At 61.4% G+C, this 54419-nt stretch carries 62 protein-coding genes and 1 pseudogene (2 of these 63 running past the window's edge); 51 read left to right on the top strand and 12 right to left on the bottom strand.

Features of this window, described 5'->3' with window-relative positions:
* The 9 genes from HBJ59_RS11815 to flhB form a co-directional block, all read left to right on the top strand.
* Positions 1-1210, top strand: the 3' portion of a protein-coding gene (locus HBJ59_RS11815) for a flagellar hook-length control protein FliK (protein WP_167663646.1). 161 nt of this gene lie to the left of the window's left edge; the window shows 1210 of its 1371 coding nt (coding positions 162-1371); the start codon falls outside the window, past its left edge; it ends in the stop codon at positions 1208-1210.
* A 223-nt stretch (positions 1211-1433) separates the two neighbouring features.
* On the top strand, positions 1434-1934 hold the full coding sequence (fliL, locus tag HBJ59_RS11810; RefSeq protein WP_167663645.1) for a flagellar basal body-associated protein FliL: 501 nt from the start codon (positions 1434-1436) through the stop codon (positions 1932-1934).
* Positions 1935-1943: 9 nt separating this feature from the next.
* Positions 1944-2912 carry a flagellar motor switch protein FliM gene (gene fliM, locus HBJ59_RS11805; RefSeq protein WP_010166091.1) on the top strand — a complete coding sequence of 323 codons (969 nt, stop codon included), beginning with the start codon at positions 1944-1946 and terminating at the stop codon, positions 2910-2912.
* Between the two features lie 34 nt (positions 2913-2946).
* On the top strand, positions 2947-3414 hold the full coding sequence (fliN, locus tag HBJ59_RS11800) for a flagellar motor switch protein FliN (RefSeq protein WP_063028102.1): 468 nt from the start codon (positions 2947-2949) through the stop codon (positions 3412-3414).
* Between the two features lies 1 nt (position 3415).
* Complete coding sequence (gene fliO / locus HBJ59_RS11795) at positions 3416-3850, top strand: flagellar biosynthetic protein FliO (protein ID WP_167663644.1); 435 nt, start codon at positions 3416-3418, stop codon at positions 3848-3850.
* Positions 3850-4593, top strand: a complete 744-nt coding sequence (fliP, locus tag HBJ59_RS11790) for a flagellar type III secretion system pore protein FliP (protein WP_003214554.1) — start codon at positions 3850-3852, stop codon at positions 4591-4593. The genes fliO and fliP overlap by 1 nt, the downstream gene beginning before the upstream one ends.
* A gap of 3 nt (positions 4594-4596) precedes the next feature.
* Positions 4597-4866 carry a flagellar biosynthesis protein FliQ gene (gene fliQ / locus HBJ59_RS11785; protein WP_003214552.1) on the top strand — a complete coding sequence of 90 codons (270 nt, stop codon included), beginning with the start codon at positions 4597-4599 and terminating at the stop codon, positions 4864-4866.
* A 13-nt stretch (positions 4867-4879) separates the two neighbouring features.
* Positions 4880-5656, top strand: a complete 777-nt coding sequence (fliR, locus tag HBJ59_RS11780; RefSeq protein ID WP_167663946.1) for a flagellar biosynthetic protein FliR — start codon at positions 4880-4882, stop codon at positions 5654-5656.
* 3 nt (positions 5657-5659) lie between these two features.
* Positions 5660-6796 carry a flagellar biosynthesis protein FlhB gene (flhB, locus tag HBJ59_RS11775; protein ID WP_093207489.1) on the top strand — a complete coding sequence of 379 codons (1137 nt, stop codon included), beginning with the start codon at positions 5660-5662 and terminating at the stop codon, positions 6794-6796.
* A gap of 168 nt (positions 6797-6964) precedes the next feature.
* Here the strand turns inward: flhB and HBJ59_RS11770 are convergent, their stop codons facing one another.
* Positions 6965-7237, bottom strand: a complete 273-nt coding sequence (locus HBJ59_RS11770; RefSeq protein ID WP_076015159.1) for a DUF6124 family protein — start codon at positions 7235-7237, stop codon at positions 6965-6967.
* 609 nt (positions 7238-7846) lie between these two features.
* On the opposite strand from HBJ59_RS11770, the gene flhA reads away from it, so the two are divergent.
* From flhA to HBJ59_RS11700, 14 genes are all read left to right on the top strand, one after another.
* Complete coding sequence (gene flhA, locus HBJ59_RS11765; RefSeq protein ID WP_218585839.1) at positions 7847-9961, top strand: flagellar biosynthesis protein FlhA; 2115 nt, start codon at positions 7847-7849, stop codon at positions 9959-9961.
* An 11-nt stretch (positions 9962-9972) separates the two neighbouring features.
* Positions 9973-11289 (top strand): flagellar biosynthesis protein FlhF, encoded by a 1317-nt coding sequence (flhF, locus tag HBJ59_RS11760; RefSeq protein WP_017477470.1) that lies wholly within the window; start codon positions 9973-9975, stop codon positions 11287-11289.
* Between the two features lie 105 nt (positions 11290-11394).
* Entirely contained in the window at positions 11395-12228 is an 834-nt protein-coding gene (gene fleN / locus HBJ59_RS11755; RefSeq protein ID WP_003192912.1) for a flagellar synthesis regulator FleN, read from the top strand.
* Positions 12225-12965, top strand: a complete 741-nt coding sequence (gene fliA / locus HBJ59_RS11750; protein WP_076015161.1) for an RNA polymerase sigma factor FliA — start codon at positions 12225-12227, stop codon at positions 12963-12965. Before fleN ends, fliA begins: the two co-directional genes overlap by 4 nt.
* A gap of 170 nt (positions 12966-13135) precedes the next feature.
* Positions 13136-13510, top strand: a complete 375-nt coding sequence (locus tag HBJ59_RS11745) for a chemotaxis response regulator CheY (protein ID WP_005790040.1) — start codon at positions 13136-13138, stop codon at positions 13508-13510.
* An 18-nt stretch (positions 13511-13528) separates the two neighbouring features.
* On the top strand, positions 13529-14317 hold the full coding sequence (locus tag HBJ59_RS11740; RefSeq protein ID WP_063028114.1) for a protein phosphatase CheZ: 789 nt from the start codon (positions 13529-13531) through the stop codon (positions 14315-14317).
* Positions 14318-14328: 11 nt separating this feature from the next.
* A complete protein-coding gene (locus HBJ59_RS11735; RefSeq protein ID WP_076015162.1) occupies positions 14329-16548 on the top strand; it encodes a chemotaxis protein CheA in 2220 nt (739 codons plus the stop codon).
* Between the two features lie 49 nt (positions 16549-16597).
* On the top strand, positions 16598-17719 hold the full coding sequence (locus HBJ59_RS11730) for a chemotaxis response regulator protein-glutamate methylesterase (protein WP_076015163.1): 1122 nt from the start codon (positions 16598-16600) through the stop codon (positions 17717-17719).
* The gene (locus HBJ59_RS11725; protein WP_010166125.1) at positions 17719-18459 is read left to right on the top strand and encodes a flagellar motor protein; all 741 of its coding nucleotides are present in this window, start codon (positions 17719-17721) and stop codon (positions 18457-18459) included. Before HBJ59_RS11730 ends, HBJ59_RS11725 begins: the two co-directional genes overlap by 1 nt.
* Positions 18460-18601: 142 nt before the next feature.
* Complete coding sequence (motD, locus tag HBJ59_RS11720) at positions 18602-19489, top strand: flagellar motor protein MotD (RefSeq protein ID WP_076015164.1); 888 nt, start codon at positions 18602-18604, stop codon at positions 19487-19489.
* Positions 19490-19540: 51 nt separating this feature from the next.
* Positions 19541-20329: a ParA family protein gene (locus HBJ59_RS11715; RefSeq protein WP_076015165.1), complete on the top strand. Its 789-nt coding sequence runs from the start codon at positions 19541-19543 to the stop codon at positions 20327-20329.
* Between the two features lie 142 nt (positions 20330-20471).
* A complete protein-coding gene (locus HBJ59_RS11710) occupies positions 20472-21287 on the top strand; it encodes a CheW domain-containing protein (RefSeq protein WP_167663643.1) in 816 nt (271 codons plus the stop codon).
* Between the two features lie 73 nt (positions 21288-21360).
* On the top strand, positions 21361-21846 hold the full coding sequence (locus HBJ59_RS11705) for a chemotaxis protein CheW (RefSeq protein ID WP_106576477.1): 486 nt from the start codon (positions 21361-21363) through the stop codon (positions 21844-21846).
* A complete protein-coding gene (locus HBJ59_RS11700; protein WP_167663642.1) occupies positions 21847-22242 on the top strand; it encodes a DUF2802 domain-containing protein in 396 nt (131 codons plus the stop codon).
* A gap of 33 nt (positions 22243-22275) precedes the next feature.
* Here the strand turns inward: HBJ59_RS11700 and HBJ59_RS11695 are convergent, their stop codons facing one another.
* From HBJ59_RS11695 to HBJ59_RS11685, 3 genes are all read right to left on the bottom strand, one after another.
* Positions 22276-23439 carry a hypothetical protein gene (locus HBJ59_RS11695; RefSeq protein ID WP_076015168.1) on the bottom strand — a complete coding sequence of 388 codons (1164 nt, stop codon included), beginning with the start codon at positions 23437-23439 and terminating at the stop codon, positions 22276-22278.
* 225 nt (positions 23440-23664) lie between these two features.
* On the bottom strand, positions 23665-23994 hold the full coding sequence (locus HBJ59_RS11690; RefSeq protein ID WP_076015169.1) for an EscU/YscU/HrcU family type III secretion system export apparatus switch protein: 330 nt from the start codon (positions 23992-23994) through the stop codon (positions 23665-23667).
* Positions 23991-25574, bottom strand: coding sequence for a flagellar hook-length control protein FliK (locus tag HBJ59_RS11685; RefSeq protein ID WP_076015170.1), 1584 nt, complete (start codon positions 25572-25574; stop codon positions 23991-23993). The genes HBJ59_RS11690 and HBJ59_RS11685 overlap by 4 nt, the downstream gene beginning before the upstream one ends.
* 252 nt (positions 25575-25826) lie before the next feature.
* On the opposite strand from HBJ59_RS11685, the gene ccmA reads away from it, so the two are divergent.
* From ccmA to HBJ59_RS11635, 10 genes are all read left to right on the top strand, one after another.
* Complete coding sequence (gene ccmA, locus HBJ59_RS11680; protein WP_372241475.1) at positions 25827-26408, top strand: cytochrome c biogenesis heme-transporting ATPase CcmA; 582 nt, start codon at positions 25827-25829, stop codon at positions 26406-26408.
* Positions 26405-27073: a heme exporter protein CcmB gene (ccmB, locus tag HBJ59_RS11675; protein ID WP_093207517.1), complete on the top strand. Its 669-nt coding sequence runs from the start codon at positions 26405-26407 to the stop codon at positions 27071-27073. Before ccmA ends, ccmB begins: the two co-directional genes overlap by 4 nt.
* A gap of 82 nt (positions 27074-27155) precedes the next feature.
* Positions 27156-27911, top strand: coding sequence for a heme ABC transporter permease (locus HBJ59_RS11670; RefSeq protein WP_167663640.1), 756 nt, complete (start codon positions 27156-27158; stop codon positions 27909-27911).
* Complete coding sequence (gene ccmD, locus HBJ59_RS11665; protein ID WP_008434788.1) at positions 27908-28084, top strand: heme exporter protein CcmD; 177 nt, start codon at positions 27908-27910, stop codon at positions 28082-28084. The genes HBJ59_RS11670 and ccmD overlap by 4 nt, the downstream gene beginning before the upstream one ends.
* Positions 28081-28536 carry a cytochrome c maturation protein CcmE gene (gene ccmE, locus HBJ59_RS11660; protein ID WP_008434786.1) on the top strand — a complete coding sequence of 152 codons (456 nt, stop codon included), beginning with the start codon at positions 28081-28083 and terminating at the stop codon, positions 28534-28536. Before ccmD ends, ccmE begins: the two co-directional genes overlap by 4 nt.
* 3 nt (positions 28537-28539) lie before the next feature.
* Complete coding sequence (locus tag HBJ59_RS11655; protein WP_167663639.1) at positions 28540-30528, top strand: heme lyase CcmF/NrfE family subunit; 1989 nt, start codon at positions 28540-28542, stop codon at positions 30526-30528.
* Positions 30525-31061: a DsbE family thiol:disulfide interchange protein gene (locus HBJ59_RS11650; RefSeq protein WP_008434782.1), complete on the top strand. Its 537-nt coding sequence runs from the start codon at positions 30525-30527 to the stop codon at positions 31059-31061. Before HBJ59_RS11655 ends, HBJ59_RS11650 begins: the two co-directional genes overlap by 4 nt.
* Entirely contained in the window at positions 31058-31531 is a 474-nt protein-coding gene (locus HBJ59_RS11645; protein ID WP_010166149.1) for a cytochrome c-type biogenesis protein, read from the top strand. Before HBJ59_RS11650 ends, HBJ59_RS11645 begins: the two co-directional genes overlap by 4 nt.
* On the top strand, positions 31524-32717 hold the full coding sequence (ccmI, locus tag HBJ59_RS11640; protein ID WP_076015175.1) for a c-type cytochrome biogenesis protein CcmI: 1194 nt from the start codon (positions 31524-31526) through the stop codon (positions 32715-32717). Before HBJ59_RS11645 ends, ccmI begins: the two co-directional genes overlap by 8 nt.
* Before the next feature lie 15 nt (positions 32718-32732).
* Positions 32733-33137, top strand: a complete 405-nt coding sequence (locus tag HBJ59_RS11635) for a hypothetical protein (protein ID WP_167663638.1) — start codon at positions 32733-32735, stop codon at positions 33135-33137.
* Between the two features lie 43 nt (positions 33138-33180).
* Here HBJ59_RS11635 and HBJ59_RS11630 read toward each other — a convergent pair whose 3' ends face one another.
* Positions 33181-33639 carry an HIT family protein gene (locus HBJ59_RS11630; RefSeq protein ID WP_167663637.1) on the bottom strand — a complete coding sequence of 153 codons (459 nt, stop codon included), beginning with the start codon at positions 33637-33639 and terminating at the stop codon, positions 33181-33183.
* A gap of 182 nt (positions 33640-33821) precedes the next feature.
* Positions 33822-35051 carry an MFS transporter gene (locus HBJ59_RS11625; RefSeq protein ID WP_178124264.1) on the bottom strand — a complete coding sequence of 410 codons (1230 nt, stop codon included), beginning with the start codon at positions 35049-35051 and terminating at the stop codon, positions 33822-33824.
* 106 nt (positions 35052-35157) lie between these two features.
* Between HBJ59_RS11625 and HBJ59_RS11620 the strand changes: the two genes are divergently transcribed.
* Complete coding sequence (locus tag HBJ59_RS11620; RefSeq protein WP_167663635.1) at positions 35158-36054, top strand: LysR family transcriptional regulator; 897 nt, start codon at positions 35158-35160, stop codon at positions 36052-36054.
* A gap of 458 nt (positions 36055-36512) precedes the next feature.
* Here the strand turns inward: HBJ59_RS11620 and HBJ59_RS11615 are convergent, their stop codons facing one another.
* Positions 36513-36866 carry a DUF6124 family protein gene (locus HBJ59_RS11615; RefSeq protein ID WP_076015180.1) on the bottom strand — a complete coding sequence of 118 codons (354 nt, stop codon included), beginning with the start codon at positions 36864-36866 and terminating at the stop codon, positions 36513-36515.
* A gap of 299 nt (positions 36867-37165) precedes the next feature.
* Complete coding sequence (locus HBJ59_RS11610; RefSeq protein WP_167663634.1) at positions 37166-37588, bottom strand: NUDIX domain-containing protein; 423 nt, start codon at positions 37586-37588, stop codon at positions 37166-37168.
* 368 nt (positions 37589-37956) lie between these two features.
* Here HBJ59_RS11610 and phnC point away from each other — a divergent pair, with 368 nt between their 5' ends.
* The 14 genes from phnC (at position 37957) to HBJ59_RS11540 (ending at position 50207) form a co-directional block, all read left to right on the top strand.
* On the top strand, positions 37957-38790 hold the full coding sequence (gene phnC / locus HBJ59_RS11605; RefSeq protein ID WP_167663633.1) for a phosphonate ABC transporter ATP-binding protein: 834 nt from the start codon (positions 37957-37959) through the stop codon (positions 38788-38790).
* Positions 38791-38821: 31 nt separating this feature from the next.
* Positions 38822-39823: a phosphonate ABC transporter substrate-binding protein gene (gene phnD / locus HBJ59_RS11600; RefSeq protein WP_167663632.1), complete on the top strand. Its 1002-nt coding sequence runs from the start codon at positions 38822-38824 to the stop codon at positions 39821-39823.
* 131 nt (positions 39824-39954) lie between these two features.
* Entirely contained in the window at positions 39955-40737 is a 783-nt protein-coding gene (gene phnE, locus HBJ59_RS11595; protein ID WP_003210621.1) for a phosphonate ABC transporter, permease protein PhnE, read from the top strand.
* Positions 40738-40773: 36 nt separating this feature from the next.
* On the top strand, positions 40774-41478 hold the full coding sequence (phnF, locus tag HBJ59_RS11590; RefSeq protein ID WP_023659262.1) for a phosphonate metabolism transcriptional regulator PhnF: 705 nt from the start codon (positions 40774-40776) through the stop codon (positions 41476-41478).
* 11 nt (positions 41479-41489) lie between these two features.
* Positions 41490-41927, top strand: a complete 438-nt coding sequence (phnG, locus tag HBJ59_RS11585) for a phosphonate C-P lyase system protein PhnG (protein WP_167663631.1) — start codon at positions 41490-41492, stop codon at positions 41925-41927.
* Positions 41927-42517, top strand: coding sequence for a phosphonate C-P lyase system protein PhnH (gene phnH, locus HBJ59_RS11580; protein WP_063028147.1), 591 nt, complete (start codon positions 41927-41929; stop codon positions 42515-42517). Before phnG ends, phnH begins: the two co-directional genes overlap by 1 nt.
* The gene (locus HBJ59_RS11575; RefSeq protein WP_167663630.1) at positions 42517-43593 is read left to right on the top strand and encodes a carbon-phosphorus lyase complex subunit PhnI; all 1077 of its coding nucleotides are present in this window, start codon (positions 42517-42519) and stop codon (positions 43591-43593) included. The genes phnH and HBJ59_RS11575 overlap by 1 nt, the downstream gene beginning before the upstream one ends.
* Positions 43586-44452 (top strand): alpha-D-ribose 1-methylphosphonate 5-phosphate C-P-lyase PhnJ, encoded by an 867-nt coding sequence (locus tag HBJ59_RS11570; protein ID WP_167663629.1) that lies wholly within the window; start codon positions 43586-43588, stop codon positions 44450-44452. The genes HBJ59_RS11575 and HBJ59_RS11570 overlap by 8 nt, the downstream gene beginning before the upstream one ends.
* Positions 44413-45222, top strand: a complete 810-nt coding sequence (phnK, locus tag HBJ59_RS11565) for a phosphonate C-P lyase system protein PhnK (RefSeq protein WP_143503585.1) — start codon at positions 44413-44415, stop codon at positions 45220-45222. Before HBJ59_RS11570 ends, phnK begins: the two co-directional genes overlap by 40 nt.
* Positions 45222-45941, top strand: a complete 720-nt coding sequence (gene phnL, locus HBJ59_RS11560; protein WP_076015188.1) for a phosphonate C-P lyase system protein PhnL — start codon at positions 45222-45224, stop codon at positions 45939-45941. The genes phnK and phnL overlap by 1 nt, the downstream gene beginning before the upstream one ends.
* Positions 45931-47079: an alpha-D-ribose 1-methylphosphonate 5-triphosphate diphosphatase gene (locus HBJ59_RS11555; RefSeq protein ID WP_167663628.1), complete on the top strand. Its 1149-nt coding sequence runs from the start codon at positions 45931-45933 to the stop codon at positions 47077-47079. The genes phnL and HBJ59_RS11555 overlap by 11 nt, the downstream gene beginning before the upstream one ends.
* Complete coding sequence (gene phnN, locus HBJ59_RS11550; RefSeq protein WP_076015190.1) at positions 47079-47642, top strand: phosphonate metabolism protein/1,5-bisphosphokinase (PRPP-forming) PhnN; 564 nt, start codon at positions 47079-47081, stop codon at positions 47640-47642. Before HBJ59_RS11555 ends, phnN begins: the two co-directional genes overlap by 1 nt.
* Complete coding sequence (phnP, locus tag HBJ59_RS11545) at positions 47633-48382, top strand: phosphonate metabolism protein PhnP (protein WP_076015191.1); 750 nt, start codon at positions 47633-47635, stop codon at positions 48380-48382. The genes phnN and phnP overlap by 10 nt, the downstream gene beginning before the upstream one ends.
* A 346-nt stretch (positions 48383-48728) precedes the next feature.
* The gene (locus tag HBJ59_RS11540) at positions 48729-50207 is read left to right on the top strand and encodes a M10 family metallopeptidase C-terminal domain-containing protein (protein ID WP_167663627.1); all 1479 of its coding nucleotides are present in this window, start codon (positions 48729-48731) and stop codon (positions 50205-50207) included.
* Here HBJ59_RS11540 and HBJ59_RS31475 read toward each other — a convergent pair.
* Positions 50183-50290: pseudogene (locus tag HBJ59_RS31475) on the bottom strand (transcriptional regulator); the annotation flags it as partial. The gene HBJ59_RS11540 and the pseudogene HBJ59_RS31475 overlap by 25 nt on opposite strands.
* Entirely contained in the window at positions 50290-51168 is an 879-nt protein-coding gene (locus HBJ59_RS11535; protein ID WP_167663626.1) for a LysR family transcriptional regulator, read from the bottom strand. The gene HBJ59_RS11535 and the pseudogene HBJ59_RS31475, both read right to left, overlap by 1 nt.
* A gap of 215 nt (positions 51169-51383) precedes the next feature.
* Here HBJ59_RS11535 and HBJ59_RS11530 point away from each other — a divergent pair, with 215 nt between their 5' ends.
* Positions 51384-51572 carry a type II toxin-antitoxin system HicA family toxin gene (locus tag HBJ59_RS11530; protein ID WP_026077965.1) on the top strand — a complete coding sequence of 63 codons (189 nt, stop codon included), beginning with the start codon at positions 51384-51386 and terminating at the stop codon, positions 51570-51572.
* A 21-nt stretch (positions 51573-51593) separates the two neighbouring features.
* A complete protein-coding gene (locus tag HBJ59_RS11525) occupies positions 51594-51998 on the top strand; it encodes a type II toxin-antitoxin system HicB family antitoxin (protein ID WP_017477502.1) in 405 nt (134 codons plus the stop codon).
* Here the strand turns inward: HBJ59_RS11525 and HBJ59_RS11520 are convergent, their stop codons facing one another.
* A complete protein-coding gene (locus tag HBJ59_RS11520; RefSeq protein WP_167663625.1) occupies positions 51999-53195 on the bottom strand; it encodes an MFS transporter in 1197 nt (398 codons plus the stop codon).
* A 178-nt stretch (positions 53196-53373) separates the two neighbouring features.
* Between HBJ59_RS11520 and HBJ59_RS11515 the strand changes: the two genes are divergently transcribed.
* The gene (locus HBJ59_RS11515; RefSeq protein ID WP_167663624.1) at positions 53374-53988 is read left to right on the top strand and encodes a DUF5666 domain-containing protein; all 615 of its coding nucleotides are present in this window, start codon (positions 53374-53376) and stop codon (positions 53986-53988) included.
* A 156-nt stretch (positions 53989-54144) separates the two neighbouring features.
* Here the strand turns inward: HBJ59_RS11515 and HBJ59_RS11510 are convergent, their stop codons facing one another.
* On the bottom strand, positions 54145-54419 hold the 3' end of the coding sequence (locus tag HBJ59_RS11510) for a sulfate ABC transporter substrate-binding protein (protein WP_076015197.1). It continues 730 nt past the right edge of the window; only the last 275 of its 1005 coding nucleotides appear in the window; its start codon lies off the right edge, out of view — the gene reads right to left on this strand; the stop codon is at positions 54145-54147.

The raw sequence follows: 54419 nt of genomic DNA, 5'->3' as shown, positions 1-54419 counted from the left end.
CGACACCACCACCAAATCGACCCGCGACAAACCTGCGGACGCCAGCACCAAGCCCGCCGCCAACAACGACAAGCCTGCCGCCGGCACTCCATCAGTTGCCGATAACGGCAAGACTTTGCCTGCCACCCCGCCGGCCAAGTCCGACACCCCGGACACCACCGCCAAGACCGACGACACGACCCCGGCAGACGACCCAACCCTGGCCCAGCAACCCCCGGTCGACCCAGCCGTCGACCCGGCGCTGATGGCCGCGGTAGTGCCTGTCCCGGTACCCGCAACGCCAACGCCCGTCGAAACACCGGCACCGGTCGCGGCGAAAGATGACAAGTCCCAGCCAGTAGTAGCGCCACCCGTGGCCGCCACCGACGACGCCAAGCCGGCCTTCGACCCAGAAGCCGACCCGCTGGACGCAATGCCCGCCGTACGCCTGGCCATGGAGCAGGGCGGTCACGTGTCCGCCAGCAGCCAAACCCCAGCCAAAGGCACGCCGGCCCCGACCCAGGACCAGCCAACGGCCGCGCAAAACTTCGCCACTGGCCTGGCCAGCATGGTCGACCAGCAAGCGACCAAGGACAGCACCGACCAGGGCGGCGACAAAGCCTTCACCGGCCTGATCGATGGCGGCCTCAAAGACCTGAAAGACGCCCGCAGCGACACCCGTGTCGACGATTTCGCCAACCGCCTCGCCGCGCTGACCCAGGCCGCCACCCCGAAAACCGCAAATGCCCTGCCACCGGTGGCCAACGCACCACTGGCCATGCACCAGAGCGGCTGGACCGACGAGGTGGTAAACCGGGTCATGTACCTGTCCAGCGCCAACCTCAAGTCGGCAGAAATCCAGCTGCAACCGGCTGAGCTGGGTCGCCTGGATATCAGTGTGAAAATGTCTGCCGACCAGCAGGCGCAGGTCACCTTCATGAGTGGTCACGCGGTGGTTCGTGAAGCACTGGAAAGCCAGTCAGGCCGCCTGCGGGAGATGTTTGCCCAGCAGGGCATGGGCCAGGTCGACGTCAACGTGTCCGACCAGTCCCGTGGCTGGCAGGGTCAGCAGGGCCAGGACCAACAACAGCAGAACCAGGCACGCGGCGTCAGTGGCAGTGGCGGGCGGGGTGATGGGGTTGATGGCGGCGGTATTGGTGAGTTGGCTGAAGTTGCCGCGCCGGTGGTGCAGTCCATCATTGGCTCCAGCGCCGTGGACTATTACGCCTGATCCAAGGCCTGGCGATGATCGAAATGTGGGAGCGGGCTTGCTCGCGAATACGGAGTGTCAGTCACCGTTACAGGTGCTGACCCACCGCTTTCGCGAGCAAGCCCGCTCCCACATTGGTTTTGCAGTGTCGGCGAAACCGTGATCAAACAGACAACTCTGGCATAACACTTGCTCTTGCCTTTCCCCAGAACTATGAATCCCTGAATAGTGACGGATTATTGGCATGGCGAAGAGCGACGACGTAGCAACACCACCCGCAGGCAAGGGCAAGCTCAAGCTTATCCTGCTGATTGTCCTGGCCTTGTTCCTGGCGATCGGCCTGTCCGTGGGGGCTACCTGGTACTTCATGCACAGTGCCCAGAGCAAACCGGCCGCGACGGCCGAGGTCAACCCTAACGTCAAGCAACCGGCAATCTTCGAGCCGATGCTTCCGGCGTTTGTCGCCAACTTCAATCAGAACGGCCGTCAACGCTACCTGCAGGTGAGCATTACCCTGCTGGCGCGGAACCAGGCAGACCTGGATGCCCTCAAGGTGCACATGCCAGTGATCCGCAACAACCTGGTGATGCTGTTCTCCGCACAAGGCTTCGACACTCTCGCCACTCCGGTGGGCCAGGAAATGCTGCGCCAGAAGGTCACTGCCAGCGTGCAGGAAGTGGCCCAGAAGGAAGTCGGCAAACCGGTGATCGAGCAGGTGCTCTTCACTAATTTCGTATTGCAGTAGGATCACGACATGGCCGTGCAGGACCTGCTGTCCCAGGATGAAATCGATGCGCTGCTCCACGGCGTCGACGATGGTCTGGTACAGACCGAAATGGCTGCCGAGCCCGGCAGCGTCAAAAGCTACGACCTGACCAGCCAGGATCGCATCGTCCGTGGACGTATGCCGACCCTGGAGATGATCAACGAGCGTTTCGCCCGTTACACCCGCATCAGCATGTTCAACATGCTGCGCCGCTCGGCGGACGTGGCGGTGGGCGGTGTGCAGGTGATGAAGTTCGGTGAATACGTGCACTCGCTGTACGTGCCCACCAGCCTCAACCTGGTCAAGATCAAACCGCTGCGCGGCACCGCGTTGTTCATCCTCGACGCCAAGCTGGTGTTCAAGCTGGTGGATAACTTCTTCGGCGGTGACGGCCGTCACGCCAAGATCGAAGGCCGTGAATTCACCCCGACTGAATTGCGCGTGGTGCGCATGGTGCTGGAACAGGCCTTCATCGACTTGAAGGAAGCCTGGCAGGCGATCATGGAAGTCAATTTCGAGTACATCAACTCGGAAGTGAACCCGGCCATGGCCAACATCGTCGGCCCCAGCGAAGCCATTGTGGTCTCCACCTTCCACATCGAACTCGATGGCGGTGGCGGCGACCTGCACGTAACCATGCCGTACTCGATGATCGAGCCGGTGCGCGAAATGCTCGACGCCGGCTTCCAGTCCGACCTCGACGACCAGGACGAACGCTGGGTCAAGGCCCTGCGCGAAGACCTGCTGGACGTCGACGTGCCCCTGAGCGCCACCGTGGCCCGTCGCCAGTTGCGTTTGCGGGATATTTTGCACATGCAGCCGGGGGACGTGATTCCCGTTGAACTGCCGGAAGAACTGATCATGCGCGCCAACGGCGTGCCGTCGTTCAAGGTCAAGCTCGGTTCTCACAAAGGCAACCTCGCGTTGCAAGTGATTGAACCGATCAACCGCCGCTGATCCACACTAATTTCTGCTCCGCCGAGGACATGTAATGGCTACTGAACACGAAAACACTTCCGCCGAAGACCAGGCCCTGGCTGACGAGTGGGCGGCTGCGCTGGAAGAAACCGGCGATGTCGGCCAGGACGATATCGACGCGCTGCTGGCGGCCGATGCGGCCACCGCACCGGTGGGCAACCGCCTTCCCATGGAAGAGTTCGGCAGCGTGCCGAAGAACAACGAGCCGGTGACCCTGGACGGTCCGAACCTGGATGTGATCCTCGACATCCCGGTGTCGATCTCCATGGAAGTCGGCAGCACAGAAATCAACATCCGCAACCTGCTGCAACTCAACCAGGGTTCGGTGATCGAGCTGGACCGCCTGGCCGGCGAGCCGCTGGACGTGCTGGTCAACGGCACGCTGATCGCCCATGGCGAAGTGGTGGTGGTCAACGAGAAGTTCGGCATCCGCCTGACCGACGTGATCAGCCCGAGCGAACGCATCAAGAAGTTGCGTTGATATGAAGCGCTCATTGGTAGGACTGTTATCGACGCTGCCCTTGAGCGTACTGGCAGCAGAACCGGTCGCCCAGGCAGCCGCACCGGCGCTCGGCAGTGGCGTTGGCGGGCAACTGACCCAGCTGGTGCTGGGCTTGTTGTTGGTGGTGGGGCTGATCTTCGTGCTCGCCTGGGTGTTGCGCCGCGTACAGCGCATCGGCCCGGGCAATGCTCAGGTGATTGAGCTGGTGGGTTCGCGCGCCCTTGGCCCGCGGGACCGGCTGGTGCTGGTGCAAGTCGGCGAAGAGCAGATCCTGCTGGGCATCACCCCCGGCCGCATCACACCGTTGCACGTGCTCAAGCAGCCTGTGGAAGTGGCCCAGACCCAAGCGGCCACGCCGGAATTCGCCCAGCGCCTCATGGAGTTGCTGGGCAAGGATCAGAAGGATAAGAAGTAATGCGCGTTTTATTGACGCTCATGCTGTTGCTGGCCGCGCCGCTGGCGTACGCGGCAGACCCGTTGTCGATCCCGGCGATCACCCTGGGCACCAACGCGGCGGGCGCGCAGGAGTATTCGGTCAGCCTGCAGATCCTGCTGATCATGACCGCGCTGAGCTTCATCCCGGCGTTCGTGATGCTGATGACCAGTTTCACTCGCATCATCATTGTGTTCTCGATCCTGCGTCAGGCCCTCGGCCTGCAACAGACGCCGTCGAACCAGATCCTGACCGGCATGGCGTTGTTCCTGACGCTGTTCATCATGGCGCCGGTGTTCGACAAGGTGAACCAGCAAGCCTTGCAACCGTACCTGGCGGAGAAAATGACCGCCCAGGATGCGATCGACAAAGCCCAGGGCCCGATCAAGGATTTCATGCTGTCGCAGACCCGCTCCAGCGACCTTGAGTTGTTCGTGCGGCTGTCCAAGCGTACCGACATCGCCAGCCCCGACATGGCGCCGCTGACCATTCTGGTGCCGGCGTTCGTGACCTCGGAGCTGAAGACTGCGTTCCAGATCGGCTTCATGATCTTCATTCCGTTCCTGATCATCGACCTCGTCGTGGCGAGTGTGCTGATGGCCATGGGTATGATGATGCTGTCGCCGCTGATCATTTCGTTGCCGTTCAAGATCATGCTGTTTGTGTTGGTGGACGGCTGGGCGCTGATTATCGGCACCCTGGCCGGCAGTTTCGGTGGGGTGTAGACGATGACGCCAGAAGTAGCGGTCGACCTGTTTCGTGAAGCCCTGTGGCTGACCACCATGATGGTCGCCGTGCTGGTGGTGCCGAGCCTGTTGGTGGGCCTGCTGGTGGCGATGTTCCAGGCTGCGACCCAGATCAACGAACAGACCCTGAGCTTCCTGCCGCGCCTGCTGGTGATGCTGATCACCTTGATCGTTGCCGGCCCGTGGCTGGTGCAAACCTTCATGGAATACATCCTGCAGCTGTACGGCAGTATTCCGCAGTTGATCGGCTGACCCCGTGAATTCGATGTTGGCGTTGACCGACACCCAGATCAGCGCCTGGGTGGCCTCGTTCATCCTGCCGTTGTTCCGGGTCACGGCGGTGCTGATGACCATGCCGGTGTTCGGTACCACGCTTGTGCCGCGGCGCATTCGCCTGTATTTCGCGGTGGCAATTACCGTGGTCATCGTGCCGGGTTTACCGCCGATGCCGCCGGTGAACGCGCTGGACCTCAGTGCGCTGATGCTGATCGCCGAGCAAATCATCATCGGCGCCTTGCTGGGATTCTCGCTGACGCTGTTCTTCCAGGCCTTCGTGATTGCCGGGCAAATCATCTCGATCCAGATGGGCATGGGCTTCGCGTCCATGGTCGACCCCACCAACGGCGTCTCGGTGGCGGTGATCGGGCAGTTCCTGACGATGCTGGTGACCTTGCTGTTCCTCGCCATGAACGGCCACCTGGTGGTGTTCGAGGTCATGACCGAAAGCTTTACCACTTTGCCGGTGGGCAGCGGGCTGGTGGTCAATCACTTCTGGGAGCTGGTGGGGCGCCTGAGCTGGGTGCTCGGCGCCTCGTTGCTGCTGGTATTGCCGGCGATCACCGCGCTGCTGGTGGTCAACATCGCCTTTGGCGTGATGACCCGGGCGGCGCCGCAATTGAACATCTTCTCTATCGGTTTCCCGTTGACCCTGGTGCTGGGCATGGGGATTTTCTGGGTCGGCATGGCTGACATTCTCAATCAGTATCAACCGCTGGCGACTGACGCCTTGCAGTTCTTACGTGACTTGGCGCGGGCGCGGTAAGCCATGGCCGAGAGCGAGAGTGGCCAGGACAAAACAGAAGACCCCACGGAGAAACGTAAAAAGGACTCCCGGGAAAAGGGCGAGATTGCCCGTTCCAAAGAGCTCAACACCCTGGCGATCATGCTCGCCGGCTCCGGTGGCCTGCTGATCTACGGCGGTGGCTTGGCCCTGGACCTGATGGAGTTGATGCGCCTGAACTTCTCCCTGCCCCGTGAGGTGCTGCTCAGCCCGGGTGCCATGGGCTTGTACCTGCTGCACTCCGGCAAGATCGCGATCCTCGCGGTGCAACCGATCCTGATCACCTTGTTGCTGGCCGCACTGATCGGCCCGATTTCCCTCGGTGGCTGGCTGTTTGCCGCCGGCAGCATGGCGCCCAAATTCAGCCGGATGAACCCGGGGCCCGGGCTCAAGCGGATGTTTTCCACCAAGGCCCTGGTGGAACTGCTCAAGGCGTTGGCCAAGTTCATCCTGATCCTGTTTGTGGCGTTGACGGTGTTGTCGTCCGACATCGACGACCTGCTGCGCATCGCCCATGAGCCGATCGAGCTGGCGATCATCCACAGCGTGCAAGTGGTGGGCTGGAGTTCGCTGTGGATGGCCTGTGGGTTGATCATCATTGCTGCGGTGGACGCGCCGATCCAGCTGTGGGAAAGCCACAAGAAACTGCTGATGACCAAGCAGGAAGTGCGCGACGAGCACAAGGACCAGGAAGGTCGGCCCGAGGTCAAGCAGCGGATTCGCCAACTGCAGCGCGAGATGTCCCAGCGCAAGATGATGGCTGCCGTTCCCGACGCCGACGTGGTTATCACCAACCCGACTCACTACGCCGTAGCGCTCAAGTACGACCCGGAGAAGGGCGGGGCGCCGATGTTGCTGGCCAAGGGCAGTGATTTCACGGCGTTGAAAATCCGTGAGATTGCCGTGGCCAACGACATCCTGCTGCTGGAGTCGCCGGAGTTGGCACGGTCGATCTTCTACTCCACCGACCTGGACCAGGAGATTCCGGCCGGGCTCTACCTGGCGGTGGCTCAGGTGTTGGCGTACGTGTATCAGATCCGCCAGTACCGCGCGGGCAAGGGCAAACGTCCGGATCCGCTCAAAGACCTGCCGATTCCGCCGGATTTGCGTCGGGATTCCTGAGTTTTGTAGCGCCTGTGCCGGCCTCTTCGCGAGCAAGCCCGCTCCCACATTCGACCGCGTTCCTACCGGGTGTACACGGTCAAATGTGGGAGCGGGCTTGCTCGCGAAGGCGTCCGCCCAAACAACAAAAATCCCCCTGAGCGTTCCCGCAATTGCATCTGGCAACGTTTAAATCGCAGGCGAGGGCGCTATGTCATCCAGCACCCGATCGGCCAACAGTCGCGCTACCTCAATCAACTGCGCAATCCCCAGCGCGCCTTCCCGTCGCGATCCTTCCAGCTCAAAGGCAAAGTCGCAGGTCAGGGCATGGGCCGAAGCCAGTGTTTCGGTGAGGTTGACCAGCAAGTCTTCGGCGCTGATGCCGTCGATGACGGTGAATAGTACGACGGGGGAGTTGTTGGTTTCGGAACCGAGTGGAGGATTTGGTGTGGGTTTAATCATTGTGAAGCTCCTGAATTAAATGGAGCTGCCACTTATCGCCGCGACGCGATTGGGTGGTAGCTGTACGCAGGTTCGCGGACCGGGATCAGGAAACCGGCATACCCGAAGGTATCCCGCGCACAGCCACCATGGCGCCGCACAGTAGACGATAAAAAGGCGTCAACTGAAAGCGGACAATGGCGCTTTGCGCCTGAATTCACTCGGGCCGCGACGCCCGCCCGCTGCGTTTGCAGCGGTGCCCGAAGACTAGAGATCGACTTTCCCACCAGCAACCCTAAATACCTGTCGGACGTTTCGCCATCTCCCGCGAACGGGCTTGTGTGGCGAGGGAGCTTGCTCCCGCTGGGGTGCGAAGCGCCCCCAAATAAAGTTATCGCGGTTATTCAGGCAAAACGCGTAAGCCGTTCTGGGGCTGCTGTGCAGCCCAGCGGGAGCAAGCTCCCTCGCCACAGGTGATGGGTTTACGGAGGTAGTGCCTGGCTGCCCGCGAGGCCGATCTGCTCCCTCAGGCAAAAGTTGGAAGGCTTCTTGCAATACCGCCTCCAGGACGCCTCCCGGCGTCAAAAGTTTGCTTCAAGGAAACGAGGAATACCGGTGGATCGTTCTCAAATGCTCAACACGGCACGTGGCACCCTGACTGACCTCTCGCGAGGCAATCTGGGTGTGCCGTTGTTGTTGCTGGTGATGCTGGCAATGATGATGTTGCCAATGCCGCCGTTCCTGCTGGACGTGTTCTTCACTTTCAACATCGCGCTGTCTGTGGTCGTGCTGCTGGTGTGTGTGTACGCCCTGCGACCGCTGGATTTCGCGGTATTCCCGACGATTCTGCTGATCGCCACGCTGCTGCGGCTGGCGCTTAACGTGGCCTCTACCCGGGTGGTGATGCTCCACGGCCAGGACGGCCACGCCGCCGCAGGCAAGGTGATCCAGGCCTTCGGTGAGGTGGTGATCGGCGGTAACTACGTGGTCGGTATCGTGGTTTTTGCGATCTTGATGATCATCAACTTCGTGGTAGTGACCAAGGGCGCCGGGCGGATTTCCGAGGTGAGCGCGCGTTTCACCCTCGACGCGATGCCCGGCAAACAGATGGCCATCGACGCCGACCTCAACGCCGGCCTGATCGACCAGAACCAGGCCAAATCCCGCCGTCTTGAAGTCGCCCAGGAAGCCGAGTTCTACGGTTCCATGGACGGTGCCAGCAAATTCGTGCGCGGTGACGCCATCGCCGGCCTGCTGATTCTGTTTATCAACCTGATCGGCGGCATGGCAGTCGGCATCTTCCAGCACGGCATGACCTTCGGCGACGCCGGCAAGGTTTACGCCCTGCTGACCATCGGTGACGGTTTAGTGGCGCAATTGCCATCACTGTTGTTATCTACAGCAGCGGCGATCATGGTGACCCGTGCTTCGGGCTCCGAAGACATGGGCAAGCAGATCAGCCGGCAGATGTTTGCTTCGCCCAAGGCATTGGCCGTGGCGGCGGGCATCATGGCGATCATGGGCATCGTCCCGGGTATGCCGCATTTCTCCTTCTTGAGCATGGCGGCGCTGGCGGCAGGCGGTGCGTATCTGTTCTGGAAAAAGCAAAACAACATCAAAGTGATTGCCCAGCAGGAAGTCGCACGCCAGCAGGAACTGCTGCCGTCCCCGGCCCGGGCCCAGGAAACCAAGGAGTTGGGCTGGGACGACGTGACCCCGATCGACATGATCGGCCTGGAAGTCGGCTACCGCCTGATTCCCCTGGTGGATCGCAACCAGGGCGGCCAATTGCTGGCGCGGATCAAGGGCGTGCGCAAGAAGCTGTCCCAGGACCTGGGCTTCCTGATGCCCACCGTGCACATCCGCGACAACCTCGACCTGGCTCCCAGCGCCTACCGCCTGACCTTGATGGGGGTGATCCTGGCCGAAGCCGAGATCTACCCGGACCGCGAACTGGCGATCAACCCGGGCCAGGTGTTCGGTACGCTCAACGGCATTACCGCCAAAGATCCGGCTTTTGGCCTGGAAGCGGTCTGGATCGAAATCAGCCAGCGCAGCCAGGCGCAGTCGCTCGGCTATACCGTGGTCGACGCCAGCACCGTGGTCGCGACTCACCTCAACCAGATTCTGTACAAGCATTCCCACGAGCTGATTGGCCACGAAGAAGTCCAGCAGCTCTTGCAATTGCTGGCCAAAGCCTCGCCAAAGCTCGCCGAAGAACTGGTGCCGGGCGTGCTGTCTACCTCGCAACTGCTCAAGGTGCTGCAGGCGCTGTTGGCCGAACAGGTGCCGGTGCGGGACATTCGCAGCATTGCCGAAGCTATCGCCAACAATGCCGCCAAGAGTCAAGATACTGCCGCCCTGGTGGCCGCAGTGCGCGTCGGATTGTCGCGTGCAATCGTCCAAAGCATTGTAGGGCTTGACTCCGAGCTGCCTGTGATCACCTTGGAACCAAGGTTGGAACAAATATTGCTCAATAGTATTCAGAAGGCTGGGCAGGGCGCTGATGAAGGCGTGTTGCTGGAGCCAAGCATGGCTGAGAAGCTGCAGCGTTCGTTGATTGAGGCCGCGCAGCGCCAGGAAATGGAAGGCCATCCGGTGATCCTGCTGGTGGCTGGCCCCGTCCGGGCGATGTTGTCGCGGTTTGGACGCCTGGCTATACCGAATTTGCATGTATTGGCTTACCAGGAAATTCCTGACAATAAGCAAGTGACTATCGTCGCGACAGTAGGGCCCAACGGCTGAGGTAGTGGGATATGCAAGTGAAGCGTTTTTTCGCCGCCGATATGCGTCAGGCCATGAAACTGGTACGTGATGAGCTGGGCGCCGACGCTGCGATTATCGGTAACCGTCGTATTGCCGGCGGTGTCGAGCTGACGGCTGCCCTCGATTACAAGCCCTCGGCCCTGGCGCCGCGTGTGCCGAACATGGAACTGGAAGACGAGCTGCGCAAGACCGCTTCGCGCATTGTCTCGGCCCAGGCTGAACTGAGCATGCGTGGCGACAGCGATGCCTCCACCAATCGCCAGCTGTTTGCCGGGTTGCCGCTGACGGCGTCCGAGCCGCTGGTAGAACCGACTTTTGTTGAGCCGCCGCGTCCTGCTGCGCCCGCCCCGGCGGCAGCGGTAGACCAGCGAGTGTTCGACTCGATGCGTTTCGAACTCAACGGCCTGCGTGAACTGCTGGAAGTGCAGCTGGGCTCGCTGGCCTGGAACCAGTTGCAGGGCAGCCAGCCGCAACAGGCCAACCTGTGGCGTCGCCTGCAACGCATCGGCCTGTCCGGCCCGCTGTCCCGCGACCTGCTGCAACTGACCACCCAAATTGAAGAACCTCGCCAGGCCTGGCGCATGCTCCTGGCCCACCTGGCGCGGATGATCGTCACCCCGGAAATCGAACCCCTGGAAGAAGGCGGCGTGATTGCCATGGTCGGCCCTGCCGGCATGGGCAAGACCACCACCCTGGCCAAGCTGGCCGCACGTTACGTGCTCAAGTACGGCGCACAGAACATCGCGCTGGTGAGCATGGACAGCTACCGCATTGGCGCCCAGGAACAGCTCAAGACCCTGGGCCGCATTCTCAATGTGCCGGTGACCCACGTCGACCCGGGCCAGTCCCTGGCCAACGCCCTCGACCCACTGCTGCGCAAGCGCGTGGTGCTGATCGACACCGCCGGCCTGCAAGCCAGCGACCCGGCCCTGCGCATGCAGCTGGAAAGCCTGGCCGGGCGCGGGATCAAATCCAGAAACTATTTGGTACTTGCTACCACCAGCCAGAAGCAGGTATTGACCGCCGCCTATCACAGCTACAAGCGCTGTGGGCTGGCGGGCTGCATCCTGACTAAACTGGATGAAACGGCAAGCCTGGGCGAAGTATTGAGCCTGGCCATCAGTCATGAATTACCGGTTGCTTACCTGACCGACGGGCCGCGGATCCCGGATGATTTGCATCTGCCGCGCCGTCATCAGTTGGTCAGCCGGGCTGTCAGCGTGCAAATGCAGGAAGAACCCAGTGAGGAAGCGATGGCTGACATGTTTGCTGACCTCTACCACAGTCCGAACAAACGTGTCGGCTGAGGCAATATGAACACAGTGCAAAGTATCTACATCGATGGTCTGCCAGCAGTTCGCGCGGCCAAGTCATGTAGCCTGCGTCTAAGCAAGACAAGGTAAAGAAATAAAATGGGCAGCATGCATCCCGTACAGGTGATCGCGGTGACCGGCGGCAAAGGTGGCGTCGGGAAAACTAACGTGTCAGTGAATTTGTCCCTGGCCCTGGCAGAGCTTGGCCGTCGCGTCATGCTGCTGGATGCTGACCTGGGTCTGGCGAACGTTGACGTTCTGCTGGGACTGACGCCCAAACATACCCTGGCCGATGTCATCGAAGGCCGCTGTGAGCTGCGCGACGTACTGTTGCAAGGCCCCGGCGGGATTCGCATCGTGCCGGCCGCGTCCGGCACCCAGAGCATGGTGCACCTGAGCCCGGCGCAGCATGCCGGCCTGATTCAGGCGTTCAGCGACATTGGCGACAACCTCGACGTGCTGGTGATCGACACCGCCGCCGGGATCGGCGAGTCCGTGGTCAGCTTCGTGCGAGCAGCCCAGGAAGTGTTGCTGGTGGTGTGCGACGAACCGACCTCGATCACCGACGCCTACGCGCTGATCAAACTGCTCAACCGCGACTACGGCATGAACCGCTTCCGCGTGCTGGCCAACATGGCCCAAAGCCCGCAGGAAGGGCGGAATCTGTTCGCCAAGTTGACCAAGGTCACAGATCGCTTCCTCGATGTCGCCTTACAATACGTTGGCGCAGTTCCCTACGACGAGTGCGTACGCAAGGCCGTGCAAAAGCAGCGTGCGGTCTATGAAGCGTTCCCTCGTTCGAAGTGCGCATTGGCGTTCAAGGCTATTGCCCAGAAGGTCGATACCTGGCCGTTGCCCGCCAACCCGCGTGGGCATCTGGAGTTTTTCGTCGAGCGATTGGTGCATCAGACGAGCGCAGGACCGGTGCTATGACATCCAGCGGCTACAACCTTTACAAGAAGTCGGCACGTGACAGTCAAGTCGAATTGATCGAGCGCTATGCGCCCCTGGTCAAGCGCATTGCCTATCACTTGCTGGCGCGCCTGCCCGCCAGTGTCCAGGTCGAAGACTTGATCCAGGCCGGGATGATCGGCTTGCTCGAAGTGTCGACCAAATACGATGCGAGCAAGGGCGCAAGTTTCGAGACATACGCGGGTATTCGTATCCGTGGGGCCATGCTCGATGAAGTGCGTAAAGGTGATTGGGCGCCGCGTTCGGTACACCGCAATACGCGCATGGTAAGTGACGCAATTCGCTCAATTGAAGCAAAAACCGGTCGCGACGCTAAAGATCACGAAGTTGCGGCCGAACTCCAATTGAGTCTCGACGATTACTACGGGATTTTGAACGATACCTTGGGCAGCCGCCTGTTCAGTTTCGACGACCTTTTGCAGGACGGCGAACATGAAGGGCTGCACGAGGACGGCGCGAGTGCTCATCTCGAACCGTCACGCGATCTGGAAGATGAACGCTTCCAGACTGCGCTGGCGGACGCGATTGCCAATTTGCCGGAGCGTGAGCGACTGGTGTTGGCGCTGTACTACGACGAAGAGCTGAACCTCAAGGAAATCGGTGAGGTCCTGGGAGTCAGCGAATCGCGAGTCAGCCAGTTACACAGCCAGTGCGCGGCCCGCTTGCGGGGGCGTTTGGGAGAGTGGCGAGCGCGCTGACAGGCAGTGTGGGGACACTGCGAACGATACCGTCCAGGCGCTGCGCCCGGACGGGCTTGGCCCGTGGTGCGCCCCCGGTAGTCCTTTTTGTGTAACGCCTGTTGATTGATATGGCGCGCCCAGGTGCTGGGCGCGTTTAAGACTGCTTGGAGGTCGAATTGGACAAGAACATGAAAATCCTCATCGTTGATGACTTCTCAACGATGCGGCGGATCATAAAAAACCTGTTGCGTGACCTTGGGTTCACTAACACGGTCGAGGCGGATGACGGCATTACGGCGATTCCGATCCTCAACAGCGGGAGCATCGACTTTCTGGTAACGGACTGGAACATGCCGGGCATGACCGGTATCGATCTGCTGCGCCACGTGCGCGCGGATGAAAAACTGCGCAGCCTGCCTGTGCTGATGGTGACCGCTGAAGCCAAGCGTGAACAGATCATCGAAGCCGCCCAAGCCGGGGTTAACGGCTACGTGGTCAAGCCATTCACTGCACTGGCCTTGAAAGAGAAGATCGAAAAGATCTTCGAACGCATCGGTCATTGATGCTGCCACGGGGGAGCTATGGAGCATAAAGAATCATCGCAGGCCGACTTCGAGTCGACCCTGAAAAAACATGCCCACCAACTTGTCGAAAGCCTTGAAAAAGGCCAGTTCGGTGACGCGGTGCAGTTAATCCATGAGCTCAACCAGACCCGTGACCGCGGCCTGTACCAGGAAGTGGGCAAGCTCACGCGTGAGTTGCACAGTGCGATTGTCAATTTTCAGATTGACCCGCACATGCCCCAGGCCGAAGAAATCTCGCAGATCACGGATGCCACCGAACGCCTGTCCTATGTGGTCAGGCTGACTGAGGCGGCGGCCAACCGCACCATGGACCTGGTGGAAAACGCCACGCCTCTGGTCAACGGTATGGCCAGTGAAGCCAAGGCCCTGAGCACTGACTGGGGCCGGTTCATGCGTCGGGAAGTGGGCGCTGAAGAGTTTCGTGAACTGGCGCGTCGGGTCGAGGGCTTTTTGTCCCGCAGCGAGCAGGAAAACCGCACGGTTTCCAGCAACCTGAATGACATTCTGCTGGCCCAGGACTACCAGGACCTCACCGGTCAGGTGATCAAGCGCGTGACCCAACTGGTCACCGAAGTGGAAAGCAACCTGCTCAAACTGGTGTTGATGGCGGGTCAAGTTGACCGGTTTGCCGGCATCGAACATGACCGCGAAGCGATCCTTTCTGAAAAAGATCCACAAAAACACCTCGCCAAGGGTGAAGGTCCGCAGATTCATGCCGATAAACGTGAAGACGTTGTATCCGGGCAAGACGACGTAGACGATTTGCTGTCCAGTTTAGGCTTCTAAGGAGCACACCCATGAGCTTCGGCGCCGATGAAGAAATCCTTCAGGATTTCCTTGTAGAGGCCGGCGAAATTTTAGAGCAACTGTCCGAGCAACTGGTCGAGCTGGAAAGCCGACCGGATGATGCGAACCTGCTCAATGCAATTTTTCGCGGTTTTCACACTGTAAAAGGGGGCGCCGGCTTCCTCCAGCTCCACGAGCTGGTGGAGTGCTGTCACATCGCCGAGAACGTGTTCGACATCCTGCGCAAGGGTGAGCGGCACGTCGACTCGGAACTGATGGACGTGATCCTGGAAGCGCTGGATGCGGTCAACGGCATGTTCAGTGAAGTGCGCGAACGTGCACCGATCACGGCCGCCACCCCGGAACTGCTGGCCGCCCTGGCGCGCCTGGCAGAACCTGCGGCCAATGCGCCGGTGGTTGAAGCGGTGGCTGAGCCTGTCGCCGAGCCTGCGGGCGACGTGACCGACAGCGAATTCGAACAACTGCTGGACTCGCTGAACGCCGTCAAGGCCGAAGCCGAAGCTCCGGCGGCCAGTGCGCCGGCCATGGTGCCGACCACCGAAGACATTACCGACGCCGAGTTCGAGTCATTGCTCGACCAGTTGCACGGCAAGGGCCAGTTTGCCCCGGACGCGGTGGCCGCAGCGCCAGCGCCTACGGAAGCCGCGGCGCCTGCCAGCAACGAAATCACCGATGACGAATTTGAAGCGTTGCTGGACCAGTTGCATGGCAAAGGCTCGTTTGCTGCCGATGCACTGCCGGAAGTTGCTGCAGCAGTCGCTGCACCTGCAGCACCCGCTGCTGCTGCCGCTGCACCGGCTGCCGATGGACTGATCTCCGATCACGAATTCGAAGCCCTGCTGGATGAACTGCATGGCAAGGGCAAGTTCACCGAAGTGGCCGGCGCTGCTGCACCGGCTGCTACAGCGGCCACTGCGGTTGCAACGCCGGCCCCGGTGGCCGCCAAGGCCGCTGCACCGGTGGCTGCAAAACCTGCACCGGCCCCAGCACCCGCGCGTGCCTCTGCTGCTCCGGCTCCTGACAAGCAACCAGCCAGTGAAGCCGAAACCACCGTGCGGGTTGATACCGCGCGCCTGGACGACATCATGAACATGGTCGGCGAACTGGTGCTGGTGCGTAACCGCCTGGTGCGCCTGGGCCTGAACAGCGGCGATGAGGCCATGCAAAAGGCCGTGTCGAACCTCGACGTGGTCACCGCCGACCTGCAAACCGCTGTCATGAAGACCCGGATGCAGCCGATCAAGAAAGTCTTCGGCCGCTTCCCGCGTCTGGTTCGCGACCTGGCACGCCAGCTCAAGAAAGAGATCAACCTGGAACTGGTGGGTGAAGAAACCGACCTCGACAAAAACCTTGTCGAGGCCCTGGCCGACCCGCTGGTCCACTTGGTGCGCAACGCTGTCGACCACGGCATCGAGTCCCCGGAAGAACGTGAAGCTTCGGGCAAGAACCGCCTGGGCAAAGTGATCCTGGCGGCCGAACAGGAAGGCGACCACATCCTGCTGTCGATCACCGATGACGGCAAAGGCATGGACCCGAATATCCTGCGGGGCATCGCGGTCAAGCGTGGCGTGATGGACAAGGACGCCGCCGACCGTCTCACCGACACCGAGTGCTACAACCTGATCTTCGCCCCGGGCTTCTCCACCAAGACCGAGATTTCCGACGTGTCGGGCCGTGGCGTGGGCATGGACGTGGTGAAGACCAAGATCAGCCAGCTCAACGGCTCGATCAACATTTACTCGACCAAGGGCCTGGGCTCGAAGATCGTCATCAAGGTGCCGTTGACCCTGGCGATCATGCCGACTCTGATGGTGATGCTGGGCAACCAGGCGTTCGCCTTCCCGCTGGTCAACGTCAACGAAATTTTCCACCTCGACCTGTCGCGCACCAACGTGGTGGACGGCCAGGAAGTAGTGATCGTGCGCGACAAGGCGCTGCCACTGTTCTACCTCAAGCGCTGGCTGGTGGCTTCGGCCAAGCATGAAGAGCAGCGCGAAGGCCATGTGGTGATTCTTTCCGTGGGCACCCAGCGTATCGGCTTTGTCGTCGATCAACTGGTGGGCCAGGAAGAAGTGGTCATCAAGCCTTTGGGCAAAATGCTGCAGGGAACCCCGGGCATGTCGGGTGCGACCATTACCGGTGACGGTCGGATCGCGCTGATTCTGGATGTTCCGAGCATGCTCAAGCGTTACGCCGCACGGCGTATTTGATTCGGCCCGGGCAGGGCGGTTGTCCCTCGCCCGGCCTAACGGAGTGTTTATGGTAGTCAAGGTCCTGGTGGTGGACGATTCAGGTTTCTTCCGTCGCCGCGTCTCGGAAATTCTTTCATCGGATTCCAATATCCAGGTGGTCGGTACGGCCACCAACGGCAAAGAGGCGATCGATCAGGCCATGGCCCTCAAGCCAGACGTGATCACCATGGACTACGAGATGCCGATGATGGACGGCATCACGGCGGTGCGGCACATCATGCAGCGCTGCCCGACTCCGGTGTTGATGTTCTCCTCGCTGACCCACGAAGGCGCCCGGGTCACCCTGGATGCGCTGGACGCCGGCGCGGTGGACTTCCTGCCGAAGAATTTCGAAGACATCTCGCGCAACCCCGAGAAGGTCAAGCAGATGCTCTGCGAGAAGGTGCACAGCATCTCCCGCAGTAACCGTCGCAGCCTGTTCAGTGCGCCGGCGCCGGCACCTGTTACACCGCCCCCGGCAGCCCCGAGCACTTTTGGTCGCCCGGCGCCTGCGCCGGTTGCGCGTCCGGCCGCAGCGCCTGTGCGTACGGCTGCGCCCTCCGCGCATTCGCCTGCTCCCAAGCGCAAAGCCTACAAGCTGGTGGCCATCGGTACCTCCACCGGCGGCCCGGTTGCCTTGCAGCGGGTGTTGACCCAACTGCCGGCCAACTTCCCGGCGCCGATCGTGTTGATCCAGCACATGCCTGCCGCGTTCACCAAGGCCTTTGCCGAGCGCCTGGACAAGCTGTGCCGCATCAGCGTCAAGGAAGCCGAGGATGGCGACATCCTGCGCCCGGGTCTCGCGCTGCTGGCCCCTGGCGGCAAGCAGATGATGGTCGATGGCCGTGGCGCGATCAAAATCCTGCCGGGTGACGAGCGCCTGAACTACAAGCCGTGTGTGGATATCACCTTCGGTTCCGCAGCCAAGTCCTACGGCGACAAAGTTCTGGCGGTGGTCTTGACCGGCATGGGTGCCGACGGCCGCGAAGGCGCACGTTTGCTCAAGCAGGGCGGCAGCGCGATCTGGGCCCAGGATGAAGCCAGCTGCGTGATCTATGGCATGCCCATGGCCATCGTCAAAGCCGACCTGGCCGACGCCGTCTACAGCCTGGACGACATCGGCAAGCATCTGGTGGAGGCCTGCCTGTAATGGATGTATTGAGCCTGATTGGCATCATCATGGCGTTTGTCGCGATTATCGGCGGCAACTACCTCGAAGGCGGCCACCTGGGTGCCCTGGCCAACGGCCCGGCAGCGTTGATCGTGATCGGCGGCACGGTGGGCGCGGCCTTGCTGCAGTCGCCCATGAGTTCGTTCAAGCGCGCGATGCAGATCCTTATCTGGATTATTTTTCCGCCGCGTGTCGACTTGCCGGGCGGCATCGACCGCGTGGTTAACTGGAGCCTCACGGCGCGCAAGGAAGGCCTGCTGGGCCTGGAAGGCGTGGCCGATGCCGAGCCCGACAGCTACGCACGCAAAGGCTTGCAATTGCTGGTGGACGGCGCCGAGCCGGAAGCGATTCGCAGCATCCTGGAAGTGGATTTCTACACCCAGGAAAGCCGCGACATCAACGCCGCCAAAGTCTTTGAAAGCATGGGCGGCTACGCGCCGACCATCGGCATCATCGGTGCGGTGATGGGCTTGATCCACGTGATGGGCAACCTGGCCGATCCGTCGCAACTGGGCAGCGGGATTGCCGTGGCGTTCGTCGCCACCATCTACGGCGTGGCCAGTGCCAACCTGGTGTTGTTGCCGGTGGCCAGCAAGCTCAAGTCGATCGCCATGCGCCAGTCGCGTTATCGCGAGATGTTGCTGGAAGGCATCCTCTCGATTGCCGAGGGTGAAAACCCGCGCTCCATCGAATTGAAGCTCCAGGGCTTCATGGATTGATGGTCATGAACCCTGTAGGAGCGAGCTTGCTCGCGAAAAACCCGAGAACAACGCGTTCATCCAGGATGCCCGCGTTATCGTTGACGATTTTCGCGAGCAAGCTCGCTCCTACAGGTGATTCGTTTTGTCGAGGTAGTCGCCTGTGAGCCGTCGCCGCCGCGAGCCTGAAGAACACGTCAACCATGAACGCTGGCTGGTGTCCTACGCCGACTTCATTACGCTGTTGTTCGCGTTTTTTGTGGTGATGTACTCCATTTCCTCGATCAACGAAGGCAAGTACAAAGTCATTTCCCAGGCGCTTATCGGCGTGTTCAACGACGCTGACCGCGCCCTCAAGCCGATCCCGATCGGCGAAGAACGCCCCAAGACCGTGACCCCGGCCAAACCGCTGGTCAACGACAGTGATGAAACCGCCGCCGGCATCGGTGGCACCAGCGACCCGCTGAAAAGCATCGCCGATGACATCAGCGCAGCCTTTGGCGACCTGATCAGCTCCAACCAGATGACCGTGCGCGGCAATGAGTTGTGGGTGGAAATCGAGCTTAATTCCAGCCTGCTGTTCGCCAGCGCCGATGCGATGCCCAGCGACCAGGCGTTCACCATCATCGACAAGGTGGCGGCGATACTGAAGCCGTTTGAAAACCCGGTCCACGTTGAAGGGTTTACCGACAACCTGCCGATCAGCACGGCGCAGTATCCGACCAACTGGGAGCTGTCTTCGGCCCGCGCGGCGAGTATTGTGCGGATGCTGGCGATGCAGGGCGTGAATCCCGGGCGCCTGGCGTCGGTGGGGTACGGCGAGTTCCAGCCGGTGGCCAATAACGCCACGGCAGAAGGCCGTGCGCGTAACCGTCGGGTGGTGCTGGTGGTGTCGCGCAACCTCGATGTGCGCCGCAGCCTGACCGGTACCGGCACCGCCAATGCAACACCGGATGCCGCCTTGAAGCGGGCTGGCACACAAACTGCACCAGCGCCCGTAAAGGCGCCGGTTCGCGGGAGTGCCGTCAATTCTCCGTCACCGGCTCTATAACCCTATGCAATTTCTCGGTCGAGCCTGTGCCTGCCGGGAGGAACAATCCGAATGAGAGTCTGGGCAGTTGCCAATCAAAAGGGTGGTGTCGGTAAAACCACCACTTCCATCGCCTTGGCCGGCTTGCTGGCAGAGGCCGGCAAGCGTGTGGTCGTGGTCGACCTGGACCCCCACGGCTCCATGACCAGCTATTTCGGCTACGACCCGGATGCCCTGGAGCACAGTTGCTACGACCTGTTCCTGCACAAGGGCAGTGTGCCGGCGGATTTGCCGGGCCAACTGATGCTGCCTACCAGTAATGAAAAGATCTCGTTGCTGCCGTCGAGCACCGCCCTGGCTACCCTTGAGCGCCAGTCTCCGGGGCAGAGCGGCCTGGGCCTGGTGATCGCCAAGACCCTGGCGCAGCTGTGGCAGGACTTCGACTACGCGATCATCGACAGCCCGCCTTTACTGGGCGTGCTGATGGTCAACGCCCTGGCCGCCAGTCAACAGCTGGTGATCCCGGTGCAGACCGAGCACCTGGCCGTCAAAGGCCTGGAACGCATGGTCAGCACCCTGGCGATGATCAACCGCTCGCGCAAACAGGCGTTGCCGTTCAGCATCGTGCCGACCCTGTTTGACCGCCGTACCCAGGCGTCCCTCGGCACCTTGCGGGTATTGCGCGACGCCTATCCGGACACCATCTGGCAAGGCTACATCCCGGTGGACACGCGCCTGCGGGATGCGAGCCGGGCAGGGCTGACGCCATCGCAATTCGACGGCAAGAGCCGTGGCGTGCTGGCGTATCGGGCGTTGCTCAAGCACCTGTTGTCCCAGCAACTTGTGGCGCAGGTGGCGTGATGATCATTGTAGGAGCCTGGCTTGCCAGCGATGCAGACGCCGCAGTTTTCGCGACAAAACCGGCTCTCGATTCAAGTCCGGACACCCACAGGCCGATAACCTCTAAACACAGGGTTGATGGGGCTTGCGCGTGGGCATACAGATGAACCGTCCCGTTGATTTCAAGACCCGGCCGCAACTGGCGCTGGAGTCCTACCTGGACGCCTTGCTCCAGGACGCGACCGAGGAAATGCCGGAACCGATTCTGATCCTCGATGAAGTCATCGAGCCTGAACCTGCGGCCCTGGACGAGTTTCAACTGGCGGTCCTGGAAGAGCAGGCCCGTGATGCGTTGGTGGTCCCCGTAGCGGTTCCGGCACCGGTTGCCGTGCCCGTGCCCGTGCCTGTTGCGCCTGTGGTGATCGCGCCCGTGGTGGTCGAGCCGGTGGTTGAGGTTCATCTCCCGCCGAGCATCACGCCGCCGCCGGTACAGGGCGATGGTCGGCCGGCGTGGGCCGCCGAGCCGTTCGAATGTTTGCTGTTCGACGTCGCCGGGTTGACCCTGGCGGTGCCGCTGGTGTGCCTGGGCTCGATCTACTCCCTGGAAGGCCAGGAGTTGACGCCGCTGTTTGGCCAGCCGGAATGGTTCCTCGGGATCCTGCCGAGCCAGCAGGGCAACTTGAAGGTATTGGACACTGCGCGTTGGGTGATGCCTGACCGCTATCGGGATGATTTCCGCCAGGGCCTGCAATACGTTATTTCGGTCCAGGGCTACGAGTGGGGGCTGGCAGTGCATCAGGTCAGCCGCTCATTGCGCCTGGACCCGAACGAAATCAAATGGCGCAGCCACCGGGGCCAGCGGCCATGGCTGGCGGGCACCGTGATCGAACACATGTGCGCGTTGCTGGATGTCGCCGAACTGGCGGAGCTGATTGCCAGCGGCGCGGTAAAAGCGATGTCGCTCAACAAACGCACTTGATAACAAGCAGCAGCGCTACGGTGCTGCCCAAGAACACACACCGTAACCAACGGTATTTGAAGGGGTCTGGAGTATGAACAAATCAGCGTCCGCACAAGGTCTGGTGGATGATCCAATCCTGCAATGGGTCACCTTCAAGCTGGACAACGAGTCCTACGGCATCAACGTGATGCGTGTGCAGGAAGTGCTGCGCTACACCGAAATCGCTCCGGTTCCGGGTGCCCCAAGCTACGTGCTGGGCATCATCAACCTGCGCGGTAACGTTGTAACTGTGATCGACACCCGCCAGCGTTTTGGCCTGGTGCCGACCGAAGTCAACGACAACACCCGCATCGTGATCATCGAAGCCGACAAGCAAGTGGTCGGGATCATGGTCGACAGCGTGGCGGAAGTGGTTTACCTGCGCCAATCTGAAGTCGAGACCGCGCCGAACGTCGGCAACGAAGAATCGGCCAAGTTCATCCAGGGTGTCTGCAACAAGAACGGCGAGCTGCTGATTCTGGTTGAGCTGGACAAGATGATGAGCGAAGAAGAATGGCAGGATCTGGAGAATATCTGATTGTTCCTTGAGGTAGCGGTGATCGTCCTGGCCATCTTATGGGCCGGGACCTTGGGCTTCCTGCTGCGCTACGTGCGCCAGCAACGGGAATTGGCCATGCAACAGGCCGAGCACGACGCCGTGCGCGACCGGCGCATCCTGGAATTGGTCAAGCGGGTCGACCACTTCCAGCAGAGCGCGGTACGTGTAGGGGATGAAGTGCACGAACTGCGTTCGGTGCTGGCGCCGTTGCCGGACAAGCTGTCTGCGCTGGAGCAGCGTGACCCGTCGAGCCTGTCATTCGCCCAGGCGGCGAAGTTGGTGGGCATGGGCGCGACGGTGGATGAGCTGACCCAGTCCTGCGGGTTGACCCAGGCTGAAGCGCAGTTGATGAGCCGGTTGCACAAGGACAGCTGAAGGTTACGAGCGGCAAGCAGGTTTGCTTGCCGCTTATAGCTGATGCCGGTTGCTCAGCCATTCGGCCATGGTCGAGTCTTCGAGCGCATATTCACCACGGTTGGCTTTCCAGACCAACTCCTTCTCCCGCAGCACTTCCAGCGCTTTCTGAACGTTTGGCGTGCTTGCGTTCGGCTCGACCTGGGCCAACTCCAATTTGCGGTTCACGTCCTGGAAGGTTTTTTCCGCAAAAGGCGAGAACGCTTGCTTGCCCAGGGTTCGTTCGCCCATCACTTCCAGCACTGCTTGTTGCAAGGGTGACAGGTCGTTGTAGGCGCTCTCGTAGTCGCTCCAGATTCCGGCCTGGTGATTCAGTGCCCCGGTCCTCAGCAACTCGCCAAGGTTGCTGGCTTCGCCAAGACCCACGCTGACTTCGGTCAACAGTTTGTTGAGCATCTCCGGGCGCCGGCCGACGAGCTGGAACGCATAGTCCATATCCTCAAGGTTGAACTGGTTGGTTGCGGCCAGGCGCTGGTTCCACAGGTCCGTCACGAACTCCACAAAGTCGCGGCTCAGCAACGGGAATGGCGTGATGTGGGCGCCGAAAAACGGTTGTTTGCTCTTGAGGACCAGGTTGGCCAGTTTGTCCCGGCTGGACCCGGTGAAGACCAGGCGCAGGCCGTCTGTGGTGCTGCTGCCGTTGAGATGGTCTCGTGCAGCCTTGAGGGCGAACATTGCGTTCACGCCACCCTCGCTGTTGAGGGCGTGCTGGGCTTCGTCGACGATCAGCACGATCATCTGCCCCGAGACCTGGTGCAGCACGTCCAGCGCATGGGTGAGCGTGGTGCCGGAGGGCAATTGAGGTTTGGTGAAATCCCAACTCAAGGTGCGCAGCAGGCTGATCTTCTCGATACCGGCCTTCTTGGCCGCTTTGCTCACTGCGCTTTCGAACTCGCCCAGGGCTTTGCCGATGGCCCCGGAGATCAGCTCGGCGGGGTCGATTTCGCGGTTCATCCAGAGGTCCACGTACACCGGCAGCCAGCCGCGCGCCTTGCATTCGGGGATGAGGTCGTTGCGCAGGAACGTACTCTTACCCGTACGACGAGGCGCCGCGAGGAACATCCCGGAGCTGTAATCGGCAAATGACTCGCCCGCCAAATCACGGGCCAGCGCTTCGGCGAGTAGCTTTCGACTGAGGATCGGGCGGGTAGGGCTCATGGGTTTTATCCTGAACTATCGGGTTCGGGATAATCTATACCTTGAAAGATATAATTGCTATACACCGACGGTTACAGACACTGATCATTCCCACGCTCTGCGTGGGAATGCATCCCGTGACGCTCCGCGTCACCACTGCGCATGACTTGAACTTTGCAGCGCCAGTTGGACGCGGAGCGTCCGAGGCCGCGTTCCCACGCAGAGCGTGGGAACGATCAGGCCACATTAATAATCGTCGCCTCTTTCCGTCACATCCCGCTCTACCGGCCCTCCATCCGGGTCATAACCCACCGGGAACTTGCCCTTCAACGTCCAGGCAAACGCGATGATCTCGGCGACGGTGCGGTACAACTCTTCCGGGATGCTGTCGCCCAATTCCATGCGCGCCAGTAATTTGACCAGCTCGGCATTTTCGTAGATCGGGACTTCGTTTTCCCGGGCCAGCTTGAGGATGGCTTCGGCCAGGGCGTCGTCGCCCTTGGCCGTCAGGGTCGGTGCTTGTTGCCCATCGTATTTGAGGGCAATGGCCTGGCGGGGCGGGTTGGGGTTTTTCATGCGGTTTCATCCACCCAGCGTTGTTCCAGTCCGGTTTTCGGGCCGCGCGGCGGGGTGCCGAGGTGGCAGTCCAGGTCGCCGACGTTGAGCCCCGACGACACCAGGCGCTCGCGCAGGCTACCCAAGTGGCTTTCGATCAGGCTGGCGGTGAACGGGCGGCTCGCCCACAGTTGACTCGACAGCTTGCCCTGGCTCAGTTGCGCCTGAACCTGCAACGGGCCCAGAGGCTCCATGTCGAGGGCCATTTCCACGCGCCAGAGCATTTGCTTGGGGTCCTTGGTGTCCTTGCGTTCCGGCTGATCCTTGTCGGGGGCCGGTTCTTCACGCTGGAACTTGACCTGCAACGGCACGATGTCCTGCAAGGTACGCATTGGGATTTCCAGCTGCCAGGTGGTCAAGAGCTTGCCATCGGCGGTGGTACCGGTTTGTTCCAGGCTCGACAGCTGATGGCTTTGCAAGCGGGAAATGGCGCCGGCGGCCAGGCGCAGCAGGTTTTCCAGGTCGCTCTCACCTTCCAGGCGTTGCATCAGCCGATCCGGCAGCGGAAAGCCAGCGGGTGCTTGGCGGGCGCCGACCTGGCCGAGGGTGCCCAGCGGGCTGCGCACGAAGCTGGGCAGCAGTTGCGCCAGGGTGTTGGCGGCCAGGATCGCGTTGAGGTTGGTGCTGGCGGGCAGGTTAGGCAGCAGGTCGGCGACGAAGCGCAGCAGGGCGCCTTTCATGTCCAGCGGCGGTATCTGCGGGTTTTGCCCGGCGAGCAGCTTGGCTTCCAGGAATGTGCCGCTGTTCTGGATCAGTTGCGCGAGTACCTTGGGATTGCTGGCTTGGGCCAGGTCGGGCAGGCTCGCCAGCAATCGCTCGGCGGCGGCACGCAAATCGACTGAGGTGCTGTCGCTACGGGTCGCCGGCAGGCTTTGCAACGCGGTGAACACCACGTCCAGCGAACCCTGGCGGCTTTGTTGGGTGGAGAGTTGTTGGGCCACGGCCAGTTGGTCCTGGCGCCCGCTCAGGGGCACAAAGCTCAAGGTCTGGGCACTTTGCACCACGGCACTGAGCAGGCTGCCGATGCGCAATGGCTGCGGGCTTTCGACGGTCAGGGTCGCGCCGCTGAGGACGTTATTGAGCACCGACACCAGCGAGCGATACACCACCGGCTGGTTGGCGCCCTGGGGCAGCGCCTGGGTGGTCAGCACCTTGCCTTGCAGCAGCGTGCCCACCGGCAGTTGGCTGGTGTCGATGCGTGTCAGCGCGGCGACACTGGAACTCAACGCCTGCTGAAGGCTGATGGACAAGTTGCCCGACGACGTCTGGCTGACCTCCACCTGGGTGCCCAGCGGCAGCGGCTGGCTGCTGCTGGCCTGCACCAGGGTTTGCCGGCCGCCTTCCAGGGTCAGCTTGAGCAGCAACTGAAAGGCATCGCCGCCTTGTTTAAGTGCCAGCACCTCGGCGTTCACGGTTTTACCGGGGTCAATCAGGCCGGTCTGCGGCTCCAGCAGTTTCAGCAGCTCACCCGTCGCAGGCGCGGGCGCAGGCCCGGCCGGCAGCGTGGGAGGAAGCGTGGGAAGATTGATCTCACCGGTCATCGTGCGCGCCGTCTCAAGGGAAATTGCCCTCTTTAGAGTAGGGCATCACATGTATAATGCCGCCCGTCTTCAAAGAGAGCGGTATAAACATCACAACTATTTGATCCAGCTCTCTAAAATCGGTCGCCAAAGCAGTTAATGTGCATCTCTTTAACGGCCGTTCCACCGCCGACTTGAACCGTAAAGGCCCGCGATCTCTTGACCAGCCCTCTTCTAGAAGCCGTAGCGCTCGCCTGTGAACGTGACCTGCGGATGCTGTTCGAACACCTCGAACTGCGTCTGGCGGGCGGCGACATGGTGCAAGTCAGCGGCCCCAACGGCAGCGGCAAGACCAGCCTGTTGCGGCTGTTGGCCGGCCTGATGCAGCCGACGGCGGGCGAAGTGCGGCTCAATGGCAAACCGTTGCACGAGCAACGCACCGAGCTGGCGCGCAACCTGATCTGGATCGGCCACGCCGCCGGGATCAAGGATGTGCTCACCGCCGAAGAAAACCTCAGCTGGCTCAGCGCCCTGCATCATCCCGCAAGTCGCGAGGCGATCTGGCAAGCCCTCGCCGCCGTTGGCCTGAAGGGTTTTGAAGACGTTCCCTGTCACACCCTGTCCGCCGGGCAACAGCGCCGCGTGGCCCTGGCCCGTTTGTATCTGGGCGGCCCGCCGCTATGGATTCTCGACGAACCCTTCACCGCCCTCGATAAACAAGGCGTCGCTCAGCTGGAAGAACACCTCGCCGCCCATTGCGAGCAGGGCGGCATGATTGTCCTTACGACTCACCACACGTTGACGCGCATTCCCGCCGGTTACCGCGACCTCGACCTGGGCCGGTGGTCGGTATGAGTGTTTTTGCCCTGTTGGTCGCCCGCGAAGCGCGGTTACTCTGTCGCCGCCCGGCCGAACTGGCCAACCCGCTGGTGTTCTTCGCGATCGTGATCGCGCTGTTCCCGTTGGCGGTGGGCCCCGAGACTAAACTGTTGCAAACCTTGTCTCCGGGACTGGTCTGGGTGGCGGCACTTTTGTCGGTCCTGCTCTCGCTGGACGGGCTGTTTCGCAGTGATTTTGAAGATGGTTCCCTTGAACAGTGGGTCCTTTCGTCGCACCCCCTGCCACTTCTGGTATTGGCCAAGGTACTGGCACACTGGGTGTTTTCCGGCCTGGCGCTGGTATTGCTCGCGCCGTTGCTGGCGATGATGCTGGGATTGCCCACCGAGTGCCTGCCGGTGTTGCTCCTTTCCTTGTTGCTTGGCACGCCGGTACTCAGTCTACTGGGCGCCGTGGGAGCGGCGCTGACGGTCGGTTTGAAACGCGGCGGCCTGTTGTTGGCCCTGCTGATTTTGCCTTTGTATATCCCGGTGTTGATCCTGGGCAGCGGCGCTTTGCAAGCCGCGCTCCAGGGTATGCCGGCGACCGGTTACCTCCTGTGGCTTGGCAGCCTGGCCGCCCTGGCGGTAACCCTGACACCCTTTGCTATAGCGGCTGGCCTGAAGATCAGCGTCGGCGAATAATGAGGTCTGACCGAGCATTGTCTTGGTCAGTAAAGACCCTAAGCTTCTTGCCACGACAAGAAGCAACCGTGATGGAAACAGCATGAACTGGACCTGGTTTCACAAGCTCGGCTCGCCCAAATGGTTTTACGGCATCAGTGGCAAACTGCTGCCGTGGTTGAGCATCGCCGCTGTATTGCTGATCGGCATCGGCCTGGTCTGGGGCCTGGCCTTCGCGCCGCCGGACTACCAGCAAGGCAACAGCTTTCGCATCATCTACATTCACGTTCCCGCCGCGATGCTGGCCCAGTCCTGCTACGTGATGCTGGCGGTGTGCGGCATTGTCGGCCTGGTGTGGAAGATGAAGCTGGCGGACGTTGCCCTGCAATGCGCCGCGCCCATCGGTGCCTGGATGACCGCCGTGGCGCTGGTCACCGGCGCGATCTGGGGCAAGCCGACCTGGGGTTCGTGGTGGGTCTGGGACGCGCGACTCACCTCGATGCTGATTCTGCTGTTCCTGTATTTCGGCCTGATTGCCCTGGGCAACGCCATCAGCAACCGTGACAGCGCCGCCAAGGCCTGCGCGGTGCTGGCGATTGTCGGCGTGATCAACATCCCGATCATCAAATACTCGGTGGAGTGGTGGAACACCCTGCACCAGGGCGCCACCTTCACCCTCACCGAAAAGCCGTCAATGCCCGTGGAAATGTGGGCGCCGCTGCTGCTGATGGTGTTGGGGTTCTACTGTTTTTTCGGCGCCGTGCTGCTGATGCGCATGCGCCTCGAAGTGCTCAAGCGTGAAGCCCGCACCAGTTGGGTCAAGGCCGAAGTGCAAAACAGCCTGGGAGCCCGTGGATGAGCTTCAACTCTTTCAGTGATTTTCTCGCCATGGGCCATCACGCCCTGTATGTCTGGACGGCCTATGGCATCTGCCTGGCGGTGCTGGCCCTCAACGTCGCCGCGCCGATCCTGGCTCGCAAGCGTTACCTGCAACAAGAGGCGCGTCGTTTGCGCCGGGAGACCGAAAAGTGAATCCGCTGCGTAGAAAGCGTCTGTTGATCATCCTGGCCATCATGGCCGGTGTCGGCATTGCCGTGACCCTGGCCCTGAGTGCCCTGCGGGAGAACATCAACCTGTTCTACACCCCGACCCAGATTGCCAACGGCGAAGCGCCGCTGGACACGCGAATTCGTGCCGGTGGCATGGTCGAGAAGGGCTCGCTGCAACGCTCCGGCGACTCCCTGGACGTGAAATTCATCGTCACCGACTTCAACAAATCCGTGACCATCACCTACCGCGGCATCCTCCCGGACCTGTTCCGCGAAGGGCAGGGCATCGTCGCCCTCGGCAAGCTCAACGCCGACGGCGTGGTAGTGGCCGACGAAGTGCTGGCCAAGCACGATGAAAAATACATGCCGCCGGAAGTCACCAAGGCCCTGAAAGACAGCGGCCAATCCGCCCCGACCCCCGCCAAGGAGGGCTAAGTCATGACGTCCGCATTGTTTATTCCAGAGCTGGGCCAGTTGGCGATGATCCTCGCCCTGTGCTTCGCCATCGTCCAGGCCGTGGTCCCGTTGCTGGGTGCCTGGCGTGGTGACCGTTTGTGGATGAGCCTGGCCCAGCCGGCTGCCTGGGGCCAGTTCGCCTTTTTGCTGTTCGCCTTCGGTTGCCTGACCTACGCCTTCATGACCGACGACTTTTCCGTCGCCTACGTCGCCAACAACTCCAACAGCGCCTTGCCCTGGTACTACAAGTTCAGCGCCGTGTGGGGTGCCCACGAAGGTTCATTGTTGCTGTGGGCGTTGATCCTCGGCGGCTGGACCTTTGCCGTATCGGTGTTCTCCCGCCAGTTGCCGCAAGTCATGCTGGCCCGGGTGCTGGCGGTGATGGGCATGATCAGCATCGGCTTCCTGCTGTTCCTGATCATGACCTCCAACCCGTTCACCCGCATCCTGCCGCAGATCCCGGTAGACGGCCACGACCTCAACCCGTTGCTGCAAGACATCGGCCTGATCGTGCACCCGCCGATGCTCTACATGGGTTACGTCGGTTTCTCGGTCGCCTTCGCCTTCGCCATCGCCGCCTTGCTCGGCGGGCGTCTCGACGCGGCCTGGGCGCGCTGGTCGCGGCCATGGACCATCGTCGCCTGGGCGTTCCTCGGCATCGGCATCACTCTGGGCTCATGGTGGGCCTACTACGAGCTCGGCTGGGGGGGCTGGTGGTTCTGGGATCCGGTGGAAAACGCCTCCTTCATGCCATGGCTGGTGGGCACGGCGCTGATTCACTCGCTGGCAGTCACCGAAAAACGCGGCGTGTTCAAAAGCTGGACCGTATTGCTGGCCATCGCCGCGTTTTCCCTGAGCCTGCTGGGTACGTTCCTGGTGCGTTCTGGCGTGCTGACATCGGTTCACGCGTTTGCCTCCGACCCGGAGCGCGGCGTGTTCATCCTGATCTTCCTGCTGTTCGTGGTGGGCGGCTCGTTGACGTTGTTTGCGTTGCGCGCGCCAGTGGTCAAGAGCCATGTCGGCTTCAACCTCTGGTCCCGGGAAACCCTGCTGCTGGGCAATAACCTGGTGCTGGTGGTGGCGGCTTCGATGATCCTGCTCGGCACCCTGTACCCGCTGGCTCTGGATGCCCTGAGCGGCGCCAAACTGTCCGTCGGCCCGCCGTATTTCAACGCACTGTTCATCCCGTTGATGGCGCTGTTGATGGTGGTGATGGCGGTCGGCATGCTGGTGCGCTGGAAAGACACCCCGGTGAAATGGCTGGTGGGCATGCTCGCGCCGGTACTGCTCGGCAGCGCCGCGCTGGCCGTGATCGCCGGTATTGCCTACGGCGACTTCAACTGGGCCGTGCTCGCCACCTTCATGCTCGCCGCCTGGGTGTTGCTGGCCGGCGTACGTGACCTGATCGACAAGACCCGCCACAAAGGTTTGATCAAAGGCCTGCCGACCATGACCCGCAGCTACTGGGGCATGCAGGTTGCGCATATCGGCATCGCCGTGTGTGCGTTGGGCGTGGTGTTGTCCAGCCAGAACAGTGCCGAGCGCGACCTGCGCCTGGCACCCGGCGAGTCCATGGACCTGGCCGGTTACCACTTCATTTTCGAAGGCGCCAAGCACTTCGAAGGCCCGAACTTTACCTCAGACAAAGGCACCGTACGCGTCGTGCGCAACGGTAAGGAAATCGCGGTACTGCACCCGGAAAAACGCCTGTACACCGTGCAAAGCTCGATGATGACCGAAGCCGGGATCGACGCCGGTTTCACCCGCGACCTCTACGTCGCCCTGGGTGAACCACTGGGCGATGGCGCCTGGGCCGTGCGGGTCCACGTCAAACCGTTTGTGCGCTGGATCTGGTTCGGCGGCCTGCTCACCGGGTTCGGTGGTTTGCTGGCAGCAATGGACCGGCGCTACCGGGTCAAGGTCAAGAGCCGGGTGCGTGAAGCCCTCGGCCTGCAAGGAGCGGCGGTATGAAGCGTTGGTTGATGGTGTTACCGCTGGCGGCGTTTTTGGTGGTGGCGGTGTTCCTGTATCGCGGGCTGTACCTGGACCCGGCCGAGTTGCCGTCGGCCATGATCGGCAAGCCATTCCCGGCGTTCTCGCTGCCGACCGTGCAGGGCGACAAAACCCTGACCCAGGCTGACTTGCTGGGCAAACCGGCGCTGGTCAATGTGTGGGGCACCTGGTGCATTTCCTGCCGCGTCGAGCATCCGGTGCTGAACAAACTGGCGGAGAAGGGCGTGGTGATCTACGGCATCAACTACAAGGACGACAACGCTGCTGCCCTGAAGTGGCTGGCGGAATTCCACAACCCGTACCAGTTGGATATCCGCGACGAAGACGGCAACCTCGGCCTGAACCTCGGCGTATACGGCGCCCCGGAAACCTTCTTCATCGATGCCAAGGGCGTGATCCGCGACAAATACGTAGGCGTGATCGACGAAGTGGTGTGGCGCGAGCAACTGGCCGCCAAGTACCAGGCGCTGGTGGATGAGGCCAAGCCATGAAGCGTTGGTTAGCCGCCGCTGTATTGGGCTTGAGCATGGTCGGCGTGGCCCACGCCGCCATCGACACCTACGAATTTGCCAAGGACGGTGACCGCGAGCGTTTTCGCGAACTGACCAAGGAATTGCGCTGCCCCAAGTGCCAGAACCAGGACATCGCCGACTCCAACGCACCGATCGCCGCCGACCTGCGCAAAGAGATTTTCCGCATGCTCGGCGAGGGCAAGGACAATCAGCAGATCATCGACTTTATGGTCGACCGCTACGGTGACTTCGTGCGCTACAAGCCGGCGCTCACCGGCAAGACCGCGTTGCTGTGGTTCGGCCCGGCCGGTTTGTTGCTCGCCGGTGTCGTGGTGATGGCGGTGATTGTGCGCCGCCGTCGTGTGGCCCCGGCCGATGGCTCGGACTCGCTTTCCGTCGATGAGCGTCAACGCCTCGACCAACTGCTGGACAAAAAAACTGATGATTGATTTCTGGCTCGCAGCCGGTCTGCTGCTTCTGATTGCCCTGAGTTTCCTGCTGATCCCGGTGTTACGCGGCCGCCGTGCCCAGCGTGAAGAAGATCGCACCGCGCTGAACGTGGCGCTGTATCAAGAACGCGTGGCGGAACTGCAAACCCAGCAGTCCGAAGGCGTGCTGGATGCGGCCCAACTGGACAGCGGTCGCGCTGAAGCCGCTCGCGAGTTGCTGGCCGATACCGAAGGTGTGGAAAAGCCTCGGGAGTCGCGCCTCGGCAAACCCTTGCCGTTGCTCGCGGCCTTTCTGGTGCCGGTGCTGGGCGTGGCGCTGTACCTGCATTACGGGGCCAGCGACAAGGTCGAACTGACCCGCGAATTCTCCCAGCCGCCGGTGTCCATGGAAGACATGACCCGCCGCCTGGAGCGCGCCGCTGCTGCCCAACCGGATTCGCCGGAAGGCCTGTACTTCCTCGGTCGTGCCTACATGGCCCAGGACCGATCGGCTGATGCAGCCAAAGTCTTCGAGCGCACCGTGGCCTTGGCCGGCCGCCAGCCGGAATTGCTCGGGCAGTGGGCCCAGGCCCAATACTTTGCCGACAACAAACAGTGGTCGCCCAAGGTCCAGGCCTTGACCGACGAAGCACTGAAACTCGACCCGAAAGAAGTCACCAGCCTCGGCCTGCTGGGCATCGCCGCCTTTGAAGGCCAGCGTTACCAGGAAGCGATCGACTACTGGAACCGCCTGTTGGCGCAACTGCCGCCGGAAGACAACTCCCGGGCCGCGCTGCAAGGCGGCATTGACCGGGCGGCCGAGAAGCTCAAAGAGAGCGGCGGTAGCGTGGCACCAGTGAAGGCACAAAAGCAGATGCAAGTGCGTGTGGACCTGGCGGCGGATGTGAAGGCCAAGGCCTTGCCGACCGACAGCGTGTTCATCTTCGCCCGTGCCGTCAAAGGCCCACCGGCGCCATTGGCGGCCAAGCGCGTGACCGTGGCCGACCTGCCGATCACCGTCGAGTTGGGCGACAGCGATGCGATGATGCCGCAGTTGAAACTGTCCAACTTTCCCGAAGTCCAACTGGTTGCGCGCATATCCAGGGCCGGTCAACCGACCACTGGCGAGTGGATCGGCCGCAGCCAACCCCTGGCCAGCAGCACCACTGCGCTGCAGCAGCTGACCATCGACAGTCCGGATAAATAATTCGAGGAAATGCCCATGACCGCCATCGCTCGTATCACCCTGCTCAGCCTGGTATTGGGGTTGAGTGCTTGTGCGGTCCATCGGCCTCCGTCGCCTACCGGGCCGACCATTCCACCGACAGGGCCGTCGACCCAGCCGAGCACCCAGCCAGGCACCCAGCCTTCGGGCCCGGTGATTAAACCGTCGAAGCCGGTGCCGAGCTCCTCGCCGACCTTCGCACCGCCACCGGGTGCGGCCAGCCACTGGGACGGCAAGATGCAGGTGTACGTGCTGGACGAGCAGGCCGATACGTTCTACCGCCAGCGCACCTACTACCGCTGGAGCAACGGTTGGAGCCGCTCCATCAGCCCGAACGGGCCTTGGGAAGAGACCGATGTCCATGGCGTACCGCCGGGGTTGAGCAAGCAGTACGCGCAATGAATTTGGCTGTTTATCGGGACTGATACTGACCCTATAAGGTCGTTTATTTAAACGACCTTATATGTGCGGCGAGTTCAGCGAGCTCCCCGTCATCTGCCCTGTTTGAGTCGTGTGAGGAAATATAACCCTCATACACCTCATAGAACTTGTCCACCCGTGAGCTGATCTTTTTGAATGTGCTGTCTTGGCCAGTGCCATGCATTGGAAACAACTTCGCGTGTAGATGGTCAACCCCGTATCCCTCCAGGATCAACCCGGTGCGGGCGACATCTGGCAGGGATTTATCTATCAGTAGCGCGGTTTTCTTGGCTGCAACAATGAGTTCGCACAGCGTCGAGTCCGACTGCTTGAATGCGTAACTGTCATGATGAATTTTTGGGATAACTACCGTAAAGCCCGGCGTGTTTGGGAAGATTGATAGGAACGACATGTGCCTGTCGTCTTCCCATATGACGTGCGAAGGGGATACTCCTTGAACGATGTCGCAAAAAATACAGCTCATTCTGTATGTCTCTCTCATGGGTCGGAATAGTACTTCGTGATGAGATATAGCCCGGTTGTTCTAGCCAGGCAAAATAAACCGAAAATTTCCGAAGTTTCCTAGGACTGGCGCCGGATAAGTCGGGTGTTTACTGTTGTTTGCGGTTTTTCATACGTCGTTATCGGAGTATTCCCACTATAGAGTCAGGCCCGTTCCCTGGCGCGGTGCGGTGCACTGAGCCAATGGATCACCCCGGCAATCACCCCCAGCGCCACGCCAAACTCCACAATCCCCATCCAGCCCAAACGGGCCATCAACCAGCCGCTGACCGTGGCACCCACCGCGCCGCCAAAAAACGTCGCCGTCATGTACAAACTGTTGATGCGGCCCTGAGCTTTCGGGTCCACCGCAAACGCCCGAGTCTGATTGGAAACTAACCCCGACTGCACCCCGATATCCAGCACGATCACCCCCAGCACCAGCAAGATAATCGAGCTCTCCGCACCCGCCAGCAGCAGGAATGCCAGAGTCACAATCCCGATACTCGCCCCAATCACCTTGCGTGAACCCAATCGGTCAGAAGCCCGTCCACCGAGCGACGCCGCCAGCGCACCCGCCGCACCGATAATCCCGAAACCGCCGGCCCAGGCACTGCCCAACTGCCATGGCCCGTGGGCCAACAACGCCGCCAGATTCACCCAGAACGCATTGAAGCAAGCCCACAACAACGCCTGCACCATCATCGATTGGCGAATCGGGCTGTTGTCGCGCATCAGCGGCCACAGCGACGCCAGCAGGCGAGGGTAGGACAGGTCAGTGCTGGGCACGCCCCGTGGCAGCAGCTTGGCGGCGGCGATCCACACCGGAACCATGAAGGCCGCTTCCATCGCGTACACCGCCCGCCAGCCATAAGCCTCACCGACCACGCCGGCGATAGTACGCCCGAGCAGAATCCCGACCATGATCCCGCTGACCACCGTTCCCACATTGCGCCCACGTTCGTGTGGCTGTGACATCACGGCTGCGAACGGCACCAGTTGCTGCGGTACACAGCTCACAATCCCCAAGCCAAATGACGCCGCGACCAACGCCCAGATGCCCGGTGAAAACGCCGCCGCCAGGGCGAAACAGAACGCCAGCGCGATCTGCCCCAGCACCAGTTTGCGCCGGTCAAAGCGGTCGCCCATCGGCAACAGCAATGCCAGGCCGGTGGCAAACCCCAGCAGGGCGGAACCGGCCACCAGGTCCACGGTGGTTACGTCCACGCCCATGTCCGAGGCGATCAGCGGCAGGATCGGCTGGGTGCAGTAAATATTGGTGATCACCGCGCCGGCGATCACCGCCATCATAAGGATCTTGCCGCGCGGCGCGACCGCAGGCGCTGCAGGACTTTGGTAAGTAATCGGTTGGCCACTCACGGCGCTCTCCTTCAATGCAGGTCTCCGGGGGCGGAGATGAGTGGCCAACGTTACGCACTCGCGCTTGGCAGGATAATCCCCTAGGATTTGGAATCATCCTTCCAGAATTTGATAGGTTTCCATGAACCGTCTTGAATCCATGTCCATCTTCGTTGCCGTGGTTGATGCAGGCAGCCTGACGGCTGCGGCGCGGCGCCTCGACATGCCGCTGGCCAGCGTCAGCCGCAAGGTGGCTGAACTTGAGACGCACCTGAAAACCCGCCTGCTGCACCGCACCACGCGCCAGCTGTCGTTGACCGATGCCGGCGCCTCTTACCTCGACGCATGCCGGCGCATTCTTGAAGACATCAGCGAGGCCGAGCGCGCGGCCACTGGCGAATACTCTCAGCCCCGGGGCGAACTGGTGGTCACCGCGCCCGTGGTCTTCGGGCGGCTGCACATCGTGCCGGTGGTGGCGGAATTTCTGGCGCAGTACCCGGAGATCGACATCAACCTGATCCTCACCGACCGCGTCGTGCACCTGATGGAAGAACACTGCGACGTGGCGGTACGGATTGGTGAGTTGCCCGACAGCTCGCTGAAGGCCATGCAGGTCGGCACGGTGCGGCGGGTGGTGTGTGCCAGCCCGGCGTACCTGGCCGCTCGCGGTGTACCAGGCGAACCCCAGGACTTGGCGGGACATGACTGCATCACTTTCGAAGTGCTGGCATCCCAAGGGGCGTGGGGATTTGGCGCGGGTAAAACCGGGCTCTCGGTACCGGTGCATTCGCGGTTGTCGGTGAACACCGCAGAAGCGGCGATTGCGGCGGCGACGTTGGGGGTTGGGGTGATTCGAGTGCTGTCGTATCAAGTGGCGGATGCGGTGCGGGAGGAGTCTTTGGCGGTGGTGCTTGAGGCGTTTGAGTCGGCGCCGCTGCCCATTAGCCTGGTGCACAAAGGGCAGTCGCCGTTGCCGCTGAAGCTGCGGGCGTTTCTGGATTTTGTAATGCCGCGATTGCGCGCCCGCACGGCTAAATGACACCGACGAATTTGAACCTGATGCAGATCAAAATGTGGGAGCGGGCTTGCTCGCGAAAGCGGTGGATCAGTCACCCGATGTATTGACTGACCCTCTGCATTCGCGAGCAAGCCCGCTCCCACATTGAATTTATGTTGCCAGTTGGATTTCGGTTTTGATCAAGCCACCGGGCACTCTCGGTTAAGCGCCTCATCCACCAATAACTGCGCCATTGGATCGTTCCCACGCTCTGCGTGGGAATGCCTCCCGTGACGCTCCGCGTCACCACTGCACAAGACTTCAACCTTGCATCCCCAGCTGGACGCAGAGCGTCAAAGGCGGCATTCCCACGCAGAGCGTGGGAACGATCAAAGTCCTACAGCTACTTCCAACCTTTCATTAAACCTTCATCAAACGGTTTTACTCCAGTCATGTGCAAGTCATAGGTCTGACACGGCCCGCGCCTACTGTCGTTTTGATCAGGCCACCGGGCACTCTCGATCCAGCGCTCTATCCACCAACAACAATCCCAACTCCAGCAGTTGTTGCATCGCCAATACCAGGCTGCGGTCTTTGCCATCAATGTTTTCGGAAAGGTCCAACGCCATTGCATTGGCAGACTGGAGTGTTTCGTAGGCGTTGCTCAGCAGTGCTTCCGTTTCAACGTTGGCTGATACGGTGAACAGACTAAAGTGGTTTTTTTCATTGGTGGACGCTTTGGTTTCGGCGGGTTTCAGGTAGTGATCGATGGCCCGCTGGGCGGCGTCCTGGAGCTTGGTTTTTTCAGACTTGGAGCCAGACGTTTCTGGCGGATTGGGCGTGACCTTGTACATGCAATGACTCTCCATTCAGTTGGAGCTCACCACATCTGCGACCAAGCAGGTGGGTGGCGAGCTGTACGCAGGTTGGTCGACCAGGGAATGGAAAACCCGGCAGGGCCAGAGCCCTCCCACGCACAGCTCGCCATAAAGCGAACACGATAATGCCGCTTGCGCGGCACTGTGCGCCATTCTAACCCGGGCGACCAAACCCGATCGCTGATGAGCAGCGACTTGGAGAGGCTAGCGGCGAGTTAAGGCTGCTGCAAGCCATAGAGATCGTAGGAAAAATCACGGATCTACCGGGATCTTGATTATTCTTGAAGCGATACTTCGGAAAGGCGCGGCTTTAGAAACTCCAAGGCATCTTTAAACACCTGATGCCACTCTTCTGACGGTTCGCTCGCAAGCGAGTGCCAGAAGAACCGGAACTCATGGCCGCCATCATCCTCTGCAAAATAGGTCCAGGTATCTGGTGTCTCTTCTGCGACCTGGCATTGATGAAAGGCCCATGTATGCCCCGTGGACGCTGAGTGCCAAGTGCCCAGGTCACGTATCACCTTGCCGGTTATCCCGGCTTCTTCCTGTAATTCCCGAATCGCAGCTGCGTCGGTGCTTTCGCCAGGCTCCACGCTGCCCTTGACCAGTTGAAGGCCTGCCAGGGGGTGTTTGAATGCGAGGATTTCCAGCGATTGGCGGGTTCGCAGAACGACCGGACATGCCTTGTCTTTTCCCATCACGTTGCCCTCTTGCACATATTGGCGGCCAGCTATTGCACCACAGTCCGGCACATTTCCAATGCCGGGCGAAGACCTTGTGGCGAGGGGGCTTGCTCCCGCTGGACTGCGAAGCAGGCCCAAGTCAGCCACCTCAGTACATCTGACAGACCGTGTCACCCAGGCTTGGGGCCGCTGCGCAGCCCAGCGGGAGCAAGCTCCCTCGCCACAGGTTAGGTATTCAGCGTCAGTTCCAACCTTTCATCAAACCTTCATCAAACGGTTTTACTCCAGTCATGTGCAAGTCATAGGGCTGACACAGCCCGCGCCTACTGTCGTTTGAACTCAAACGCAGCCACGGACGGCTGTTCAACCAGACAGAGAAGCCCATGACTCCAGCTATCCATGTCGATCATCTGAACAAGACCTTTGCGAAGAAATCCGCGCTGGTCGACCTCGAACTCACCGTCGCCACCGGTGAGATGGTCGCGCTGATTGGCGCTTCGGGCTCCGGCAAGTCGACCTTGCTGCGCCACCTCGCGGGCCTGGCCTGTTGCGACAAGAGCAACGGCGGCAGCGTCAAGGTGCTGGGCCGGGAAGTGCAGGCCGGCGGGCGGTTGAATGGCAAGGTGCGGCGCCTGCGCGCCGACATCGGCTACATCTTCCAGCAGTTCAACCTGGTCAACCGCCTGAGCGTGCTCGACAACGTGCTGCTCGGTTGTCTGGGCCGCATGCCGCGCTGGCGTGGCAACCTCGGTTTGTTCAACACCGAGGAAAAACAGTTCGCCATGGAATCCCTGGCCCGCGTCGGCCTGGCTGACCTGGCCGCGCAACGCGCCTCTACCTTGTCCGGCGGCCAGCAGCAACGCGTAGCCATTGCCCGCGCTTTGACGCAACGCGCCGAAGTGATCCTGGCGGATGAACCTATCGCTTCGCTGGACCCGGAGTCGGCGCGCAAGGTCATGGAGATCCTCGCCGACATCAACGGCCGCGACGGCAAGACCGTGGTGGTCACCCTGCACCAGGTTGATTACGCCATGCGTTATTGCCCCCGAGCCGTCGCGCTCAAGGGCGGGCGGATTCACTTCGATGGCCACGCCAGCGAGCTGAGCAGCCAGTTCCTCAATGATTTGTACGGTGCCGATGTCGACACCAGCCTGATGTTTTCCGACCAGACCCGCACACCCGTCGTCCCCGCACGGTTGGCCCTGGCTCGCGCTTGAAACCCTCCAACGACCCACAGGAATCCTCTCCATGTTGAACCGTATCGGTCATGTGTTTCTGTCCGCCGTGCTGTTAGCCAGCGTGGCCATGGGCAATGCCCAGGCCGCCGACAAGGCGATCAATTTCGGCATTATGTCCACCGAGTCTTCGCAGAACCTCAAGAGCATCTGGCAGCCATTTTTGGATGACATGCACAAGAAGACCGGCCTCACCATCAACGCCACCTTCGCCTCCGACTACGCCGGCCTGATCCAGGGCATGCGCTTCAACAAGGTCGACGTGGCCTGGCTGGGCAACAAGGCCGCGATGGAAGCGGTGGACCGTTCCAACGGCGAAATCTTCGCCCAGACCGCCGCCGCCAACGGGGCTGCCGGTTACTGGAGCGTGCTGATCGTGCGCAAGGACAGCCCGATCAACAACGTTGAAGACATGCTCAAGAACGCCAAGAACCTGACCTTCGGCAACGGTGACCCGAACTCCACCTCGGGCTACCTGGTGCCCGGCTACTACGTGTTCGCCAAGAACCACGTCGACGCCGCTACCGCCTTCAAGCGCACCCTCAACTCCAGCCATGAAGTCAACGCACTGAGCGTAGCCAAGGGGCAACTGGACGTCGCCACCTTCAACACCGAAAGCTGGGACCGCCTGGAAGTCACCCAGCCAGACAAGGCCGCCATGCTCAAGGTGATCTGGAAATCACCGCTGATCCCCGCCGACCCGATGGTGTGGAGCAAGGCCCTGAGCGACAGCGAGAAGACCAAGATCCGCGACTTCTTCGCCAACTACGGTGACACCGACGAAGAGAAGGCCGTGTTGAAGAACATGCAACTGGGCAAGTTCCTCAAGTCCAGTGACGACCAACTATTGCCGATCCGCCAGCTGGAGCTGTTCAAGCAGCGCACCACCATCAGCGCCGACGACAAGCTGGAAGCCGCCGACAAGACCAAGAAGCTCGCGGATATCGACGCCGACCTCGCCAAGTTGCAACAACGCATCACCGAACTGGACAAGAAGACTGCCGCCAACGGCTAACCCACCCCACTGCAGGAGCGAGCTTGCTCGCGAAAAACGTCAGGGCACCGCGCTCATTCAGGGTGCCCGCGTCATCGTTAACGACCTTCGCGAGCAAGCTCGCTCCTACAGTAAGTCATTGAGAGGGATTCATGACCACACTGCACGCTGAAGCCGTAGGCAAACGCACCTGGCCGCAGTACCTCGGTTGGGGTCTGTTCCTGATCCTGCTGGCCTGGGCCTGGCACGGCGCCGAAATGAACCCGCTGGCGCTGTACCGCGATTCCGGAAACATGGCGACCTTCGCCGCCGACTTCTTCCCGCCGGACTTCCACGAATGGCGCTCCTACCTCAAGGAGATGATCGTCACCGTGCAAATCGCCCTCTGGGGCACGGTACTGGCGATTGTCTGCTCGGTGCCGCTGGGCATCCTGTGCGCCGACAACATCACGCCTTGGTGGATCCACCAGCCACTGCGCCGGGTGATGGATGCGTTCCGTTCGATCAACGAAATGGTGTTCGCCATGTTGTTCGTGGTCGCGGTGGGCCTCGGTCCTTTCGCGGGTGTCCTGGCCTTGTGGATCAGCACCACCGGCGTCCTCGCCAAGCTGTTTGCCGAAGCCGTCGAAGCCATCGACCCGGGCCCGGTTGAAGGTGTAAGAGCCACCGGCGCCAGTGCCTTGCAAGAGGTGATCTACGGCGTGATCCCGCAAGTGATGCCGCTGTGGGTGTCCTACGCGCTCTACCGCTTCGAAGCCAACGTGCGCTCGGCGACGGTGGTGGGGATGGTCGGCGCCGGCGGGATCGGCGTGATCCTCTGGGAGAACATCCGCGCCTTCCAGTTCGTGCAGACCTGCGCGGTGCTGCTGGTGATCATCGTGGTGGTGAGCTGTATCGACGTGTTGTCCCAACGCCTGCGCAAGCAGTTCATCTGACGTCGGAGGGGTGCCCCAGGGCGCTTTTTTTTAAGCATGCAGTTGTCTAGACAAGATGAACCGGTGTACCGCGAACTCGCCGACATCCTGCGCCGCGAACTGAGCAGCTACCAGGCCGGTGAATTTCTGCCGGGCGAGGTGCAGTTGGCTGAACGCTTTGGTGTTAATCGCCACACCCTGCGACGCGCCATCGATGAGCTGGTGTTCGAAGGCAGCCTGTTGCGCCGCCAGGGCAAGGGTACCCAAGTGCTGGACCGCCCGCTGATTTACCCGATGGGCGCCGAGACCTCCTACAGCCAGTCGTTGTCGGCCCAAGGCGTGGGCGTGGAAGCGATGCTGCTCAAGCGCCGCTACTGCTTCGCGAGCCGCGAAGAGGCGCAGCAACTGGGCATCGCCGAGATGGCGCCGATGATCGAGCTGCAAACCCTGCGCAAGCTCGACCACCAGCCGGTCAGCCTGATCCGCCACCGCTACTGCGCCAGCCATGCGCCGCTGCTGGCGGACTACAACGGCGGCTCCTTGCGCCACTACCTGCGTGAGCGCGACATGCCGTTGACCCGCACCCAAAGCCTGATCGGCGCACGTTTGCCCAACCGTGACGAAGCCGCGCTGCTGATGATGCCCCGGCACTTGCCGGCGCTGACCGTATTCACCCTTTCCCGCGATCGCGACGGCCGCCCGGTGGAGCTGGCGCAGTCCACCAGCCGCTCGGATCGCTTCCAGTACCAAGTGGTGACCTGATGGAGACCCCGATGAACCTGTCCCCGCGTCAACACTGGATCGGCGTGCTCGCCCGCGCCTTTCGCAGTGAATTGCTGCCCCATGAAGACGCCCTGCGCGACGTGGATTACCAACTGATCCGCGCCCCGGAAATCGGCATGACCCTGGTACGCGGCCGCATGGGCGGCAACGGCGCGCCGTTCAACGTTGGTGAAATGAGCGTGACCCGCTGCGTGGTGCGCCTGGCTGACGGGCGCACCGGCTACAGCTACCTGGCCGGGCGCGACAAGGTCCATGCCGAACTGGCGGCCCTGGCGGATGCGCATTTGCAGGGGGCACACCCGAGCCCCTGGCTCAGCGATCTGATTGGCTCACTGGCCAATGCCCAGGCCGAGCGCCGGGCGCACAAAGAGGCCGACACCGCCGCCACCAAGGTCGAGTTCTTCACCCTGGTTCGAGGAGAAAACTGATGAATGCCCAACGCTTGCAACCGGCCTTTGTAGACCCGGTGCTGGATGCCCAGCGCGGTTTTCGCGGCGCCCTCAAGGCTCTCGCCGAGCCCGGTTTGATCCAGTCCTTGCCCGCCGCCCCAAGCCTTGAAGGCCTGGCGCCGGCCACCTACGCGCTGTGCCTGGCGTTGTTGGACATGGACACGCCGCTGTGGCTGGCACCGTGCTTCGACACGCCGCTGATTCGCGCCAACCTGGCGTTCCACTGCGGCTGCCCGCTGACCGCCAACCGGGAAGAGGCCGCGTTCGCCTTGCTCGGTGAACAGGACTTGCTCGACCTCAGCGGCTTCGACCACGGCAATGACCGCTACCCCGATCAGTCCTGCACCTTGCTGGTCCAGTTGACCGACCTGGAAGCCGGTCGCGCCTTGAACTGGCGCGGCCCGGGGATCAAGACCCAGCGTCAGGTCAACCTGCCGGTGCCCCAAGCATTCTGGCTCGAACGTCAACGCCGCGAGACGTTTCCCCGTGGCCTGGATGTGTTGTTCGCCGCTGGCCATCACCTGATCGGCCTGCCACGCAGCACCCGAATTGCACAGGAGCATGCCTGATGTACGTAGCCGTCAAGGGTGGCGAACAGGCCATCGACAATGCCCACCGCCTGCTGGCGAAAAAACGCCGGGGTGATACCTCCATCCCAGAGCTGAGCGTCGAGCAGATCCGCGAGCAACTGCCGCTGGCGGTCGCCCGGGTGATGAGCGAAGGCTCGCTGTACGACACAGAGCTGGCCGCGCTGGCGATCAAGCAAGCGGCGGGGGATCTGGTGGAAGCGATCTTCCTGTTGCGGGCTTACCGCACCACGTTGCCGCGCTTCAGCCCGAGCCTGCCGATCGATACCGCGCAGATGTCACTGAGCCGGCGGTTGTCGGCCACCTTCAAGGACGTGCCGGGCGGGCAACTGCTGGGCCCGACTTTCGATTACACCCACCGTCTGTTGGACTTCGCGCTGCTGGCAGAAGGTGAATACCCAGGCCCGCAAACCACAGCGGAGGCGACCCTGGAAGCATGCCCGAGAGTCCTGGGTTTGTTGGCTAAAGAAGGCCTGATCAAGAACGAATCCGACGACACCGGCAGCGTCGCCGACATCACCCGCGACCCGCTGGAATACCCGGCCAACCGCGCTCAGCGCCTGCAAGCCCTGGCCCGTGGCGATGAAGGTTTCCTGCTGGCGCTGGGTTACTCGACCCAACGTGGTTACGGCCGCAACCACCCGTTTGCCGGTGAGATTCGCATCGGTGACGTCGAGGTGTGGATCGATCCGGAAGAGCTGGGTTTCCCGATCTGCCTGGGCAGCATCGAAGTCACCGAGTGCGAGATGGTCAACCAGTTCGTCGGCTCGGCCACCGAGCTGGCGCAGTTCACCCGGGGCTACGGTTTGGCCTTTGGGCATGCCGAGCGCAAGGCCATGGGCATGGCGTTGGTGGACCGCTCGTTGCGCGCCAACGAGTTCAACGAAGAGATCGTCTCGCCCGCGCAGCAGGAAGAATTCGTGCTGTCGCACTGCGACAACGTCGAGGCGGCGGGCTTCGTTTCCCACCTCAAATTGCCTCACTACGTGGACTTCCAGTCCGAGCTGGAACTGATCCGCAAACTGCGCCAACCGGCCGAGGGCACGCGCCATGAATGACCTGACCCAAACACCTGCGCGTGACCCGGCGTACAACTTCGCCTACCTCGACGAGCAGACCAAACGCATGATCCGCCGCGCCTTGCTCAAGGCCGTGGCGATCCCCGGTTACCAGGTGCCGTTCGGTGGCCGCGAGATGCCGCTGCCTTACGGTTGGGGCACCGGCGGCATGCAACTGACCGCCGCGATTCTGGGAGCTGACGATGTGCTCAAGGTCATTGACCAGGGCGCCGACGACACCACCAACGCCGTCTCGATCCGCCGCTTTTTCGCGCGCACCGCTGGCGTCGCCACCACCGAAAGCACCCCGGACGCCACGGTGATCCAGACCCGTCACCGCATCCCGGAAACCCCGTTGCACGCCGACCAGATCATGGTTTACCAAGTGCCGATTCCCGAGCCGCTGCGCTTTATCGAGCCGTCGGAAACCGAGACCCGCACCATGCACGCCCTCAATGATTACGGGGTGATGCACGTCAAACTCTACGAGGATATCGCGACCTTCGGCCATATCGCCACCAGCTATGCCTACCCGGTGATGGTGGATAAACGCTACGTGATGGACCCGTCGCCGATCCCTAAATTCGACAATCCGAAACTCGACATGAGCCCGGCGCTGATGCTGTTCGGTGCCGGTCGCGAAAAGCGCTTGTACGCGGTGCCGCCGTACACCCAGGTCACCAGCCTGGACTTTGAAGACCATCCGTTCGAAGTGCAGAAGTGGGAACACAACTGCGCGATCTGCGGCAGCCATGAATCGTTCCTCGATGAGCTGATTCTCGACGACGCCGGTACCCAGAGTTTTGTGTGTTCCGACACCTGGTACTGCGCCCAACGGGTGAAGGAGAACAACCAGTGAGCCAGCCTCTTTTGCAAGTGCGTGACCTGTCGTTGTTATACGGCGAAGAGAAGGGCTGCCAGGACGTCAGCTTCGATTTGTACCCCGGCGAAGTGCTGGGGATTGTCGGCGAGTCGGGCTCGGGTAAATCCACCTTGCTCTCGTTGCTCAGCGGTCGTTTGCCACCGCAGGCCGGCAACATCGGCTATCGCGGCAAGGACGGCGAGTGGCTGGATTTGTACAGCGCCAGCGAAGCCGAGCGCCGCACCTTGCTGCGCACCGAGTGGGGCTTTGTCGAGCAAAACCCACGGGACGGTTTGCGCATGGGTGTGTCGGCCGGCGCCAACATTGGCGAGCGCTTGATGGCTCAAGGCGTGCGCAACTATGAGCAACTGCGCGGCGCCGGCCTCGACTGGCTCGGTCAGGTGGAAATCGACCCGCAGCGTATTGATGACTTGCCCCGGACCTTCTCCGGCGGCATGCAACAGCGCCTGCAAATCGCCCGCAACCTGGTCTCCAGCCCGCGCCTTGTGTTTATGGACGAACCCACTGGCGGCCTGGATGTATCGGTACAAGCCCGCTTGCTCGACCTGCTGCGCGGCCTCGTTCGCGAGCTGGATCTGGCGGTGGTGATCGTGACCCATGACCTCGCCGTGGCGCGCCTGCTGGCGGACCGCCTGATGGTGATGCGCCGTTCCCGTGTGGTGGAAACCGGGCTGACGGACCAGATCCTCGACGATCCACAGCACCCTTACTCTCAACTGCTGGTGTCTTCGGTATTGCAGCCATGATGAATGCCTTGATCGAGGTCCGTGACCTCTCGAAAACCTTCACCTTGCACCAGCAGAACGGCGTGGTGCTGAACGTGCTGCGCGGGGTGGAATTCAGTGTGAAAGGCGGTGAGTGCCTGGTGCTGCACGGCCAGTCCGGCGCCGGTAAAAGCACGCTGCTGCGCACCTTGTACGGTAACTATCTACCGGCGGGCGGCAGCATTCGTGTGCGGCATGCCGGTGAGTGGCTGGAACTGGTAGGCGCCGAGCCTCGGGACATTCTGCAAGTACGCCAGCAGACCCTGGGCTACGTCAGCCAGTTTCTGCGGGTGATTCCGCGCGTGGCGTGCCTGGATGTGGTGATGGAGCCGGCCCTGGCCCGTGGCTGGTCGAAGGCCAATGCACAGTCGCGTGCCGAACATCTGCTGACCCGCCTGAACATTCCCCAGCGCCTTTGGCAATTGGCACCCGGCACGTTCTCCGGTGGCGAGCAGCAGCGGGTCAACATCGCCCGCGGCTTCATGGTGGATTGGCCAGTGATGCTGCTGGACGAACCCACCGCGTCCCTCGACGACAGCAACCGTCAGGTCGTGCTGGAGCTGATGAACGAAGCCAAGGCTGCCGGTGCCGCACTGATCGGCATCTTCCACGACCGCGCCGCCCGTGAAGCGGTTGCCGACCGCCATTTCGACATGACCCCCGCGCCTGTTGCCCAAGAGGAATACGCCCATGCCCGCTGAACAGATCCTCAGCAATGCCCAACTGGTGACGACTGACCGTGTGTTCCTTGGCAGCGTGATGCTGCGCGACGGGCTGATCGTCGACATCGCCGAAGGCCGCAGCCAACTGCCCCAAGCCCAGGACCTGGACGGTGACTTCCTGCTGCCGGGCCTGGTGGAATTGCACACCGACAACCTGGAAAAACACATGACCCCGCGCCCCGGCGTGGACTGGCCGTCGACTTCGGCGGTGCTCAGCCACGACGCGCAGATCATCGCGGCCGGCATCACCACGGTGTTCGACGCGGTGTCCATCGGCGATGTGAACCCCAAGGGCAACCGCATGCAGAAGCTACCAGCGATGCTCAACGCCATCGCCTCGGCAGAAAGCGCCGGCCTGACCCGCGCCGAACACCGCCTGCACCTGCGCTGCGAACTGTGCCATCCCGACACTTTGAGCGTATTCCGCGACCTGGTGGAAAACCCGCTGGTGCGCCTGGTGTCGGTGATGGACCACTCGCCGGGCCAGCGCCAGTTCGTGCTCGAATCCAAGTACCGTGAGTACTACATGGGCAAGTACCACCTGAACGACGAGACCATGGACGCGTTCATCAAGCTGCAGATGGCCAACTCGAAGGAATACAGCGACCGCTACCGCGCCGCTATCGTCGAGCATTGCCTGGAACGCGGGCTGTCGGTGGCGAGCCATGACGACGCGACGTTGGCGCATGTCGAGGAGTCGGCGCGCTATGGCATGACCATCGCTGAATTCCCCACCACCCTGGAAGCGGCGCGTGGCTGCCAGCAACTGAACATGAAAGTTCTGATGGGTGCGCCGAACGTGGTGCGTGGCGGGTCCCACTCGGGTAATGTGGCCGCCGCCGGCCTGGCTGCTGAAGGATTGCTGGATATACTTTCCAGTGACTACTACCCGGCCAGCCTGTTGCAGGCGGCGTTCGTGCTGGCCGATCAACAGGACGGCGGCGACCTTTCCCGGGCGGTCAAGATGATCAGCCTGGCGCCCGCACAAGCGGCGGGCCTGAGGGATCGCGGCGAAATCGCCGTGGGCCTGAGGGCCGACCTGGTGCAAGCCAAAAAAAGCCGCGACGGACTGCCAGTGGTCCAACAAGTCTGGCGACAAGCGAAGAGGGTGTTTTGATGGCAGGCAGGTTGATCTATCTCATCGGACCATCGGGTTCGGGCAAGGACAGCCTGCTGGATGCCGCACGCCCGCGTTTGGCCGAGCGTGGCTGCCGCATTGTGCGACGGGTCATCACCCGCTCGGCGGAAGCGGTGGGCGAAGCGGCGCAGGGTGTGAGCCCGGCGCAGTTTGCCGCCATGGAGGCCGAGGGCGCCTTTGCCCTCAGTTGGCACGCCAACGGCCTGTCCTACGGCATCCCCCGGGAAATCGATGGGTGGCTGGCGGCGGGAGATGATGTGCTGGTCAACGGTTCTCGCGGTCACCTGGCGCAAACCCGGTTGCGTTATCCGAACCTGCTGGTGGTGTTGCTGACGGTGGATCAAGGCGTTTTGCGCCAGCGTTTGCTGGCACGGGGCCGCGAATCCCTGGCGGAGATTGATCTGCGGCTCGCACGCAATGCGCGATTCGCCGAAGGTTTGAGCGCTGCTCCAGATGTGTTCCTGCTCGATAATTCCGGCCAACTGGAACACACGGTCGAGCGTCTGCTGGGCTGCCTCGACGGGCAACCAGCATGCGCCTGACCCTGCTGGGCACCGGCGACGCGCGGCAAGTCCCGGTGTATGGCTGTGAGTGCGCGGCCTGTGATTTGGCCCGCCGCGACGAGAGCCTGCGGCGTCGCCCATGCAGCGCGCTGATCGAGTGCGGCGACCAGCGCTGGTTGATCGACAGCGGGTTGCCCGACCTCACCGAACGCTTCCCGCCGCGCAGTTTCAACGGGATTATCCAGACCCACTACCACGCCGATCACGCCCAAGGCCTGCTGCACTTGCGGTGGGGGCAAGGGCTGGTGATTCCAGTGCATGGGCCGGTGGATCCGGAAGGGTTGTCCGACCTGTACAAGCACCCCGGCATCCTCGATTTCAGCCAACCATTTGCCGAGTTTGAAACCCGCCGGCTGGGTGAGCTGAGCGTCACTGCATTGCCGTTGGTGCATTCCAAACCCACCTTGGGTTATCTGCTGGAAGGAGAAGGGCGGCGCATCGCCTACCTCACCGACACCGTCGGCCTGCCACCCGCTACTCGCGACTGGCTGCAACGCGAACCGTTGGACGTGCTGGTGCTCGACTGCTCCATGCCGCCGCAACCGCAGGCACCGCGTAATCACAATGACCTGACGCTGGCGTTGCAGTGTATTGATGAGGTCGGCGCGCAGTTGGGTGTGCTCACTCATGTGGGGCATACGCTGGATGCGTGGTTGTTGCAGCATCGGCGGGAGTTGCCGCGCCATGTGACGGTAGGGTGGGACGGGCGTGTGCTTTAGCGTGGGAAGTTATGTCAAGCGGTGAAGTCCTGGTCACAGGGGCATTTGGATAAAAAGTTTGAAGGGATGTGTCTTTGTTAATACCGATTTGGCGTATTCAAATGGGCGCCACTTTGTAGGTATTTAATTTTTTACTGATAAACCAATGTGGTTCTTGCAGTGCACGTGTGTGTTGAATTGTTTAAATTGCAAGTAATTTATTGAATGTATTAATGGGTGTTTCACCGCGTTAAAGTGTTTCAGTGAGAACCAAATAAGCGCTGTCCCGAGCTTTTTACGCATGAGAATTTAATAGCTGATGCCGATTGTTCCGGCTCGTTTATTAATTAGAAGAGTGCTCTGTCTCATGAATACTTTTGACGCGGTTTCCCTCAGGCCTTTACTTCAAAGTTTTCCGGCGTTTGAGCCTGATTCGCTTGGCTTTGGCGCCAACACAAAGCCTACGTACACCACGGATCAGGCCGCAAAGCAGATCACGCGGAACAACCAGCGGTTTCACGACCGCAACGGCGACAAGAAAGTTGACCTGTCCTACACCGTCGATCCGAGTTTCACCCCACAGCAGCAGCGACGCGTACGCGACGCGGTGCAGTCCTGGCAGGATGTTGCAAACATCACCTTCAGGGAACGGGCCAACGGTGTGGACGGTACGGTAAACATCAAAAACAACCGCCGCGGTGACGGTGGCGTCGCCACATTACCCACGCGTTCCACCACCAGTACATCGGCGACCATCGGCACGCAGAGGGCTGGTGGTTCACCAGCGCTGGGCAGCCACTTTTCGGTGACCACCGTGCATGAAATCGGCCACGCCATCGGCCTTCAACATCCGGGTAACTACAACGGTGGTGGCTCCAGTTACAACAGTGGCGCAGTGTATGCCGGAGATACCAAGGCGCGCAGCGTGATGAGTTACTGGTCGGAGAAAAACCAATCCGGTCACAACTTCCAGGCGCTGAACCCGTCCGCGCCGATGATGGATGATATCGCGGCGGCCCAACGGCTTTACGGGGCCAATCGCCAAACCCGTAATACCGACACGACCTACGGTTTTAATTCCAATACCGAGCGTGAGGCCATGACCCTCAAGAGTGCCAGCGACAAACCCCTCTTCTGTGTATGGGACGGCGGCGGCGACGATACGCTGGATTTTTCCGGGTTTTCCCAAAACCAGACAATCAATTTGAACGCCGAGTCGTTTTCGGATGTGGGTGGTTTGAAGGGCAATGTTTCCATCGCCAAGGGCTGTTTGGTCGAGAACGCCATAGGCGGTTCGGGAAACGATCTGCTGATCGCTAATCAGGGTGGCTGCCGGCTCAAGGGTGGCGCGGGTGGCGACACGTTGCGCGGCGGCGGCGGGGCGGACGTTTGTACCTACGACAAGGCCAGTGATTCCACGCCGCGGAATCCTGACCTGATCGAGAACTTTACCAGTGGCACCGACAAAATAGAGGTCTCGGGCGTTTTGAAAGAGGCGGGCGTCCCTGGCCTTGTGTTTACTGAACGGTTCAGTGGCCGGGCGGGTGAGGCGATACTCAAGCATGACGCTGCGACGGGGCGTTCAAGCCTGGAGATCGACCTGAAGGGCAGTGGCACTCCCGGTTTTCTGGTCAAGGGCATTGGCGAGATCAAGCCTGCGGATGTGCAGTGGCAAGGGCAAAAGCCAAATGTGCAGCCAGTGCCGACCGTAGTGCCGCAACCGGCTCCGGAGCCGACGCCGTCGATTGATGTGAAACCGGATCTGCTTTCACAGCTAAGCGAGATGGTCACGAAGACGTTGTCAGCCTTGCTGCAGTTGTTTCAACGCCTTGCCAAACCGTCTTGAGCAGTAAGGCCGAATCGGCAAGCCAGTTCCTTTCGACCCTTGGGTGTGAGTCCAAGGGCACGGCTATCAAGGTCCTGGGTCATCAGCACAACACGCCCTCCACAAACTCGATAAACGCCCGGGCCTTGGCACTGACCATACGGCCTGTGGGTAATACGGCCCACAAGTCCCGGGGCGGCAGTTCCCAGTCGGTCAGCACCGCCTTGACCTCGCCACTGGCGATCTCCGGCATGAACATCCATTCGGCGGTCATGGCCACGCCCTGGTGGGACAGCACCCCTGCGCGGATGCCTTCGGAGGACGTGACGCGCAGGCGCCCGTGAGCGACCACCGGGTGTTGATGCGCACCTTGATTGAAGGTCCAGCAGGTGCTTTCGCTCAAGCTATAGATCACCGCCTGGTGGTGCAGGAGGTCTGTCGGGGAACGGGGTTCGCCATGGCGTTCGAAATAGGCCGGCGTGCCGAAAATCCGGCTGGGGCTTTGGCCGATCTTGCGGGCGGTCAGGCCGGAGTCACTCAGGTTGCCGATGCGCAGGGCGACGTCAATGCCTTCTTCCACCAGATTTAGCAGGCGGTCGTCGAGTACGACGTCGACGTTCAGGCCAGGGTGTTTATCCAAGAACGGGCCCAGGTTGGGGATGATTTGCAAGCGGGAAAAGGTCACGCCCGCGCTGACGCGCAGGGTGCCCGACAGGCCGTTGCCGACGCCCCGGGCGGCGTCTTCGGCACCGTTGGCTTCGTCGACCGCGCGTTTGGCCTTTTCAAAAAATACCAGCCCGGCCTCGGTCGGCGTCAGGCCCCGGGTGGAGCGCATCAGCAAGCTGACCGCCAACCGGGCTTCCAGTTGCGCAATGCCTTTGGAAACGGCGGGCTGGCCGATTCCCATGCGTTTTGCGGCAGCGGAAAACGAGCCGGTCTCGACGACGTGGACGAAGGTTTCCATGGCAGTGAGGCGGTCCATCGGGTGTCCTTGTGGCGTGGCGTTTCGGGAATCATGGGGCCTTTAGGAAAAGCGTGGAAGTCAATTCGGAGGCATAGAATTTATTCCTTAAAGGAATAGATCCGGTGTTTTTCCAACATCCGGTAAAACAGCCGCCAGTCAGCCTGATGAATTCTGTGCTTGAGTAAAGATAACTCTGGAGTTACCTTTATTCGAGCCGGAGCAAGGAGGCTGTGGTGCAAAGCAGGCTATTGATCAAAGAGCTGCAAGAGGCAGGTTGGGTGCTGGATCGGGTGACGGGCAGCCATCATCTTTTCACCCATCGCTATAACCCGTACACGATACCGGTGCCCCATCCCAAGAAGGATCTGCCCATGGGCACCGTGCGAAGTATCAGGAAACGTGCCGGGCTGTTTTCGTTTTAGGACGGTTTAAGGAGATTTTCCATGCAATACCCAATCTGTATCGAATGGGGCGATGACTTTGTCGCCACCGGTATTCAGATCCCCGACATTCCAGGTGCGGTGACCGCCGGGGACAGTTTTGAAGAGGCTTACAACGCGGCGGTTGAAGTGGCGCACATCATGCTGCAAGAGATCGCCGCAGAAGGCCGGGTGATTCCGATGCCAACGTCGGTGGCCGCCCATCACGATAATGAGGACTACGCCGGCATGGGCTGGGGGATGTTGGAGCTCGACATCTCGCCGTATCTGGGCAAGACCGAGAAGGTCAATGTGACCTTGCCCGGCTATGTGATCCAGCGTATCGACCGTTATGTGCGCGAGCACAAAGTGAAAAGCCGCTCGTCATTTCTGGCCGATGCGGCTTTGGAGAAGTTGGTGCGGTTGTAACTAGGCAGTCGCTACCGCCCCTTGCCGCGATGCACTCAAGAACCGCAACAACGCCACCAGGGGGAAGGCGCTGCCCACCAGCATCACCCCCAGCCAGCCGCCGTGTTCGTACACGCTGCTGGCAATCGCCGAACCGAAGGCGCCGCCGATGAAGATGCTGGTCATGTACAGCGCGTTCAGGCGGCTGCGGCTGTTGGCGTCGAGGGCGTAGATGGCGCGTTGGCCGAGGACCATGTTCATCTGCACGCAGAAGTCCAGGACCACGCCGGTCACCGCCAGGCCAATCACGCTGTACAGCGGGTGCACGAAGGCCGGCAGAAAGCTCAGCGCGGCAAACAGCATCGCCAGCAATGAGGCGCGGTGGGTGTGGCCGGCATCCGCCAGGCGCCCGGCGATGGGGGCGGCGATGGCGCCCAGGGCACCGACCAGGGCAAACAGTGCGATCTGGCTCTGGCTCAGGCCGTGGTTGCGGGACAGTTCCAGCGGGGCGGCGGTCCAGAACAGGCTGAAAGTAGCGAACATGCAGCCTTGGTAAAACGCCCGCTGGCGCAGCACCGGTTGGCGGCGCAACAGGGTGCCCAGTGAACCGAGCAACTGGCCATAGCTGGCGGCGTGATCCGGCTGACGCTTGGGGATGGTCAGCATCAGCACCACGCTGATAAACGCCATCAGGGCCGCGGCGGCCATGAACATGGCGCGCCAGCCGAAGTGGTCGGCCACCACGCTGGACACCGGCCGCGCCAGCAGGATACCCAGCAGCAAACCGCCCATGATGCTGCCGACCACCCGGCCACGGGATTCAGCCGGCGCCAGGTGTGCCGCCAGCGGAATCAGGATTTGTACCGACACCGAACTGAAGCCGATCAGCAGCGACACCAGCAGGAACAGATTCGGCTGTTCGGTGAACGCCGCACCCAGCAGGCTGGCGATGGCCACCACGGTGGTGGTGATCATCAGCCGGCGGTTTTCCAGCAGGTCGCCCAACGGCACCAGGAAGAACAGGCCCAGGGCATAGCCGATCTGGGTCAGGGACACGATCAGGCTGGCCATGGCCGGCGTGAGGCCGATATCCGGGGCGATCAGCTCGATGATCGGTTGGGCGTAGTAGATGTTGGCGACGATTGCGCCGCAACAGAACGCAAACAGCATCACCATGCCTCGGGTCATGGTGTTTGTAGCGTGGGGCGTGGCGTTCATGGCGTTCTCATAAAAGCGAAGGAAAGAGGCGAGCGAGAATAATGATTGAGCCTGGGGGCGAGTAGCCTGTCTGTGGTGATAACACTCATGCCGGGAATTAATGACTGAAACGTTAACTTTCGGGCTGAAGGTCGATGATACATTCAGTCACAACTGCATAAACAGGAAATCGACTGCCATGAAGACGATATTCAACAAGATGCTCTTGGCCTCAAGTCTGGCCGCGCTGATGACCGTGGGCGTTGCCCAGGCCGCGGATGCCCCGCGTATCGGCGTGCGGGGTGCGATTACCGCGATGGACGGCGACGCGATGCAGGTCAAGGTCAACAGCGGAGAAGACGTCACTGTTCACTTGACCAAAGACACCCTGGTGCGCGCCGTTACCCTGGCCAAGATCGAAGACATCAAGCCGGGCAGTTACATCGGTTCGGCGGCCATGCCGAACGCGGATGGCACCCTGACGGCGCTGGAAGTGCATGTGTTTCCACCGGCCATGGCGGGTACGGGCGACGGGCATCGGGCGTTCGACCTGAAGGAAGGCAGCAGCATGACCAACGGCACCGTGGGTGACCTGGTGGTGAGCAATGGCCGGACGTTGACCGTCAAGTACAAGGGCGGCGAGCAGAAGATCGTGGTGCCGGACGATGTGCCGATCGTCAACCTGGAGCCGGGTGATCGCAGCTTGCTGAAGCCGGGGGTGAAAGTGGTGATGTTTGCGGCGAAGGGCGCGGATGGGAGCGTGACGGCCCAGGCGATTTCTGCGGGCAAGGATGGCGTGACACCGCCGATGTAACCGCTGAACACTGAAACAAATGTGGGAGCGGCGGTGCGACGATTCGACTTGCTCGCGAATGCGGTGTGACAGTCACCGGATGTACCGACTGATCCACCGCATTCGCGAGCAAGCCCGCTCCCACATTTTTGACCAGGTTTCTCCAGTCAGAACTGCTTATTGGCCGGAGTAGATCTGGTCAAAAACCCCACCATCATTGAAGTGGGTCTTCTGCACGGTGCGCCAGTCACCAAAGGTCTTCTCGACCGACAGGAAGTCGACTTTCGGGAAACGGTCGGTGTACTTGGCCAGTACTTTCGGGTCACGTGGACGCAGGTAGTTGTTGGCGGCAATTTCCTGGCCTTCTGGCGACCACAGGTATTTCAGGTATTCCTCGGCAGCCACTTTGGTGCCTTTTTTCTCGACTACTTTGTCGACGATCGACACCGGCG

The sequence above is a fragment of the Pseudomonas sp. AN3A02 genome (genome assembly GCF_011765255.1).
GTDB lineage: Bacteria > Pseudomonadota > Gammaproteobacteria > Pseudomonadales > Pseudomonadaceae > Aquipseudomonas.
Note: the sequence above shows the minus strand (reverse complement) of the source record. Positions and strands in the feature narration are given on the sequence as shown.

What these genes read in the sequence shown, in the direction of transcription:
- fliL (WP_167663645.1), top strand. Translation starts at nt 1,434, where the DNA reads ATGGCGAAGAGCGACGACGTAGCAACACCACCCGCAGGCAAGGGCAAG.
- fliM (WP_010166091.1), top strand. Translation starts at nt 1,944, where the DNA reads ATGGCCGTGCAGGACCTGCTGTCCCAGGATGAAATCGATGCGCTGCTC.
- fliN (WP_063028102.1), top strand. Translation starts at nt 2,947, where the DNA reads ATGGCTACTGAACACGAAAACACTTCCGCCGAAGACCAGGCCCTGGCT.
- fliO (WP_167663644.1), top strand. Translation starts at nt 3,416, where the DNA reads ATGAAGCGCTCATTGGTAGGACTGTTATCGACGCTGCCCTTGAGCGTA.
- fliP (WP_003214554.1), top strand. Translation starts at nt 3,850, where the DNA reads ATGCGCGTTTTATTGACGCTCATGCTGTTGCTGGCCGCGCCGCTGGCG.
- fliQ (WP_003214552.1), top strand. Translation starts at nt 4,597, where the DNA reads ATGACGCCAGAAGTAGCGGTCGACCTGTTTCGTGAAGCCCTGTGGCTG.
- fliR (WP_167663946.1), top strand. Translation starts at nt 4,880, where the DNA reads ATGTTGGCGTTGACCGACACCCAGATCAGCGCCTGGGTGGCCTCGTTC.
- flhB (WP_093207489.1), top strand. Translation starts at nt 5,660, where the DNA reads ATGGCCGAGAGCGAGAGTGGCCAGGACAAAACAGAAGACCCCACGGAG.
- HBJ59_RS11770 (WP_076015159.1), bottom strand. Translation starts at nt 7,237, where the DNA reads ATGATTAAACCCACACCAAATCCTCCACTCGGTTCCGAAACCAACAAC.
- flhA (WP_218585839.1), top strand. Translation starts at nt 7,847, where the DNA reads ATGCTCAACACGGCACGTGGCACCCTGACTGACCTCTCGCGAGGCAAT.
- flhF (WP_017477470.1), top strand. Translation starts at nt 9,973, where the DNA reads ATGCAAGTGAAGCGTTTTTTCGCCGCCGATATGCGTCAGGCCATGAAA.
- fleN (WP_003192912.1), top strand. Translation starts at nt 11,395, where the DNA reads ATGGGCAGCATGCATCCCGTACAGGTGATCGCGGTGACCGGCGGCAAA.
- fliA (WP_076015161.1), top strand. Translation starts at nt 12,225, where the DNA reads ATGACATCCAGCGGCTACAACCTTTACAAGAAGTCGGCACGTGACAGT.
- HBJ59_RS11745 (WP_005790040.1), top strand. Translation starts at nt 13,136, where the DNA reads ATGAAAATCCTCATCGTTGATGACTTCTCAACGATGCGGCGGATCATA.
- HBJ59_RS11740 (WP_063028114.1), top strand. Translation starts at nt 13,529, where the DNA reads ATGGAGCATAAAGAATCATCGCAGGCCGACTTCGAGTCGACCCTGAAA.
- HBJ59_RS11735 (WP_076015162.1), top strand. Translation starts at nt 14,329, where the DNA reads ATGAGCTTCGGCGCCGATGAAGAAATCCTTCAGGATTTCCTTGTAGAG.
- HBJ59_RS11730 (WP_076015163.1), top strand. Translation starts at nt 16,598, where the DNA reads ATGGTAGTCAAGGTCCTGGTGGTGGACGATTCAGGTTTCTTCCGTCGC.
- HBJ59_RS11725 (WP_010166125.1), top strand. Translation starts at nt 17,719, where the DNA reads ATGGATGTATTGAGCCTGATTGGCATCATCATGGCGTTTGTCGCGATT.
- HBJ59_RS11715 (WP_076015165.1), top strand. Translation starts at nt 19,541, where the DNA reads ATGAGAGTCTGGGCAGTTGCCAATCAAAAGGGTGGTGTCGGTAAAACC.
- HBJ59_RS11710 (WP_167663643.1), top strand. Translation starts at nt 20,472, where the DNA reads ATGAACCGTCCCGTTGATTTCAAGACCCGGCCGCAACTGGCGCTGGAG.
- HBJ59_RS11705 (WP_106576477.1), top strand. Translation starts at nt 21,361, where the DNA reads ATGAACAAATCAGCGTCCGCACAAGGTCTGGTGGATGATCCAATCCTG.
- HBJ59_RS11695 (WP_076015168.1), bottom strand. Translation starts at nt 23,439, where the DNA reads ATGAGCCCTACCCGCCCGATCCTCAGTCGAAAGCTACTCGCCGAAGCG.
- HBJ59_RS11690 (WP_076015169.1), bottom strand. Translation starts at nt 23,994, where the DNA reads ATGAAAAACCCCAACCCGCCCCGCCAGGCCATTGCCCTCAAATACGAT.
- HBJ59_RS11685 (WP_076015170.1), bottom strand. Translation starts at nt 25,574, where the DNA reads ATGACCGGTGAGATCAATCTTCCCACGCTTCCTCCCACGCTGCCGGCC.
- ccmA (WP_372241475.1), top strand. Translation starts at nt 25,827, where the DNA reads ATGCTGTTCGAACACCTCGAACTGCGTCTGGCGGGCGGCGACATGGTG.
- ccmB (WP_093207517.1), top strand. Translation starts at nt 26,405, where the DNA reads ATGAGTGTTTTTGCCCTGTTGGTCGCCCGCGAAGCGCGGTTACTCTGT.
- HBJ59_RS11670 (WP_167663640.1), top strand. Translation starts at nt 27,156, where the DNA reads ATGAACTGGACCTGGTTTCACAAGCTCGGCTCGCCCAAATGGTTTTAC.
- ccmD (WP_008434788.1), top strand. Translation starts at nt 27,908, where the DNA reads ATGAGCTTCAACTCTTTCAGTGATTTTCTCGCCATGGGCCATCACGCC.
- HBJ59_RS11655 (WP_167663639.1), top strand. Translation starts at nt 28,540, where the DNA reads ATGACGTCCGCATTGTTTATTCCAGAGCTGGGCCAGTTGGCGATGATC.
- HBJ59_RS11650 (WP_008434782.1), top strand. Translation starts at nt 30,525, where the DNA reads ATGAAGCGTTGGTTGATGGTGTTACCGCTGGCGGCGTTTTTGGTGGTG.
- HBJ59_RS11645 (WP_010166149.1), top strand. Translation starts at nt 31,058, where the DNA reads ATGAAGCGTTGGTTAGCCGCCGCTGTATTGGGCTTGAGCATGGTCGGC.
- ccmI (WP_076015175.1), top strand. Translation starts at nt 31,524, where the DNA reads ATGATTGATTTCTGGCTCGCAGCCGGTCTGCTGCTTCTGATTGCCCTG.
- HBJ59_RS11635 (WP_167663638.1), top strand. Translation starts at nt 32,733, where the DNA reads ATGACCGCCATCGCTCGTATCACCCTGCTCAGCCTGGTATTGGGGTTG.
- HBJ59_RS11630 (WP_167663637.1), bottom strand. Translation starts at nt 33,639, where the DNA reads ATGAGCTGTATTTTTTGCGACATCGTTCAAGGAGTATCCCCTTCGCAC.
- HBJ59_RS11620 (WP_167663635.1), top strand. Translation starts at nt 35,158, where the DNA reads ATGAACCGTCTTGAATCCATGTCCATCTTCGTTGCCGTGGTTGATGCA.
- HBJ59_RS11615 (WP_076015180.1), bottom strand. Translation starts at nt 36,866, where the DNA reads ATGTACAAGGTCACGCCCAATCCGCCAGAAACGTCTGGCTCCAAGTCT.
- HBJ59_RS11610 (WP_167663634.1), bottom strand. Translation starts at nt 37,588, where the DNA reads ATGGGAAAAGACAAGGCATGTCCGGTCGTTCTGCGAACCCGCCAATCG.
- phnC (WP_167663633.1), top strand. Translation starts at nt 37,957, where the DNA reads ATGACTCCAGCTATCCATGTCGATCATCTGAACAAGACCTTTGCGAAG.
- phnD (WP_167663632.1), top strand. Translation starts at nt 38,822, where the DNA reads ATGTTGAACCGTATCGGTCATGTGTTTCTGTCCGCCGTGCTGTTAGCC.
- phnE (WP_003210621.1), top strand. Translation starts at nt 39,955, where the DNA reads ATGACCACACTGCACGCTGAAGCCGTAGGCAAACGCACCTGGCCGCAG.
- phnF (WP_023659262.1), top strand. Translation starts at nt 40,774, where the DNA reads ATGCAGTTGTCTAGACAAGATGAACCGGTGTACCGCGAACTCGCCGAC.
- phnG (WP_167663631.1), top strand. Translation starts at nt 41,490, where the DNA reads ATGAACCTGTCCCCGCGTCAACACTGGATCGGCGTGCTCGCCCGCGCC.
- phnH (WP_063028147.1), top strand. Translation starts at nt 41,927, where the DNA reads ATGAATGCCCAACGCTTGCAACCGGCCTTTGTAGACCCGGTGCTGGAT.
- HBJ59_RS11575 (WP_167663630.1), top strand. Translation starts at nt 42,517, where the DNA reads ATGTACGTAGCCGTCAAGGGTGGCGAACAGGCCATCGACAATGCCCAC.
- HBJ59_RS11570 (WP_167663629.1), top strand. Translation starts at nt 43,586, where the DNA reads ATGAATGACCTGACCCAAACACCTGCGCGTGACCCGGCGTACAACTTC.
- phnL (WP_076015188.1), top strand. Translation starts at nt 45,222, where the DNA reads ATGAATGCCTTGATCGAGGTCCGTGACCTCTCGAAAACCTTCACCTTG.
- HBJ59_RS11555 (WP_167663628.1), top strand. Translation starts at nt 45,931, where the DNA reads ATGCCCGCTGAACAGATCCTCAGCAATGCCCAACTGGTGACGACTGAC.
- phnN (WP_076015190.1), top strand. Translation starts at nt 47,079, where the DNA reads ATGGCAGGCAGGTTGATCTATCTCATCGGACCATCGGGTTCGGGCAAG.
- phnP (WP_076015191.1), top strand. Translation starts at nt 47,633, where the DNA reads ATGCGCCTGACCCTGCTGGGCACCGGCGACGCGCGGCAAGTCCCGGTG.
- HBJ59_RS11540 (WP_167663627.1), top strand. Translation starts at nt 48,729, where the DNA reads ATGAATACTTTTGACGCGGTTTCCCTCAGGCCTTTACTTCAAAGTTTT.
- HBJ59_RS11535 (WP_167663626.1), bottom strand. Translation starts at nt 51,168, where the DNA reads ATGGACCGCCTCACTGCCATGGAAACCTTCGTCCACGTCGTCGAGACC.
- HBJ59_RS11525 (WP_017477502.1), top strand. Translation starts at nt 51,594, where the DNA reads ATGCAATACCCAATCTGTATCGAATGGGGCGATGACTTTGTCGCCACC.
- HBJ59_RS11520 (WP_167663625.1), bottom strand. Translation starts at nt 53,195, where the DNA reads ATGAACGCCACGCCCCACGCTACAAACACCATGACCCGAGGCATGGTG.
- HBJ59_RS11515 (WP_167663624.1), top strand. Translation starts at nt 53,374, where the DNA reads ATGAAGACGATATTCAACAAGATGCTCTTGGCCTCAAGTCTGGCCGCG.